The following is a 56,502-nucleotide window of genomic DNA, read 5'->3' as shown; positions in this document are numbered from 1 at the left end:
GACCCGTCGCGGGCCGCACCCGCACCACCAGCAGGCCCCGGACCACGCGGTCCGGGGCCTGTCGGCGTCACGGGCCGTCACGGGCCTCGACGGTGCGGGCTCAGCGCAGGTCGCAGGCGAAGATCGCGGTGCCCGGGGTCCAGCGGCCGCGGGTGGCCGACCAGCCGCCCCAGACCCGGTCGTGGTGCTCGGGCCACTCCGGCTCCACGAGCCGCACGATCGCGAAGCCGTGACCGGCCAGCACCCCCACCCAGTCGCCGAGGGTGCGGTGGTGCTCGACGTACGACACCTCGCCGCTGGCGTCGTCGACCTCGACGTAGGGCGTGCGGTCCCAGTAGGACTGCGACGCGACCAGGCCGGCCTCGCCGGGGTCGTCGGGGAACATCCAGCGCGTCGGGTGGGTGATGGAGAAGGCGAAGCGGCCCCCCGGTCGCAGCACCCGCGCGGTCTCGGCCACGGCCCGGTCGAGGTCGCGCACGAACTGCAGCGCCCCGAAGGAGGAGAACACGGCGTCGAAGGAGGCGTCGGCGAAGGGGAGGTGGGTGGCGGTCGCCTGCACCGAGGGCACGACCACGCCGGTGCCCTCGTCGATGCGCCGCGAGTGCTGGAGCTGGCGGTAGGACAGGTCGACGCCGAAGGAGCGTCCGCCCTGGTCGCGCACCCAGCGGCTGCACTGCCCGGCGCCCGAGCCGACCTCGAGCACGTCGCGGCCCGCCACCGGGCCGAGCACGCCGACCTCGGCCTCGGTCAGGCCCTCCGGACCCCACACGAAGCCGGCGTCGCCGAGGAACTCCCCGTGGGTGGCCTGGTAGTCGTCGGCGTAGCGGTCCCAGTCGGGGCCGTTGGCGCGCCGCGACTCCTCCTCGCCGACGTCGCGGCGCTCCACCCGCACCGGCGGGAGGGGCGGGTGGGAGCGGGAGTCGGGCGCCTGGTCGGGCTGCGGCGGCAGAGCGCTCACGGTGCGAGCGGCATCGGCTTGCGCCGCCCGGGCAGGCGGCCGGCCAGGTCGCCCAGCGGGCCGACGGCCCGCCCGAGCGCGTCGGCCGACTCGGCCAGCGCCGGCACGATCCGGGCGAGCTCCACCAGGCGCGGCTGGATCCCCTCGAGCGTGGCGCCGAGCGCCACGAGCTGGTCGAGGGTGCCGCCGTCGGCGATGAGCTTCTCGACGAAGCCGTCCTCGGTGAGCATCCGGTCGGCCAGCCCGCCCGGTCGCAGCACCTGGTCGAGCACCCCGTCGGCGGCGGTGAGGCGGTCGAGCGCGCCGCCGGTCTGCAGCAGCCGGTCGAGCACGCCCTCGTGGGCGATGAGCTGGTCGAGCGCGCCGCCCTCGGCGAGCAGCCGCTCGAGCGCCCCGTCGGGGGCCAGCAGCCGCTCGACCGGGCCCTCGGGTCCGAGCAGCCGCTCCAGCCCGCCGTCGGCGGCGGTGAGCCGGGCCAGCGGGCCCTCGTCGGCCAGCAGCCGGTCGAGCAGGCCGTCGCGCTCGAGCAGCCGGGCGACCGGGCGACCGGGCTCCATCAGCTCGTTGACGGTGCGGGCCAGCCGCATCGGGCCGTCCTCGTCGGTGAGCAGCTCCACCAGCTGCTGGGCGTAGCCGTGCTCGCCGATGACCCGCAGCACCAGGTCGGCGTAGCCACCCGGGCGGCGCACGGGCCCGTCGGGAGCCGCGAGACGACCCAGCTGGAGCGTGGTCTGGGTGGCGGCCACCCCGACCCGCACGGGGAGCATGGCCGCCCCGCCGAGCACGCCCAGCACGCCGCCGAGGTCGCGGGGCACCTCCCGCGGCAGGCCCGCGGGCCAGCCCGGCGTCGGCCGACCCGGCGCCGGTCGGCGCGGGGAGCGGGGGGCGGGGCGGTCGGGCACGTCGGGACTCACGGGTTCACCGTACGGCGCAGCGCCGTCGCGCGGAGGCCGTGGCAGCATCCTGGCCATGACGGTGCCCCCCTCCGAGCACGCCCCCGAGCACGCCACCGAGCACGCCGGCGCCCCCGGCGATCTCGCGGCGGGCCTCCGACCGCTCGAGGGCGGCTTCTCCGGGGAGACCTTCCTGGCCGAGACCGGGGGTGAGCGCTCGGTCGTGCGGATCTACGCCGGCGGCCGGGGGCCGGTCGCGCCGTCGGTCGACGCGGCGGTGCTGCGGCTGGCGCGCGGCACGGTGCCGGTGCCGCAGGTGCTCGAGGTCAGGCACGGCGACCCCGACCGCGGGCTGCCGGGCCTGCTGGTCACCTCCTTCCTGCCGGGCACGCGCGGCGACCTGGTCCTGCGCCGCGCCGACCCGCTGGCCGACCCGCTGGCCGACCCGCTGGCCGGGTCAGCGGGGACGGGCGCCGAGGTCGCCTCCGACGAGGCGTTGGCCGCCCTGGGCGAGGAGCTCGGCGCGGCGCTGGCTCGGCTGGCGGGGATCCGGATGCTGCGCTGGGGCCCCTTCGTCGACGCCGACCTCAGCGTCGGGGTGCACGAGCCGCCCTACGACGTCGACGGCCTGCCGGCGCTGGTGGAGGTCTACGCCGACCGCCTCGACCACCTCACGCCGGCGGAGTGGACGGGCCTGCGCGCCGCCGCCGACGACGCCCAGGCGGCGCTCGACGCCGTCGAGGGGGTGTGTCTCGTCCACAGCGACGCCAACCCCAAGAACCTGCTCCTCGACCCCGCCCGCCCGGCCGGCGAGCGGCTCACCGGCCTCGTCGACTGGGAGTACGCCCACGCGGGGCTGCCCTTCACCGACCTGGGCAACCTCGTGCGCCACCACCGGGCCCCGGTCTTCCAGGACGCCGCCGTCGCGACGTACGCCGACGCCCTGGGCGTCGGCGTGCAGGAGGCCCTGGTGCTCGCCCGGGCCGCCGACCTCGGGGCGCTGGTCGACCTCGCCTCGCGACGCGGCGACAACCCCGCCGCCGCGCGCGCCGACGTCCTGCTCCGCGCGATCGCCCGAGCCGGCGACGCGGCGGCCGACGAGCCCGCGGGCTGAGCCCCGCCGAGGGCGTGTCGGCACAGGGGTGCGGGTTGGACTGCCACGCGCGCCGCGGCGTAGTCTGGCTAGGCGCCTGAAGTCTGCCTGCGTCCCAGACGGAGTGGACCCTCGCTCGCTACCACGCCCAGCCGCCTCGCCCACCGCGTCGCGATCGCCCCGGGCACCGATCCACCGGTAGTGAAACCCGACCTCGGGCGTGCCCGCACGACTTCTGCCCATCCAAGGAAACACTTCCCTTATGACGAGCACCATCTCCATTCTTCCCGACTACGACGCGCCTCAGGTCGCGATCAACGACATCGGGTCGGAAGAGGACTTCCTCGCCGCCATCGACGCGACGATCAAGTACTTCAACGACGGCGACATCGTCGCCGGCACCATCGTGAAGGTCGACCGCGACGAGGTCCTGCTGGACATCGGCTACAAGACCGAGGGCGTCATCCCCTCGCGTGAGCTGTCGATCAAGCACGACGTCGACCCCGCCGAGGTCGTCTCGGTCGGCGACGAGGTCGAGGCCCTGGTCCTCCAGAAGGAGGACAAGGAAGGCCGCCTGATCCTGTCCAAGAAGCGCGCCCAGTACGAGCGCGCCTGGGGCACCATCGAGCAGGTCAAGGAGGAGGACGGCGTCGTCGAGGGCACCGTCATCGAGGTCGTCAAGGGCGGCCTCATCCTCGACATCGGCCTGCGCGGCTTCCTGCCGGCCTCCCTCGTGGAGATGCGTCGCGTCCGCGACCTGCAGCCCTACGTCGGCCAGACCCTCGAGGCCAAGATCATCGAGCTCGACAAGAACCGCAACAACGTGGTCCTGTCGCGCCGTGCCTGGCTCGAGCAGACCCAGTCGGAGGTCCGCCACGGCTTCCTGACCCAGCTGCAGAAGGGTCAGATCCGCAAGGGCGTCGTCTCCTCGATCGTCAACTTCGGTGCGTTCGTGGACCTCGGCGGCGTCGACGGTCTGGTGCACGTCTCGGAGCTGTCCTGGAAGCACATCGACCACCCCTCCGAGGTCGTGGCCGTGGGCGACGAGGTCACCGTCGAGGTGCTCGACGTCGACATGGACCGCGAGCGTGTCTCCCTGTCGCTCAAGGCGACGCAGGAGGACCCGTGGCAGCACTTCGCCCGGACCCACCAGATCGGTCAGATCGTGCCCGGCAAGGTCACCAAGCTGGTGCCCTTCGGCTCGTTCGTCCGCGTCGAGGAGGGCATCGAGGGCCTGGTGCACATCTCCGAGCTCGCCGAGCGTCACGTCGAGATCCCCGAGCAGGTCGTCCAGGTCAACGACGACGTCATGGTCAAGATCATCGACATCGACCTCGAGCGTCGTCGCATCTCGCTGTCGCTCAAGCAGGCCAACGAGACCGCCGCGGCCGCCGACGTGGAGGAGTTCGACCCGACCCTCTACGGCATGACCGCGACCTACGACGAGCAGGGCAACTACGTCTACCCCGAGGGCTTCGACCCCGAGACGGGCGAGTGGCTCGAGGGCTTCGACGAGCAGCGTGCGGTCTGGGAGGAGCAGTACGCCAAGGCGCACGCTCGCTGGGAGGCCCACGTCAAGCAGCAGGCCGAGGCCAAGGTGGCCGAGGTCGAGGCCGGCGAGGCCACGTCGTACTCCTCGGGCTCGACCGAGGACGAGACGGAGTCCGAGGGCGGTTCGCTGGCCTCCGACGAGGCGCTCCAGGCCCTGCGCGAGAAGCTCACCGGCGGCGCGAGCTGACCTGCAGCATCCCGTAGCACCCGCACCACGCAGCACCCCGCACGACGCCCGAGGGCCCGGTCACCGAGAGGTGGCCGGGCCCTCGTGGCGTCGGCGGGCGGGGCTGGTACTTTGCCGCCCATGATGGTCTCCCACGAGGCGCGCGTGCTCTTCGTCCACGTGCAGAAGACCGGCGGGTCGACCATCGACTCGATGCTCCAGGCGGTGCTGCCCGACGTCGCCTACGTGCGCGACCTGCCGCAGGGCCGCCACGCCCAGCTGGGTCCGGCGCTCAGGCAGCACCCCGAGCTCGCCGACTACTGGATCTTCGGCTTCGTGCGCAACCCGTGGGCCCGGCTGCTGTCGTGGCACTCCATGATCAAGCGCAACGAGCGGTACGTCGCCGAGGGCAACGCCAAGGCCGCCGAGCGGCTCGCGGGCAACCGGCTGTGGCGCCTGGTGCAGGAGCGCTACCCCGACTTCGAGTCGTTCGTGATGGAGGGACTCGACCGGCAGGGGCAGCTCAACAGCCCCCAGATCGCCTACCTGCGCACCAAGCAGCGCACGGCCGACTTCATCGGTCGCCAGGAGAGCTTCGAGGCCGACCTGCGCACCGTGCTCGACCGTCTCGGCGCCGAGTGGCCCACCGAGATCCCGCGGTTGAACTCCGGCACCCCCACCGACTACCGCGAGCGCTACACCGACGCGATGCGCGACAAGGTCGCCGAGGTCTTCGCCCGCGACCTCAAGCGCTTCGGCTACGAGTTCTGAGGTGCGCGTCGGACTGACCGGGGGCGTGGCCTCGGGCAAGAGCACGGTCTCCGGCCTGCTGCGCGAGCTGGGCGCCGTCGTCATCGACGCCGACCAGCTCGCCCGCGAGGTGGTCGAGCGGGGCACCCCGGGGCTGGCCCGGGTGGTCGAGGAGTTCGGCGAGGGAGTGCTGACCCCCGAGGGCGACCTCGACCGGCCGGCGATGGGGCGGCTGGTGTTCGGCGACGAGCAGGCGCGGCGTCGTCTCGAGGCGATCGTGCACCCGCTGGTCTTCGAGCGCTACGCCGAGGCCGAGGCGGCCGCGGGGCCCGACGACCTGGTCGTCCACGACATCCCGCTGCTGGTGGAGTCGGGGCGCGCCGGCGACTTCGACGCCGTGGTCGTCGTCGACGCCCCGCGTGAGCTCCAGCTCGAGCGCATGGTCGGCGACCGCGGCTGGACCCGGGAGGACGCCGAGTCGCGCATCGCCGCCCAGGCCACCCGCGAGCAGCGGCGCGCGGTGGCGACGTACGTCGTGGACAACACCGGCTCGCTGGAGGACCTGCGCGCCCGGGTGGCCGAGGTGCACGCGCGTCTGGTCGCCGGGTGAGACGCCGCGCTGCGGGGACGCGGCGGGCGCGGCGGTAGCCTCGCAGGTCGACGACGAGGAGGTCGACATGGTGGCGAGCCGATCGGCGCGCGAGCGCAAGGCCAGCGCGGAGGGTGGTGCCCTGGCGCTGGTGAGGATCGAGGTGGGAGCCGACGAGGCCTTCGTCTACAAGATCAGCTGCGTGCGCTGCTCGACCACGACGGCGAAGGGCACCCGGGCCTGGTGGACCTTCCGTCCCGGCGAGGACAACGGCTACCTCGCGGCCATGGACCGCTGGACCTTCCACCTCACCGAGCGTCACCCCGAGGCCGAGGCGCCCTGCCTGGCCTACCTGGAGGCCGCGCAGCAGCGGCTCCAGGAGCGTCGCGACGCCCGCGGCGGCTCCTAGCGGGCCCGCGGCACCTCCGGGACGCACGAGAGCCCCCGCCCGAGGGGCGGGGGCTCTCGTCGGTCGTGCGTGCGGTCAGGCGGCCGAGCCGGCGGCCAGGTCGGGGTCGGCGAAGCGGCGCAGCTTCTGCAGCGCCTCCCGCTCCAGCTGGCGGACCCGCTCGGCGGAGATGCCGTGCTTGGCGCCGATGTCGGCCAGCTTGTGCTGGCGTCCGTCGGTGAGGCCGTAGCGCGAGCGGATGATGTCGGCGGCCCGGTCGTCCAGGTGCCCGACGAGGGCGTTGAGACGGTCGCGCGACTCGGTGTCGAGGACGGTCAGGTCGGGACCGGGGGAGGTCTCCTGGGCCATCAGGTCACCGAGGCTGGTGTCGCCGTCCTCGTCGACGGGGGTGTCGAGGCTGACGTGCTCGCGGCCCCACGACATGAGGTCGAGCACGCGATCGACGTCCATGCCGAGCTCGGCGGCGATCTCGGCCGGCTCGGGGTCACGACCCAGCTGGCGCTCCAGGGTCCGGCGCGCGCCGCCGACCTGGTTGAGCTCCTCCACGACGTGCACGGGCAGGCGCACGACGCGCGCCTGCTGCGCGATGCCGCGGGTGATGGCCTGGCGCACCCACCACGTGGCGTAGGTCGAGAACTTGTAGCCCTTGGTGTAGTCGAACTTCTCGACCGCCCGGATGAGGCCGGTGTTGCCCTCCTGGATCAGGTCGAGCATCGGCATCTGGGCCCGGCCGTACTTGCGGGCGATCGACACGACGAGACGCAGGTTGGCGGTGATGAAGGTGTCCACCGCCTTGCGACCCTGCTCGGCCAGCCACTCCAGCTCCTCGGCGTTGGCCGAGAGGGGGGCGCCGCCCTTGCGACGGCCGATGCGGCCCTGAGCGAGGAGGTGCTCGGCCATCAACCCCGCCTCGATCGTCTTCGACAGCTCCACCTCCGTGGCGGCGTCGAGGAGCGCGTTCCGGGCGATCTCGTCGAGGTAGAGGCCCACGCTGTCGCGGCCCTCGATCTCTCGGGTGGTCGATGTGGCCCGGGTGCGGGTGGCGGTGCTGCCGGTGCTGCTAGCCATCGGGACCCTCTCCTTCTGCTCGTGGGCGCAGTCGGTGCGTCTCACGTCGTGTTCAACGCCCACCGTGGCCGGAGGATTCCGGTCCTTCGCGGTGGGCCTTCACCCAGCACGACGCTCGGCGACCACCGAGAGTTGCGTGACCAGTCAACTCTCAGCCACTTCTCAGAACCTCACCCCCAAGGACCGGTCGGCCGCCGGTCCGGGCGCCGTCCGGCGGCCCACCGCGCCCGGACGGCGCCCCTCACCCGCTCACCGGGGTGTGGTGCCGGCCAGCCCCATCCGGTCCAGGATCCACGCCAGGGTGAAGGCCCGGTCGTGCCACGACTTGTAGCGCCCGGAGACCCCGCCGTGGCCCCCGGCCATCTCGGTGCGCAGCAGCACGTCGGGGCGGGAGTCGGGCCCGGTGGCCCGCAGCTTGGCCACCCACTTGGCGGGCTCGACGTAGAGCACCCGGGTGTCGTGCAGCGAGGTCTCGGCGAGGATCGGGGGGTAGGCCTGGTCGCCCACGTTGTCGTAGGGCGCGTAGGAGGCCATGTAGGCGTAGACCTCCGGGTCGGCCTCGGGGTTGCCCCACTCGTCGTACTCGGTGACCGTCAGCGGCAGGGTGGCGTCGAGCATCGTGGTGAGGGCGTCGACGAAGGGCACGCCCGCGACGATGCCGCCGAAGAGCTCGGGGGCCTGGTTGGCCACGGCGCCCATGAGCATGCCGCCGGCGCTGGCACCCTCCGCGACCAGGGTGTCGGGGGTGGCCCAGCCGGTGTCGACCAGGTGGCGGGCGCAGGCCACGAAGTCGGAGAAGGTGTTCTTCTTCGTGGTCGTCTTGCCCTGGTCGTACCACCGCCGGCCCATCTCGCCGCCGCCGCGCACGTGGGCGATGGCGAAGGCCGCGCCCCGGTCCAGCAGCGAGAGGCGCGCCACCGAGAAGTAGGGGTCGATGGAGGCCTCGTAGGAGCCGTAGCCGTAGAGCAGGGTCGGCACCGGTCGGGTGCCGCCGCCGTCGTCCTCACGCGCGCCGATGCGGCACACGACCGAGATCGGCACCTGCTCGCCGTCGTCGGCGGTGGCCCACAGCCGGTGCTCCTCGTAGTCGGCGGGGTCGTAGCCGCCGAGCACCGGGGTACGGCGCAGCAGGGTGAGCTCGCGGGTGCGCACGTCGTAGTCGTAGACCGACGACGGCACGGCCAGGGTGGTGTAGCCGATGCGCACGACCGGCTGGGCGAAGCCGGGGTTGCCGCCCGAGCCGACGGTGTAGACCGGCTCGTCGAACTCCACGAGGTAGTCCTCGCCCACGCCCCCGGGGCCGAGCTCGAGGATGCGCAGCTGGGTCAGGCCGTTGCTGCGCTGGTGGACCACGAGGTGGCCGGCGAAGGCGTCGACGTCCTCCAGGCGCACGCTCGGGTCGTGGGCGATGAGCGGGGTCCAGCCGCTGGCGGGCGTCGGGGCCAGGGGCGCGGTGGCCAGCTCGAAGTCGGGGCCGGTGGCGTTGTGGGTGACCAGGAAGAGGTCCTCACCGGCGATGACGGCGTGGTCGAGGGAGTACTCCACGTCCTCGACGCGCTCGGCGAAGACCTGCCAGGCGGCCTCGGGCGTGCCGGGCTCGGCGTGGGTGTCGAGGTAGCGGTACTCGCTGGTGGTCTTGGAGCCCACCGCGACCACCAGGAAGCGCTCGGAGCGGGTGCGCCCGACCCCGGTGAAGAAGCGCCCGTCGGTCTCGTGGTGGACCAGCTCGTCGTCGGCCTGGGCCGTGCCGAGGCGGTGGCGCCACACCTTGTCGGGGCGCCAGGACTCGTCGACGGTGGAGTAGAGGCAGTCGACGCCGTTGGGGTGCCAGGTCACCCCGCCCATGACACCGGTCAGCTCGTCGTCGAGCAGGTCGCCGGTCGTGAGGTCCTTGAAGCGCACCGTGTAGCGCTCGTCGCCGACGGTGTCGACGGCGTAGCCGAGCAGGCGCCCGTCGAGGCTGACGGCCGAGCCGCCGAGGGAGAAGAACTCGTGGCCCTCCGCGAGCGCGTTGAGGTCGAGCAGCACCTCCTCGCCGGGCAGGGCCGGCTCGTCGGGGGCGCAGTCCTCGGCCGGCTGCGGCGGCGTCCAGTCGTCGGGGTCGGTGACCGGCACGCGGCAGCTCGCGCCGTACTCACGGCCCTCGAAGGAGCGGGCGTAGTACCAGTGACCCCGGTTGCGGGTGGGCACCGACAGGTCGGTCTCGCGGGTGCGCGCCTTGATCTCGTCGAAGACCTGCTGCCGCAGGTCGCCCAGGTGGGCCGTGCGCGCCCGGGTCCAGGCGTTCTCGGCCTCGAGGTAGCCGGTGACGTCGTCGGACTCCTTCTCCCGCAGCCACTCGTAGTCGTCGGTGCGCGTGAGCCCGTGGATCTCGCGGCTGGTGGGGCGTCGGTCGGCCACCGGCGGGGCCGAGGGGGCCGCCGGGGCCTCGGCGTCGGGGGTGGCGGTGCCGGACGGTGCGGCGGAGGACTCAGACATGCAGCCGACCCTAGCCAGCGCTCCGGCGGCGCGACCGGCCACGGGTCGGTAGCGTCGCGACGTGCCCGTGGACCTGAACGCCGACCTCGGCGAGGAGATCACCGACGACGCCGCGCTGCTAGGTGTCGTGACCAGCGCCAACGTCGCCTGCGGCTACCACGCCGGCTCCGCCGCGATCATGCGCGCCGTGTGCGAGCAGGCCGTGGCCGCCGGGGTGGCGGTGGGGGCCCAGGTGTCGTACGACGACCGGGCCCGCTTCGGGCGCGTGGCCCTCGACGTCGAGCCCGACGTGCTGCGCGAGCAGGTCGCCGACCAGGTGGGGCTGCTGGCGGGGGTCGCTCGGGCCGCCGGCACCCGGGTCACCTACGTCAAGCCCCACGGCGCGCTCTACCACCGCACCCTCGACGACGCCTCGCAGGCCGCGGCGGTGCTGGCGGGGTCGGTCACCGACGACGGTGCCCTGCCCGTGCTCGGCATGCCCGGGGTGCTGCTCGACCTCGCGCGCGACGGCGGGCGGCGCACCGTGCTCGAGGGCTTCCCCGACCGCGGCTACACCCCTGCCGGGCGGCTGGTGCCGCGCTCCGAGCCGGGGGCGGTGCTCGACGACGACGCCCTCGTGGCGGCGCGGGCGGTCACGCTCGCGACCCGGGGGAGCGGCGCGCTCGTGGGGCGGCCGGTCGCACGCGGGGTGGAGTCGGTGTGCGTGCACGGGGACCACCCCGGGGCGGTCGAGCGGGCCCGGCGGGTCCGTGCGGCCCTGGAGGCGGCCGGTCTCGTCCTGCGACCCTTCGCCCCGCCGGGCGCCGTCGACGGGCGCACCGGGTGAGCCGGCGGGGCGACGGGCGGGGAGACGGGCGGGGAGACGGGCGGGGAGACGGGCGGGGAGACGGGCGGGGAGACGGGCGGGGAGACGGGCGAGGAGACGGGCGAGGAGACGGGCGAGGGAGCGGCGCGGCGGGGGGCTCCGCCACCGAGCGTGCGGTCGGCGACGGAGTGCTCGGTGACCCCGGGAGCGACCTCGTGGGTGCGCGCCGGGTGCTGCCCTACGGCGCGCACGCCCTCCTCGTGGAGGTGGGCGGCGCCGGTGCCGCAGCCGCGCTGGCCTCGTGGCTGCGGGCGCTGCGCCTGCCCGTGGCCGACGTGGTGCCGGCCGCTGCCACCGTGCTCGTCGACGGGCTGGCCGACGCCGCCGCCCACGCTGCGGTGCGCGACGCGGTCGCGCGCTGGCGCCCCACGGGCCGGGCGACCGACGGGCCGCTCGTGGTCCTCGAGGTCGACTACGACGGCGAGGACCTCGCCGACGTCGCCGCCCTGTGGGGCTGCTCGGTGCAGGAGGCGGTCGCGCGCCACTCCGCCCTCGAGCTCACGGCCGCCTTCTGCGGCTTCGCCCCGGGCTTCTCCTACCTCGTCGGGCTGCCCGCCGAGCTCGCGGTGCCGCGCCTGGCCACCCCCCGCACCAGGGTGCCGGCCGGGTCGGTGGCGCTGGCCGACCGCTGGTGCGGGGTCTACCCCACCGCCTCGCCGGGCGGCTGGCGGCTGATCGGTCGCACCGACGCCGTGCTGTGGGACCCCGACCGGCTCGACCCGGGCCCGGCGCTGCTGGCCCCGGGGACGCGGGTGAGGTTCGTGGCGCGGTGAGGGGTGGGGCGGTCGGCGTGGGTCCGGGGCGGACGTCATGCGAGTGGTGGATGCGCATCCACCTTCTGCATGACGTCTGCTGGCATGACCTCTCCTGGCACGACGTCCCCGGGCACGCGGGTGGGCCTTGTGACGCGGTGAGGGGTGGCGCGGTGGGCGTGGGTCCGGGGCGGACGTCATGCGAGTGGTGGATGCGCATCCACCTTCCGCATGACGTCTCCGGGCATGACCTCTCCTGGCACGACGACCCCAGGCACGCGGGTGGGCTTCGTGGCGCGGTGAGGGGTGGGGTGGTCGGCGTGGGTCCGGGGTGGACGTCATGCGGATCGTGGATGCGCATCCACCCTTCGCATGACACTCCGGGGCGCGACGTCCCCGGGCGTCGCGGCCGCAGCGGGTGCGCGTGACCGGGGACGTCACGCGGCCGGCGGCCGGGGGTCCCGCGGGTCACGTGGAGGTGCTCGACCCCGGGCCGCTGACCCTGGTGCAGGACCGCGGCCGTCCCGGGCACGCCCATCTCGGGGTGCCGCGCGCCGGGGCCCTCGACCCCGCGGCCGCCGCGCTCGCCGGGCGACTGGTGGGCAACGGGCCCGGCGACGCCGTGCTCGAGGTGCTGCTCGGCGGCCTGGTGCTGCGGTGGGGCCCGGTCGGGGCGTGGGTGGCCGTCACCGGCGCCCCCGTCACGGTCTCGGTCGACGGCCGCGCCCGGTCGACCGGCCGCGCGGAGTGGGTGCCGGCGGGCGCGACGCTGCGCCTGGGCCCGCCGCCGGTCGGGCTGCGCTCGTGGGTGGCCGTCGCCGGCGGGATCGCGACCGACCCCGTGCTCGGCTCACGCTCGCGCGACACCCTGGCCGGGGTCGGTCCGGCCCCGCTGGCGCCCGGCGACGTGCTGCCGCTCGGCCCGCGGCAGGCCCCTCCGGCCCCGGTGGTGGTGCCGCCCGGTCCGGCGTACGACGGGGCGCTGGGGGTCTCCGAGGGGCCGCGGGCCGACTGGCTCGGCCGCGCGGGGTGGGAGCGGCTGCTGGCCACGCCGTGGCGGGTCGGCGGTGGCTCCGACCGGGTGGGGCTGCGGCTGGAGGGCGAGCCGCTCGCGCGGGCGCGCGAGGGCGAGCTGGCCAGCGAGGGGGTGGTGCTCGGCGCGGTGCAGCTGCCTCCCGACGGCCGGCCGGTGGTGTTCCTGGCCGACCACCCCACGACCGGCGGCTACCCGGTGGTCGCCGTGGTGGTGGCCGAGCACGTGGCCCGCTGCGCCCAGCTCAGGCCCGGGGACCCGGTGCGTCTGGTGGCGCGCTGAGGCCGCCGGCGTCATCGCCTGTGTCCTCCCCGACCTCTCCGACCTCCCCGTCGTCGCCCGTGCTGTCGGCGGCACTCTCGCCCGCGACGTCGGTGCTCCCGTCCGCGTCGGTCGTCGTGTCGAGCGCGGCGAGCCCGGCGAGCCCGGCGGGCTCGGCGGGCTCGGCGGGATCGGCGGGCTCGGGCGGCAGCCAGGCGTGCAGCTGCGGGTCGTCGGCGGCGTAGGAGCGCACCGGGCCGGCGGGGGTCTCGGCGGTCTCGAAGCGCACGGTGACGACGCCGCGCCCCGAGCCCCACACCCAGCCGCGGCCCATCTCGTCGTGCTCGACGTCGAGCCCCGGGGGCCAGGTCTCGCGGCGCCGCATGGTCGGCAGATCGACAGGCGCCTCGGGCTCGGGCTCGGCGTCGGTGCCGCCGAAGAGGTCCTCCTGCACCCAGTCGGCCAGTCCGGAGACTCCGACGCCGAGCAGGCGCACGCCGCCGCTGAGGTCGGCGCTGGCGAGCAGGTCGCCGAGCAGGGAGCGGGCGACCCGGGCGATGGTGCCGGCGGTGTCGGTGGGGGAGGGCAGGGTGCTCGAGCGGTTGACCGTGGTGAAGTCGTGCAGCCGCACCTTGATCGTGATCGTGCGACCCGACAGCCCGTGCTTGACCAGCCGGGCGGCCACCTCGCCGGCCTGGCGGGTGAGCAGCCCCTCCATCAGCCGGCGGTCGGTGAGGTCGGTGTCGTAGGTGCCCTCGACGCTGACCGACTTGGCCTCGCGCTCCGCGACCACGGGGCGGTCGTCGAGGGCCCTGGCCAGGTGCCACAGGCCGGTGCCGTGGGAGCGGCCCACGATCCGCACGAGCTCCTCGGCGCTGACCGCCTCGAGGTCGGCGACGGTGACGATGCCGGCGCGGCGCAGCCGCTCCGCCGTGGCCGGCCCGACGCCCGGGATCACCGTGGCCTTCATCGGGCGCAGCAGCTCCTGCTCGGTGCCGGGCGCCACCACCGTCAGCCCGTCGGGCTTGTCGAGGTCGCTGGCGACCTTGGCGATGAACTTGCTGGTGCCCAGCCCCACCGAGGCCGTCAGGCCGCCGGTCGCCGCCGAGACCTCCCGGCGCAGCCGCTGGGCGAAGGCGGTGACGGTGGGCGTCTCGAGGTCGGGCAGGTCGGCGCGCTCGAGGTCGACGAAGGCCTCGTCGAGCGAGAGCGGCTCCACCAGCGGGGACACCGCGCGCAGCAGGCCCATGACCACGCCGCTGGCCTCGCGGTAGGCGTGGAAGCGCCCGGTGAGGAAGGCGGCGTGCGGGCACCGCGAGCGCGCCTCGCGGGTCGACATCGCCGAGTGCACCCCGAAGACCCGGGCCTCGTAGGACGCGGTCGACACCACGCCCCGGCCCCCGACGCCGCCGACCACGACGGGCTTGCCACGCAGGGACGGCTTGTCGCGCTGCTCGACCGAGGCGAAGAAGGCGTCGAGGTCCAGGTGGAGGACCGAGGCCTGGGCACGCACGTCGGCAACGTACCCGCCGGCCCCGTCCTCGCCCGCGACGACACGGGAGCAGGGGCACCGCGCCGGCCGCCGCTCGTGCGCCCCGGCGCGCCCGGGCCCCGAGCGCTCCCTCCCCGGAGGCGGCCCCCGGTCGGGGATCCCGCACCGAGGACCACGAGTCGTCCACCGCGACCCGTGCGCCCGACCCTCTCCACAGGCCTCGCGGTGCGCCCGGCGCGTGCGGCTGCGGCGGGGGAGCGTCGTGCCATGACCACGACTCCCGGTGCTCCCGGGTCCCCCCGCCCCGTCCCGTCCACACCGCGCGCCCCGGCCGCCACGGCCCCGCTGGTCGCCCGCACCCCCGAGGACGTCCTCGCCATGGTGCCGGCGGTGCTCGGCTTCACCCCGACGCAGTCAGTCGCCATGCTCACGCTCGGGGCCGCGCGGGCCTTCCACGCGCGCGTCGACCTGCCCACCGCGGCCCAGCTGGCCCAGGAGCCGGACGGCCTGACCGAGATGGTCGACCTGCTCCGGCAGCCGTGCGTGCGCCACCGGGTGCGTGCCGTGCTGCTGGTCGTCTTCAGCGACGACGAGCACACCGCGCTCGCCGCGCGTCGCGCCCTCGTGCCGGCCTTCCGGGGGAGCGGCATGGAGGTGGTCGACGTGCTGCGCGCCGACGGCCGCCGCTGGTGGCCGATGCTGCGCCGTCACCCGGGAGCGCCGCCCTGGGGAGTGCCGTACGACGTCAGCGAGCACCCGTTCGTGGCGCAGACCGTGCTCGCGGGCAAGGTCACCCACCCCACCCGCGAGGACCTCGACCGCTCCCTCGACCCCGGCCCGGCCGAGGTCGCGGCCCACGCCCGGGTCGCGTGCCTGGTGGCCCAGGGGCCGCTCGCCCCGCGAGGCGACACCCCGGCGGAGCCGGTCGAGGCGATGGCGCTGCGCGACCTGCTGCTCGACCACCACGTCGACGGCACGCTGCCCGACCCCGAGGAGGTCGCCCGGCTGCTGCTCGCGCTGCGCAGCCCGCGGCTGCGCGACCTGGCCTGCGCGCTGGTCGAGCGCCGCGAGGCCGCCGCGTGGGCCGAGCTGTGGCGCGGGGTCCTGCGGCTCACGCCGCCCGAGCTCGTCGTCGGTCCCGCCACCGTCACCGCGTTCTGCGCCTGGCTCGCGGGGGAGGGGGCGCTGGCCTGGTGCGCCCTCGACCGTGCGCTGGCCGTCGACCCCGACCACTCCTTCGCCGGTCTGGTCGGCGGGCTGCTGACGGCCGCGGTGCCGCCGGCGGCGTGGGACGCGCCGGGCGGCCCGGGCCGCTCCGACCTGATCGCCCTCCTCGAGGAGATCGAGGAGCTCGAGGAGCTCGACCGACGAGGGGAGCTCGACGACGACCCCGGCGCGGGCCGCGACCACGGCTGGTAGGACGGGCCCGGCCGCAGGCGGCCCAGCCGTGGTCCCCTCCGCCATCCGCGTCCTCCCGGCGACGCGCGCAGCTGCGGGCCGACGACGTGGGCGGGTGCCGTCGGCGGGGTGACGTCGGCGGGGTGACGTCGGCGGGGTGACGTCGGCGGGGTGAGGCGGCCGGCCGCCGGGGGCCCTAGGGTCGCGGCATGGGCGAAGAGGTGGAGGCGCAGGAGTTCTCGCGCGCAGACCGGACCAGGCACCGCGAGAAGGTGCGCCGCTGCCTCGACGTGTTCGCACGCATGCTGCGCGAGGCGCGCTTCGACACCGACGACCCGATGACCGGGCTCGAGGTCGAGCTCAACCTCGTCGACGACCGCGGCGACCCGGCGCTGAAGAACGCCGAGGCCCTCGAGGCGATCGCCGACCCCGACTTCCAGACCGAGCTGGGCCAGTTCAACATCGAGATCAACGTGCCCCCGGCCCGGCTGCGCGAGGGCGGGCTGCGCACCTTCGAGGACACGCTGCGCACCAGCCTCAACGAGGCCGAGCGCCGCTCCTCGCAGGTGGGGGCCCACCTGGTGATGATCGGCATCCTGCCCACCCTGGCCGAGGGCCACATGGGCATGCACAGCATCAGCTCCAACCCCCGCTACCGCCTGCTCAGCGACCAGATCCTCCACGCCCGCGGCGAGGACCTGACCATCGAGATCGCCGGGGCCACCGAGCGGCTCGACACCACCTCCGACTCGATCCTCCCGGAGGCGGCCTGCACCTCCACGCAGTTCCACGTGCAGACCTCGCCCGACCAGTTCGCGGCCTACTGGAACGCCTCGCAGGCCATCGCCGGCGTGCAGGTGGCGACCGCGGCCAACGCGCCCTACCTGCTGGGCAAGGAGCTGTGGCGCGAGACCCGCATCCCCCTCTTCGAGCAGGCCACCGACACCCGCAGCGAGGAGCTCAAGGCCCAGGGGGTGCGCCCGCGCGTGTGGTTCGGCGAGCGGTGGATCACCACGGTCTTCGACCTCTTCGAGGAGAACGTCCGCTACTTCCCGGCCCTGCTCCCCGTCACCGAGGAGGAGGACCCGCTCGAGGTGCTCGAGGCCGGCGGCACCCCCGCCCTCGCCGAGCTGCGGCTGCACAACGGCACCATCTACCGGTGGAACCGTCCGGTCTACGACGTCGCCGACGGGGTGCCGCACCTGCGCGTCGAGAACCGGCTGCTCGCGGCCGGGCCCACCGTCGCCGACACCGTCGCCAATGCCGCCTTCTACTTCGGTCTCGTGCGCGCCCTCGCCGAGAGCGAGCGGCCGCTGTGGTCGCAGATGTCGTTCAGCGCCGCGGAGGAGAACTTCCACGCCGCCGCCCAGCAGGGCATCGACGCCCAGATCTACTGGCCCGGCGTCGGACAGGTGCAGGCCACCGAGCTCGTGCTGCGCCGGCTGCTCCCGCTGGCCCACCAGGGCCTCGAGGCGTGGGGGGTGGAGGCCGCCGACCGCGACCGCTTCCTCGGGATCATCGAGCAGCGCTGCCTGACCGGCGTCAACGGCGCGCAGTGGTTCGCCGCGCGCATGGCCGAGCGCGCGGGGGAGGACCGCTACGACGCGCTGCGCGCGGTGCTCCTCGACTACACCGAGCGGATGCACACCAACGAGCCGGTGCACACCTGGACCTGAGCGCGGCCCGGTCGGGTGTCGCGCCGCCCGTGCCTCACCGCACCCGCAGGCGCCGCCAGCTCCGCCCCACCCCGCTGCGGGGGTCGCGCCAGGCGGTGCGGCTGACCACCACCATCACCAGCGGCAGCTCCGCCTCCGCGTAGGCCGCCCGGGCCGCGGCCAGCCACGCGAGGTCGACGTCCTGGAGGGCGAGGTCGCCCAGCCGCACCAGCCACACCACCGGCGCCGTGGGGGCCGTGGGCGCCGCCTCGCCCCGGCCGTGCCGCGTCCGGCCCGCCGCGGCCATGAGATCCGCGCGGCGCACCATGGCCGCCACCACGTCGGAGCGCAGCGCCGGGTCGAGGTCGGGGTCGTCGGTCCGCGGCACGAAGAGCGCGGTCGGCCCGCCCGGCACGCCCACGTGCAGGACGGGTGGGCGCACCCGGGTCGGGCCCGAGAGCGCCACGTCGAGCACGGCGCGTCGCAGCAGGGCCTCCAGCCCGGGCGCGAGCGGCTCGGTGAGACCGCACGCGTCGCCGGGGCCGAGGGCGCGACGTACGGGGGGGTGGGGCACCGCCCCAGGGTGCCCGCCGGGATCGCCCGGCGCGCCTCGTCGTCCACAGGCTCCCGGAGCGCGCGCGGATCGGTTAAGTTGCCCGGAGACGATCGACCCGACGACGAGTCGGTCGAGCCGACGACGAAGGAGTGCCGATGGGGACCGTGGTGGTCGGATACGTGGCGAAGGCCGAGGGCGAGGCCGCCCTCGACAAGGCGATCGAGGAGGCCACGCTGCGCGGCAAGAAGCTCGTGGTGGTCAACTCCCACCGCGGCGGCGCCGAGTTCGACGAGCACGCCTCCACCAAGGCCGAGGCCGACATGGACGCCGTGCGCGCGCGCCTGGAGGCCTCCGGCGTGGAGTTCGACCTGCGCCAGCTGGTGCGCGGGTTCGAGCCCGCCGAGGACCTCATCAGCATCGCTGAGGCCAACGACGCCGAGCTGCTGGTCATCGGCCTGCGCCGCCGCTCGCCCGTGGGCAAGCTGATCCTGGGCAGCAACGCCCAGCGGATCCTGCTCGACGCCCACTGCCCGGTGCTCGCGGTCAAGGCCGACTGAGCCGGCTCCCCGCCGGCGCGGCTGGCCCGTCGCGGGGCCCTGGGACAGGATGGCGCCATGGCCATCCACATCACCGGCGACGACGCCGCCGACCAGGTGCTCTCCGACGACCCCTTCGCGCTGCTCGTGGGCATGATGCTCGACCAGCAGTACCCGATGGAGCACGCCTTCCGTGGCCCGGCGAAGGTGCTGGAGCGCTTCGGCAGCCTCGACCCGTCGCGCATCGCCGCGGCCGACCCGGAGGAGTTCGCGGCGCTGTGCGCCCAGCCGCCGGCCATCCACCGCTTCCCCGGGTCCATGGCCTCGCGGCTGCAGGAGCTGGCCCGCATCGTCGAGGACACCTACGACGGCCACGCCGAGCGGCTGTGGACCGAGGCCGCCGACGGACGCGACTTCCTCAAGCGGATGACCGCCCTGCCGGGCTTCGGCAAGCAGAAGGCGCAGATCTTCGTCGCACTCGTGGCCAAGCAGCTCGACGTGCGCCCCGAGGGGTGGGAGAAGGTCGTGGGCGACTACGCCCACGAGGGCTACCGCTCCGTCGCCGACGTCGTCGACCCCGCCTCGCTGCAGAAGGTGCGCGAGCACAAGAAGGAGATGAAGGCCGCGGCCAAGGCGAAGGCCGGCGGCTGACGGCCCTCGCGCCGCGGTCTGAGAGCCCCGTTCATCTCCCGGCCACCCGCCGGTCGTCGTGCCGTACGCCGCCCCGGGCCGACCCGCCCGGGGCGCTCCGGGCCCGGCCGGATGCGGTGTGCTCAGGGCCCCCGTGGCAGAATGACAGCGCGGCTCTTGACGACACCGGGCCTCGCCGCGCCCCCACGCCAGTTGACGAGAGGTGTTCGTGTCCTCGAACGCACGCAAGATCCCTGCCGAGGTGCTCGCCCACCCGGCTGTCGCGTCCCTCATCGAGCAGGGCACCCCCTCCGGGAGCGTCAGTCCTGAGGAGGTGCGCCAGGCCAGCGAGGACGCAGCGGTCGAGCCGCGCCACCTCAAGGCGCTGCTGGCCCACCTCAGCGAGATGGGTATCTCGGTGAACGTGCCGGCCGCCTCGCTGCGCGCCGTCGCCGCCACGTCGACCCGCAAGACCACCACCGCGAAGACGGCCAAGAAGGCGCCGGCCAAGGCCGCCGCCACCAAGGCCGCTCCGGCCAAGGCCGCCGCCACCAAGACGGCGGCCAAGACCACCGCCGCCAAGACGACCGCGGCCAAGACCGCCGCCGCGAAGAAGGCCGCCGCCGCCGAGGTGCCGGTCGTGGCCGAGGAGCCGGTGCTCGGCGCCGACGGCAAGAAGATCCTGCCCGACGTGCCCGACGAGCAGTTCGAGAAGGACGTCAAGGCCGACCCGACGATCGTCGAGGACGAGAAGCAGGCCTCCTTCGTCGTCTCCGCCGCCGACGACACCGACGAGCCCGAGCAGCAGGTCATGGTCGCGGGCGCGACCGCCGACCCGGTGAAGGACTACCTCAAGCAGATCGGCAAGGTCCCGCTGCTCAACGCCGAGATGGAGGTCGAGCTGGCCAAGCGCATCGAGGCCGGCCTGTTCTCGGAGGAGAAGCTGGCCAAGGGCGGCAAGATCAGCGCCAAGCTCCTCGAGGAGCTGGAGTGGATCGCCGAGGACGGCCGTCGCGCCAAGAACCACCTCCTCGAGGCCAACCTGCGCCTCGTGGTCAGCCTGGCCAAGCGCTACACCGGCCGCGGCATGCTCTTCCTCGACCTGATCCAGGAGGGCAACCTCGGTCTGATCCGCGCGGTCGAGAAGTTCGACTACACCAAGGGCTACAAGTTCTCGACCTACGCCACCTGGTGGATCCGTCAGGCCATCACCCGCGCGATGGCCGACCAGGCCCGCACCATCCGCATCCCGGTGCACATGGTCGAGGTCATCAACAAGCTCGCCCGCGTGCAGCGCCAGATGCTCCAGGACCTGGGCCGCGAGCCCACGCCGGAGGAGCTGGCCAAGGAGCTCGACATGACCCCCGAGAAGGTCATCGAGGTCCAGAAGTACGGCCGCGAGCCAATCTCGCTGCACACGCCCCTGGGTGAGGACGGCGACTCGGAGTTCGGTGACCTCATCGAGGACTCCGAGGCCATCGTGCCCGCCGACGCGGTGTCCTTCACGCTGCTCCAGGAGCAGCTGCACGCCGTGCTCGACACGCTCTCCGAGCGCGAGGCCGGCGTGGTCTCGATGCGCTTCGGCCTCACCGACGGCCAGCCCAAGACCCTCGACGAGATCGGCAAGGTCTACGGCGTGACCCGCGAGCGGATCCGCCAGATCGAGTCGAAGACGATGTCGAAGCTGCGTCACCCCTCGCGCTCGCAGGTCCTGCGCGACTACCTCGACTGAGGTCCAGCCCGGCGCACCGACGCCTCCCGGACGCCCCGTCCGCGCCACCCGGCGCAGGCGGGGCGTCCGTCGTCGCGCTCCGCCGCCCGAACCACCGGCCCCTCCGCCGGTGTTGCCCGGCGGTTCCTGGCGGGCCTCCGGCGCCGCTCGGGGGAGCGCCCAGGAATGCCGGGGGCGGGACCGGCCTTGGACCCCTGTGACCTCCCGGAGCACCCCGACCACCCCGACGACCTCCACCGCACCGACGGCGGCGGGGCGCGGTGGCCCCCGCGCCGGGGCGGCCGGCGTCGCCTTCGCCTTCCTGGTGGTGATGCTCGGCGCGACCCTCCCGACGCCCCTCTACCCGCTCTACGAGGCCGACCTCGGCTTCGGCCAGGCCACGGTGACCCTGGTGTTCGCGGCCTACGCCGTGGGGGTGCTCGCCGCGCTGCTGCTGCTGGGACGCGCCTCCGACGCGCTGGGACGCCGACGGCTGCTGCTGGTCGCCGTGGCGGTCTCGGCGCTCAGCACGCTGCTCTTCGCCACCACCCCCGACCTCTCGGGCCTCTACCTCGGGCGCGTGCTCTCCGGCCTCAGTGCCGGCATCGCCACGACCACGGGCACCGTCTACCTCGTCGAGCTCGCACCCGAGGGCGGCCAGGCCCGCGCGTCGCTGCTGGCCACGGTGGTCAACATGACCGGCCTCGGCCTCGGCCCGCCGCTGGCCGGGCTGGTCTCCGAGCTGGCCCCGGCCCCGCTGGTCACGGCGTACGTCGTGCACCTCGGCCTGCTCGCGCTCGCGGTGCCGGCCCTGCTGCTGGCGCGCGAGGTGGTCGTGGCCCCGGGCGCCTCCCTGCGACCCGAGCGCCCGAGCGTGGCCGCCGAGGCCCGCGCGGTCTTCGTGCCGGCCTCACTGGCGGCCTTCGCGGCCTTCGCCGCGCTCGGGCTGGTCACCGGCGCCACGGCCGGCATCCTGGGCCAGGTGCTCGGGGTGAGCGACCGGGCGGCGGTCGGGTTCGTCGTGCTGACCCTCTTCGCCGCCTCCGCCCTGGCCCAGGTGGGCCTGCGCGGCGTCGCGACCCGGATCGCCCTCACCTCCGGCTGCCTGGTGCTCGTGCTGGGCGCCGCGGTGCTGGCCGCGGCGCTGCTGGCCGAGTCGGTGGCCGTGCTGGTCGCGGCGCTGGCGGTGATCGGCGTCGGGCAGGCCCTGGCCTTCCGCGCCGGCACCGCGGCGATCACCGCCGCCGCCCCGGCCGCCGATCGCGCACGCACGGTCACCAGCTTCTTCCTCGTGGCCTACCTCGCCATCTCCCTGCCTGTCGTGCTGCTCGGCGCGGCGTCGCTGCGCTGGGGGCTGCGCGAGGCCACCCTCGGCTTCGCCGGCGGGGTCGCCCTGATCGCGCTGGCCTCCTTCGTCGCCCAGCTCGTCGTCGAGCGCCGCGGCACCGCCGGGGCCCGAGGCTGACGTCATGCGGGGGGTGGATGCGCATCCACGCAGCGCATGACGTCCCGTGGTGCGCGCGGGGGCGGCTGTCGCGCGGGCGCCCGAGGCTGACGTCATGCGGGGAGTGGATGCGCATCCACGCAGCGCATGACGTCCCGCAGGAGGCAGCGGTGCCCACGTCCGGGGCCGGCCCCGCCGACTCACCCACCCGAGGGGGTGCAGAAGTTGGGCCGGTGAGGTTGAGTGGGGCCAGAGGACGGTCGCAGCCAGGCCGCCCCAACACCGACCCGCGGTCGATCCGACCGGTCCGGACCAGGAGGGGGCCCGTTTCCGTCATGACCACCCACACCTCGCACCTCGCGCCACCCGAGCCGAGCCTGCAGACCCTCGCCGACGCCGACGTCCTCAGCGGACGCGACGCGGTGGCCGCCGCGGCGGCGTACGTCGCGGCCCAGGCGCTCGCCGACGGCCCGGTGGGCCGCGTCGGGCTGGAGCTGGAGCTGCACCTGGTCGACCTGGCGCGCCCCGCGGAGCGGGTCGCCTGGGCCGACGTGATGGCGCTCGTGGCGGCGATGCCCGCCATGCCGTCGGGCAGCTCGGTCACCCTCGAGCCCGGGGGACAGCTGGAGCTCTCCACCCCGCCCCACGCCGACGTCGTCAGCTCCGTGGCCGCGCTGCGGGCCGACCGCGACGTGCTGCGCGCAGCCCTGGCCGCCCGCGGCTACGCCGCCGTGCCGCTGGGCGCCGACCCCGTGCGCCCGCCGCGCCGGGTCAACCCCCACGCCCGCTACGACGCCATGGAGCGCCACTTCGCCGCGCGCTCCTGCGCCGGCGCCGGGCTGGCCATGATGACGGCCACCGCCGCCCTGCAGGTCAACCTCGACGCGGGTCCCGCCGCGGGCTGGTCTGACCGGCTCGCGCTGCTGCGCTCGCTGGTGCCAGTGCTGGTGGCGGCCTCGGCGGGCTCGCCGTACCTCGGTGGGCGCAGCTCGGGCTGGAGCTCGATGCGCCAGGAGACCTGGCAGGGCATCGACTCCGGGCGCAGCGATCCTGTCACCTCCGGCGAGCCGGGCGTGGCCTGGGCGCTCTACGCCCTCGACGCCCCCGTGATGCTGGTGCGCGAGGGTGCGGCGATGCGCGCGATCACCGAGCGGGTCACCTTCGCGGCCTGGCTGCGCGACCCCGCGCTCATCGGTCGTCCGGCCACGCTCACCGACCTCGACTACCACCTGACCACGCTCTTCCCGCCGGTGCGCCCGCGTGGGTACGTCGAGATCCGCTGCGTCGACGCCCTGCCCGACCGCTGGTGGCCCGCGGTGGCCGCCCTGGTCGTCGGCCTCGTCGACGACCCCGTGGCCGCCGACCTCGCCGCGGAGCTGTGCGAGCCCGTGGCGGGTGCCTGGGAGCGCGCCGCCCGCGACGGCGTGACCGACCCTGACCTGCGCCGCGCCGTCGCCGGCTGCACCGACCTGGCCGCCCGCCGCGCCCCCGCAGGACTGCGCACCGAGCTCGAGGCCCTCGCGACGCTGGTCGCCGACGGCTCCTCGCCGGGCCAGGAGCTGCGCGCGGTCGCCGACACCCGGGGCCCGCTGGCCCTGCTCGAGGAGGAAGCCCGTGCCTGACCCCGCCGCCCGCACCACCCACGACGTCACCCCCGACGTCACTCCCGACCCCACTCCCGACCCGGCCCTCGGCGCCACCCCTGGCACCTCGCTGGACCTCCGCGAGCGCGCCGCCCGCGGCCTGGAGGCCTCGCGCGTGCGCACCCTGGGCCTCACCGACCTCGACGAGCCGGAGCTGACGGCGCAGCACAGCCCCTTGATGAGCCCGCTGGTCTGGGACCTCGCCCACATCGGACAGCAGGAGGACCTCTGGCTGCTGCGCGGTGGGCGCACCGAGGCCCAGGGCCTCCTGCCCGCGCGCATCGAGAAGCTCTACGACGCCTTCGAGCACCCCCGTGCGACGCGCGTGGGCCTGCCGCTGCTCACGCCGCGCGAGGCGCGGTCCTACCTCGCCGACGTGCGCGGGCGCGTGCTCGACAAGCTCGAGGCCGCCGCCGTCGACGACGCCGAGGCGCTCTTCGCCTTCGCGATGGTCGAGCAGCACGAGCAGCAGCACGTCGAGACCATGCTCGCCACCCACCAGCTGCGCGACGGCACCCCGCTGCTGGGCGCGGGTGCGCCCCTGCCGCCGGGCCGCCCGCTGCCGGCCGACGCCGTGCCCGTGCCCGCCGGGCCCTTCGTGCTCGGCGTCGACGGCACCGCGGAGCCCGACTCCCTCGACAACGAGCGCCCGGCCCACGTGGTCGACCTGCCGGCCTTCTCGATCGCGCGGCGCCCGGTCACCAACGCCGAGTGGGCCGCGTTCATGGCCGCGGGGGGCTACGACGACCCCGCCTGGTGGTCCGAGCGCGGCTGGGCCCACCGGCTCGAGGCTGGCCTGGAGCGGCCGCAGTTCTGGTCGCCCGACGGCTCGCGGCGCCGCTTCGGCGTGGTCGAGGACGTGCCGCCCGACGAGCCCGTGCAGCACGTGTGCTTCTTCGAGGCCGAGGCCTACGCCGCCTGGGCCGGCGCCCGCCTGCCCACCGAGCAGGAGTGGGAGAAGGCCTGCGTCTGGGACCCCGCCCTGGGCCGGCGGCGCCGCTGGCCGTGGGGCGACAGCGAGTGGACCCCCGCCCTGGCCAACCTCGGCGGCGACGCGCTGCGCCCCGCCCCGGTCGGTGCCTACCCCGCCGGTGCCTCGGCCTACGGCGTGGAGCAGATGGTCGGCGAGGTGTGGGAGTGGACCACCTCGGGCTTCGAGCCCTGGCCGGGCTTCGCCCCGATGCTGTACGCCGACTACAGCGCCCCCTTCTTCGGCGGCGACTACCGCGTGCTGCGCGGCGGGTCGTGGGCCGTTGGCGGGGCGAGCATCCGCCCGTCCTTCCGCAACTGGGACCACCCGCAGCGGCGACAGATCTTCAGCGGCCTGCGACTGGCGTGGGACGGTGTGTAGGCACCTGGCGTGGCTGGGGGAGCCCCGGAGCGTGGCCGACCTCGTGCTCCGCCCGCCGCACGGCCTGCTCACCCAGTCCTACGCGCCGCGCCGCCAGGCCCGCGGCCTGATGAACGCCGACGGCTGGGGCGTCGGCTTCTTCGCCCCCGACCGGGGGGAGCCGGTGCGCTGGCGCTCCTCGCGCCCGCTGTGGGCCGACCCGTCCTTCGCCTCGGTCGCGCCGGTGCTGACCTCCGGGGCCGTGGTCGCCGCGGTGCGCTCGGCGACCGTGGGGATGCCGGCCGACGAGACCGCCGCCGCGCCCTTCACCGACGGTCGCTGGCTGCTCTCGCACAACGGGTCGGTCGACCGCGCCGCGCTGCCGGCGACCCACGCGGCCGAGTCGGTCTGTGACTCGGCCGTGCTCGCCGCCCACGTGCTCGCCGAGGGGCCCGACCGGCTGGCCGCCACCGTGCTCGCCGTGGCCGAGCGGGCGCCTGCGGCGTACCTCAACCTGCTGCTGGGCGACGGCGAGCGCGTGCTCGCCACGACGTGGGGCGACCCGCTGTCCTACCTGGTCGAGCCCGACGGGGTGGCCGTGGCCAGCGAGCCCTGGGACGACGACCCGCGCTGGGTCGACGTGCCCGACCGACACCTGATCGAGGTGACCTCGTCCGGGGTCGCCGTGACCCCCCTGGAGAGCTGACATGCCCGCCCCCGAGACCCCCGGCGCCATGGGCGTCCACCTCGACCCCGGCGCCCTGGCCCGGCAGATGGCCGACGACGTGCGCGACGGGCTGGCCCGCAGCCCCAAGGTGCTGCCGCCGAAGTACTTCTACGACGGTCGCGGCAGCGAGCTCTTCGACCAGATCACGCGGCTGCCGGAGTACTACCCGACCCGCACCGAGCGCGCCATCCTGGAGACGCAGGCCCGCGCGGTCGCCGCGGCCGCCGGAGCCGAGACCCTGCTGGAGCTGGGCAGCGGCACCTCGGAGAAGACCCGTCTGCTGCTCGAGGCGATGACCGAGGCCGGCACGCTGCGCCGCTTCGTGCCCTTCGACGTCGACCCGGTGGTGCTCGAGGAGGCGAGCCTCGCCGTGCACACCGACTTCCCGGGCCTGGCCGTCGAGCCCGAGGTGGGCGACTTCGAGAAGCACCTCGGCGAGCTGCCCCGCCACCCGCGCACCGCGGTCGCCTTCCTCGGGTCCACCATCGGCAACCTCGACCCCGACCAGCGCCGCTCCTTCCTCGCCGGTGTGCGGGGCGTGCTCGGCGAGGACGGCTGCTTCCTGCTCGGCACCGACCTGGTCAAGCCGGTCGAGCGGCTCGAGCGGGCCTACGACGACGCCGCGGGCGTCACCGCCGCCTTCAACCAGAACGTGCTGCACGTGATCAACCGCAGCCTGGGCGCCGACTTCGACGTCGACGCCTTCGCCCACCGCGCGGTCTGGGTGCCCGAGCACGAGTGGGTCGAGATGCGCCTGGAGTCGCTGCGCGAGCAGACGGTGCGCCTGGTGGCCCTCGACCTGGAGGTCCGCTTCGCCGCCGGGGAGCAGATGCGCACCGAGATCTCCACGAAGTTCCGCCGCGAGGGCGTCGAGGCCGAGCTGGCCGCCGCGGGCCTGCGGGTCGAGGAGTGGTGGATCGACCCGGCCGGCGACTTCGCGCTCTCGCTGTCGCGCCCGGCCTGAGTCCGGGAACGCCGACGGCCCCGGACGTGGAGTCCGGGGCCGTCGGGGCGTAGGTGGGGTGGGACCGCGTGGGTCGGTGTCAGCTCAGGAGCCGGCGGCGGGGGAGCCGCTGAGCTTGTGGGTCTCGTCGACGACGTTCGCCGCGACCTCCTTGAGCTTGTCACCGTGCTCCCGGGCGTGGTGGGCGCAGAAGAGCAGCTCACCGCCCGACTGGAGCTCCACACGGAGGTAGGCCTGGGCGCCGCAACGGTCGCAGCGGTCTGCGGCAGTCAGCGCAGAGCTGGGGGCAAGTGCAGTAGTCACATCGGCCTCATTTCTAGATCATCCGGTGTTGATCTCAACGTAGCGGCGGGGGCCAAGATTCCCGGAGCCGTGTGGCCCCGGACACGTGGTCCTCGTGCTGCCTCGGTGGTGCCTGAGTGGTGCGGTGCGTCTCCCCGGCCGGGGCTGCTGGTGCGCCGCGACGTCGGTGTCGCGGGCCCGGTCTGCTGCGGCCCTCGAGAAGGGGTTCGGCGGTGGAGCGTCGGTGCTGAGGTGTTGTCGGCCTCTGGATCGGATCTTGTCCCAGATACCGTCCCGACAGTCTCACCCCTGCGGGCGCCTCCCGGGCGGACCGGCCGATATCCGGTCGTGTTCGTGTCCACATCGTGATGGACCCGGGGAGGGGCGAGCCTGCGGAGACTGTCGGTGCCTCACCGGTAGATTCGGCACCGACACCACCCCGGATTGCCGACCCCGGACCGCGCAGGAGCCCCACGATCGCCGACAACACCTACAACGCCGCCCACCTGCTGGTCCTCGAGGGGCTGGAGGCGGTGCGCAAGCGACCGGGCATGTACATCGGCTCCACCGACACGCGGGGGCTCATGCACTGCCTGTGGGAGATCATCGACAACGGCGTCGACGAGGCCCTGGCGGGTGCGGCGCACCGGGTCGAGGTCACCCTGCACCCCGACGGCTCCGCCGAGGTCCACGACGACGGGCGCGGCATCCCGACCGACAAGGAGCCCAAGACGGGGCTGCCCGGAGTCGAGGTGGTGGCCACCAAGCTCCACGCGGGCGGCAAGTTCGGCGGCGGGTCCTACGTCGCGACCGGCGGCCTGCACGGCGTGGGGCTCTCGGTGGTCAACGCGCTGTCCTCGCGCATGGACGTCGACGTCGAGCGCTCCCCGGCGGTCCAGGGCATCTCCTTCCAGCGCGGCGTGCCCGGCGTCTTCGACGCCGACGGGCTGGGTCCGAGCGGTCGCGGCGCGGGCTTCGAGCCCCGCTCGGGGCTGACCCGCAAGGGCGCCCGGGTGGCCAAGGGCCGCTCCGGCACCCGCATCCGCTTCTGGCCCGACCGGCAGATCTTCACCAAGGAGGCGCAGTTCGTCTACGACGAGCTGGTCACCCGCGCGCGCCAGACCTCCTTCATCGTCCCGGGCCTCGAGCTGGTGCTGCGCGACCTGCGCGGTGCCGAGCCGGTGGAGGAGTCCTTCCGCCACGACGGCGGCATCTCGGAGTTCACCGAGTTCCTCGCCGCTGACGAGGCGGTCACCTCGGTGCTGCGGCTGCAGGGCATGGACACCTTCACCGAGACCGTGCCGCTGCTCGACGAGCACGGCCACATGACGCCGCAGGAGATCGAGCGCGAGCTGCACGTCGACGTCGCGGTGCGGTGGGGCACGGGCTACGACACCGAGCTGCGCTCCTTCGTCAACGTCATCGCCACCCCCAAGGGCGGCACGCACCTCAGCGGCTTCGAGCAGGCGGTGACCAAGACCTTCAACGACGTCATGCGCGCCACCAAGGCGCTCAAGGTCAACGACGCCGACGTCATCAAGGACGACGTGCTCGAGGGCCTCACTGGCGTCGTCACCGTGCGCCTGGCCGAGCCGCAGTTCGAGGGCCAGACCAAGGAGATCCTCGGCACGCCGGCAGCGCGCTCGGTGGTGCGCAAGGTCGTGGCCGCCGAGCTCAAGACCTTCCTCACCTCGACCAGGCGCGAGGAGAAGGCCCAGGCCAAGCTGGTGATGGAGAAGGTGGTCGGGGCGTCCAGGACCCGCATCGCCGCGCGCCAGCACAAGGAGACCCAGCGCCGCAAGAACGCCCTGGAGTCCTCGGCCCTGCCCTCCAAGCTCGCCGACTGCCGGGCCAACGACAACGACCGCACCGAGCTGTTCATCGTCGAGGGCGACTCCGCCCTCGGCACGGCCAAGCTGGCCCGCAACTCCGAGTTCCAGGCGCTGCTGCCGATCCGCGGCAAGATCCTCAACGTGCAGAAGGCCTCGGTCGGCGACATGCTGAAGAACACCGAGTGCGCCTCGATCATCCAGGTGGTCGGCGCCGGCTCGGGCCGCACCTTCGAGATGGAGGCGCGGCGCTACGGGCGGATCATCTTCATGGCCGACGCCGACTCCGACGGCGCCCACATCCGCTGCCTCCTCGCCACCCTCTTCTTCAAGTACATGCCCGACCTGATCGCGGAGGGGAGGGTCTACTCCGCGGTGCCGCCCCTGCACCGCATCGAGCTGTCCAACCCGAAGAAGGGCATGGACAAGTACGTCTACACCTATTCCGACGACGAGCTGCAGCGCAAGCTCGCGGAGCTGTCCAAGAAGAACGTGCGGTGGAAGGACCCCGTCCAGCGCTACAAGGGGCTGGGCGAGATGGACGCCGACCAGCTGGCCGAGACCACCATGGACCCGCGCCACCGCACGCTGCGCCGCATCACCGTCGACGACGCCGACGTCGCCTCCCAGGTCTTCGAGCTCCTCATGGGCTCCGAGGTCGCCCCACGCAAGGAGTTCATCGTGCAAGGTGCCTACGACGTCGACGTGGAAGCGCTGGACGCATGAGCGCGCCGTGGCGCGACGCGGCCTCCGAGCCGGTCCGTGACGACCTCGACTCCCTGGCCGGCGAGGCCGTCACCCGGGCCCAGGCCCTGCTGGAGGAGTCGGGGGAGTTCTACCCCTTCGGCCTCAGCGCCGACGCCGAGGGGCTCGCGCTCGTCGGCGCCGACGACGTCGGCTCGCACCCGCAGGCCGGCGAGGTGCTCGACGTGCTGGTGGCCGGCCTGCACGCCTCGCGCGACACGCTGCGGGCCACGGCGCTGGTCTACCCGGTGAGCGTCGACGGCTCCGAGGCCGTGCGCGTCGAGCTCGAGCACCGCGACGGTCCGGCGCTGGAGGTGCTGGTGCCCTACACCCTCGACCGGCGGCGCACGAAGGTGACCCTCGGCTCCTCCTCGGTCGCGGAGGGCTCGCGACAGATCTGGGTGTGACTCCGGTCTGGGTGTGACTCCGGTCTGGGTGTGACTCCGGTCTGGGTGTGGCGCCGGGTCGACCCGGTGGCGGCCGCCTGAGTCGCGGCCGGGGCGCGGGGTGCGTGGCCGGCAGCGCGCCGTCGTAGGGTCGGGGCCATGGAGAACGACGCACCCACCGTGGCGTGGCGAGAGACCACCCCAGCGCCCGTGCAGGGCGACCTCGACGCGATGGTCGTGCTCGCCGTCCGCACCGCGAGCGACGCCCTCGCCAAGCGGGAGGGGTTCCAGCCCTTCGCGGTGCTCCTCGGCGACGACCGCCGCCCGCAGCTGTCGTGGGTCGACCCCCGCGTCAGCGGCCCCCGCCCGAAGGCCTCCGACCTGCTGCCGCTGCTGGTGTCGGCGGCCAGGGAGCAGCGCGGGTCCCTCCTGGGCGCAGGCGTCGTGGTCGACACGAGCGTCGACGGCGGCGACGCGATCCGCGTGGAGCTGGAGCACCGTGACGGCGGCCCGGCCCTCGTCGTGGTCGTGCCCTACCGCCCGAGCTGGGTGGAGGGCGAGCTGAGCCTGGGCGAGCAGCGCGTGGCCCTCGGCACCCGTCGGGTGTGGGAGCAGCCCACGGGCTGACGCCCCGCGGCAGCGCCGTCGAAGCGCCCTGAGGGCAGCGCCCGACCGTCGGCTCTGCTGAGGTGGGCGTCGTGCACGTCGTGGTGAGCGGCCCACCGGCCGTCGGCAAGTCCTCCTTCGCATCCCGGCTGGCTCGCGAGCTGGGTCTGCCGCTGCTGGCCAAGGACGTCCTCAAGCACGCCCTCAGGCGCAGCCTCGACCCCGACGGCGGCGACGACGTCGAGGCGTCGCGACGCCTCGGCCGGGCTTCGGTGCGGGCCCTGGTGGACCTCGCCGAGGCCTCCGTGGCCGAGGGCGGCGCCACCGGCACGGTGCTCGACAGCGTCTGGGTCGACCAGGACTGGGCCAGGGCCCGTCTCGCCGCGCTCCCGGGGGCGGTGGTGGAGGTGCACCTGTCGGCCCCCACGGCGGTGCTGCGGCGCCGCTACGCCGAGCGTGCCGCCGCCTCGACCGACCCCGCCGCGGGCCGCGACGAGGACGAGCTGTGGGGCGGTCGGGCGCTGGAGCCGGTCGCGGGCGGCTGGCCGGTGGTCGAGGTCGACGCGACGGGGCCGGTGGACGTGGTCGCCGTGGCGGGCGCGGTGCGGTCGGCTCGTGGCGTGCGGGTGACGGCCGAGCCTGGACCAGGGGTCGGGCGGGAGGTGTGGGCGCTCTACCAGCAGGTCTTCGGCGACGCCCAGGACCACGCGGCGTGGCTCCGGGACGTCTGGCTGCGGCACCGGTCGCGCGAGGACTTCCGTGTGGCCCGTGCCCACGACGGGGACACCCTGGTCGGTGCGGCCCACGCTTACACGGGTGAGCGTGGGCAGTGGTGGACCGACGAGGTCGAGCGGCGGCTCCCGCGGTCCACGGCCGCGACGTGGCTCGGCGGGCACCTGGAGGTGGTGAGCCTGGCGGTGTCCGCGCACGCGCGTCGGCGCGGCCTCGGCACGGCGCTGCTGCGTGCCCTCGTGGACTCCACGGAGCACGAGCGGCTGCTGCTCATGACCACGGCGGACCCCGGGGACCCTGCGCGCCGGTTGTACGAGCGCGAGGGCTGGCGGGTCCTGGGTGCCGGGGTGCGCGACGACCAGGTGGTGCTCGGGCGGCTGCGGTGACGGCCGGTCCGGCCGCCGGGCGGAGCGCCTAGGCCGCGGCCGTGGGGTGCGGCCGGGCCGGGGGCACGACGTACCAGGAGCGGCCGGGGCGCTCGGTGCCGAGCGTGACGACCCCGGGCAGGGTGACGGCGGTGTCGCCGTCCCCGGGGCCGCCGCCGGCCGGAGCGCTCCGGGTGTCGGCGAGCGAGGACGCCGGGTCGGCGACGGGCTGGTCGGGGGCGGTGGTGCTGACGATGTCCATGCCCCCAGGCAACGCCCGTCGGCTGTGCCGGGGCTGTGCCGGGCCGAAACGCTCGCTGAGCGTCGCACCGCGGAGACGACGGGGTGCTCAGCCTCCTGGGGCCGTCCGTGGGTTGATCGAACGTTCGATCAACCCACGGATGCTTGCGGGGCCCGCCGGTGCGTCCGGGGCGGGCAGGGGAGGGCAGGGGAGGGTCAGACCTTCTGCTCGAGCAGCCCGGAGTCGACGTCGTAGAGGAAGCCGCCGACCAGCACGGAGTCGGGCACGAGCGGGTGGCTGCGGACCTTGGCGACGTCCTCGGCCAGCGCGGCGACCTGGTCCTCGACCACGTGGAACTGCTGCCACGAGGCGTCCTGGCCCGCAGAGGCCGCCACGCGCTCGCGGAGCTCGGCCTCGGAGTTGCTGGCCACGGCACAGCGGGTGTGGGGCACCACGAGCACGCGCTGCACGTTGAGCAGGTGCACGCCCAGCACGAGGGCCTCCAGGGCTTGCGGGGTCACCCGCCCGCCGGGGTTGCGGAAGATCTTGGCGTCGCCGGGGACGAGGCCGATCATGCCGAGGGGGTCGATGCGCGAGTCCATGCACGTCACGAGGGCCACACCGGCTGCGGCGACGCCGTCGAACCCGCCGTAGCGGAAGTCCTCGGCGAAGGTGCGGTTGGCGCTCATCAGGTCGTCGAAGTCAGCCACACCCCGAAACTAGCGGAGGACGCCACGGCGGGGGAGGGCGCTGTCGCACCGTGGACCGCGACACAGGTCACACCGACGCCGCTCACCGCGCCGGGCGCCGCTAGCCTCGCCCGGTGCCCCACCAGCCCGGCCAGACCGCCCCCCACCGCCCCGCACCCTCCGACGGCGGGCCGCTGCGTGACCCGGCCACGGGGGTCGGCTGGTCCGACGTGGCCGCGACCTACGCCCAGACCTTCGCCCTGCTCTGCGCCGGTGCCGTGGAGCCGCTGCTCGACGCCGCCGGCGTCGGTCGCGACGACCTGTCGCCGCGGCGTGCTGCGAGCGGGCCGGCGGCACCGGTCACCGGCACCGGTGGTCGTGGTCGCCCGCGGCTGCTCGACGTCGGCACCGGCACCGGGTCGGTGGCGGCCGCAGCCGTCGCCCGTGGCGCGCAGGTCACCGCGGTCGACCCCGACGCGGCCATGGTGGCGTGGACCGAGCGGGCGGTGCCCGAGGCCGACGTGGCGCGGGCGGGCCTGCCCGGTCTGCCGTACGACGAGGGCGCCTTCGACGTCGTCGTGGCGGGCTTCGTGGTCAACCACCTCGCCGATCCGCGCGCCGGCGTGGCCGAGCTCGCGGGGCTGGTGGCGCCCGGTGGGCGCCTCGCGGTGACGATCTGGCCCTCGGGGCAGAACACGCAGTCGCGGCTCTGGGCCGCCGTGCTCGCCGAGGCCGGGGTGGTGACCCCGCCCTCGGTGGGGCTGCCGCCCGACCGCGACTTCCCTCGCACGCCCGACGGCCTCGCCGAGCTGGTGGCCGCGACGGGTCTCGAGGTGGCGGTCGAGGCGGTGCGGTGGACCCACCGGGGCGACCCGGCGTCGCTGTGGGAGGGCGCCAGCGCGGGCATCGGCGGCATCGGCGCCACCGTGTGCGCCCAGGACGACGCGACCCGCCTCCGGCTGCGCGCCGCCTACGACCACCACGTGGCGGCCCTCGTGCACGACGGGGAGCTCGCCTTCGAGACCGAGGCCCTGCTGGCGGTCGGTCGTCGGGGCTGAGGCGACCGCCGCCGCCCACGGGGGACGTCGTGCGAAGGGTGGATGCGACTCCACGATGCGCCTGACGTGCGCGTCCGGGGCGGGCGGGGTCAGGCCCCGCGGGGCGGCAGCGTGGCGGCGTCGACCGAGCGGGTGTCGGCGGTGCGGAGGACCACCAGGGCGAGCACGCCGGCGATCGCGGCGCACACCGCGGCGCCGAGGAACACCGTCTGCTCCTGGGCGATGCCCGCCAGGCGCAGCAGGTCGCTGAACTCCTGGCACCGCCCCACGCCCTCGCCGCAGACCTCCACGATGGAGGGGATGGACTCCTCTTCGGCGTAGTAGCGGCGCAGGCCGATCGTGGTGAGGGCGGAGATGCCGACCAGCATGCCGACCATGCGGGCCACGACGACCATGGCGCTGGCCAGGCCGTGCACCGCGTCGTCGGTGGCGGCGAGCACGGCGGCGTTGACGGGGGCCAGCGCGAGGCCGAAGCCGAGCCCCGCGACGACGAGCGCGACCGTGTAGGACCAGCCCTCGAGGGTGTCGAGGTCCCAGCGCGACATCAGCACGAAGCCGATCGCCGCCAGCGCCATGCCGCCGGCGGTGACGACGCCCGCCGGCACGCTGCGGGTGAGGTAGCCGCCGAGCACCGCCCCGACCGGGAGCGCGACGAGGAAGCGCAGCAGCACCAGCGCCGCCATCAGCTGGGAGTCGGGGTAGGCCGTGGTGCGCGCGAAGAGCGGCACGTCGATGAGGGCGGCGATGAGCGCCGCGCCCACGAAGAAGGAGACCAGCACCGCGCCCCACGCGGGGGTGCGGCGCAGCGCACCGCGCGGCACGAGCGGGGCCGGGCTGCGGCGCAGGTGCACGACCAGCGCGAGGGCCGCGACGCCGGCCCCGAGGAGGTACCACAGCCCCTGGTCGGAGAAGACCTGGATCTTGGGGTCGGCCGTGGCGAAGGCGAGGATGACCCCGCCGAGCGCCGCGGCGAGGAACAGCGCGCCGACGACGTCGGCCTCCCGCAGGCTCCGCGTCCACGCGCGCAGGTCGACCAGCGGGTGGCGGGCCGTCGCGCAGCGCACGACGAGGAGCAGCAGGGCCACCATGGTCGCCACGCCGGCCGGGGTCAGCCAGCGGCCGTCACCGGCGTAGGGGATGAAGACCTGACCCCAGGTGACGTCGCGCAGCACCTGGGTGGGCCGCAGGAACACCAGCGCCCCCAGGGCGAGCACGGCCAGCGCCAGCACCACCCCGAGCGGGTCCGGCAGCCGTCGGCGTACGTCGCGCCCTCCGCTCGCGCCGGGGCCGGGCCCCGGGTCGGCGAGACCACCGGTGCGGGTCGCGACCACCCGCACCGCCGCGGCCAGGACCAGCCCGACGGCGAGGTTGAGCAGGAAGATGGCGCGCCAGTCGGCCACGGCGAGCACGGCGGCGCCCAGCAGCGGGCCGAGCACGCTGCCGATCTCCTGCACCGCCGAGACCAGTCCGAGCGGCACGGCGCGACGGTCCTTGGGGTAGAGGTCGGCCACCAGGGCCAGCGTGGCCGGCACGAGACCGCCGCCGCCGACGCCCTGCAGGAAGCGGCCGGCGACCATGCTGGGCAGGTCGTAGGCCAGCGCGGTGACCAGCGAGCCCAGGGCGAAGAGCACCAGGCAGGCCACCAGCACCGGCACGCGCCCGCGCAGGTCGGCGATGCGGCCGATGAGGGGCAGCATCGCGACGTAGCCGAGCAGGAAGCCGGAGATGATCGGCGCCGCCCGCTGCAGCTGGTCGGGGGAGAGGCCGACCCCGCGCATCATGTCGACCAGGGCGAGCACCACGACGTAGGTGTCGGCGGCCGCGAAGGCCACCGCGACCGCGGCGACGGTGAGCATGACGCGCGTCGCGCGCCCGGGGTGGCCCGCTCCCTCTGCCGGCCCGGCCGCCCCCGCAGACCCCGCCGACCCGGCCGACCCGGCCGGCCCCGCCGACCCGGCGCTCACGCCGGCCTCACGGGGCGGTGATCTCCTGCTCGATGCCGTACTGGTCGAAGTCGACGGTGTAGGTCACCTGGTCGTCGCCACCGTAGAAGGCTCCGGTGACGACCATCTGGCGCAGCTCGCCGTCGTCGGTGACGGTGTAGGCGACGTCGAAGTCGCCCTCGGCGGTGGGCAGGATGTTGGCGGCGGCGGTGCCCGGCACGGTGCCGGTGTACTCGGTGAGCACCTCGGTGTTGTCCTCGCCGCCGCGCACCTGGTCACCGGCCTCGACGTCGGTGGTCTGCGTCAGCAGCGACGAGAACCCGGCGTCGGTCGACAGCAGCTGCGCGGGGTCGGCGGGCGCGCCGTAGTCCGACGGGTCGACGACCTGGTAGTCGGAGGTCAGCGGCAGCTGGGCGTAGGTCTCGCCGTCGACCGCCACGATCGGCACGACCGGCTCGATGCCGCTGAGGCGCACGGTGATGGTGCCCTCCAGGGCCAGCGACGGCTCGTGGGTGCCGACCACGTCGGCGCCCACCAGGCCGGTCTCGCCCTCGGGCAGGCCGTCGGAGGTCAGGACCACGTGCACGCCCGGGGTGGAGTCGAGCTGCTCCTTGGCCTGGGCCAGCACCTCCTCGGGGGTCGCGTCGTCGTCGCCGGCGGCCCCCGAGCCCCCGCCACCGGTGCAGGCGCTCAGCGCGGTCAGCAGGAGGGCGCCGGCGGCGAGCCCGGCCGAGCGGCGGGCCGAGGCCGCGCGGGCCGGGTGGGGGGCGGGGGTGCCGACGCGGGCACGACGGGGCAGACGCATGGGATCAGCCTTCCACACCGTCGGGAGCCGACGGCCCGACTCCCGCACCGTCGTCGGCGCCGTCCCCCGGCCCGTCCGTCCCGCGACCGGTCGAGCCGCCCGTCGGGGCGACCCGCGCACCGACGGGGCCCGCCACGGCCGCCACCGGCTGGGCCACCGGCACCCCGGAGCCGTCGCGGCGTCCGGTGGCCTCGGGCAGGTCGACCGGGGCGCCGCTGGCCGCGGCGGCGCGGGCGGGGGCCGTGCCGGCCCAGGCGAGCACGAGGGTGTCCTCGCCCTTGAGGAAGCGGTGGCAGCGCACGCCGCCGGTGGCGCGGCCCTTGGTCGGGAACTCGGTGAACGGCGCGACCTTGACCGAGCCGGGCTCGGTGCCGGGCAGCGCGGTGGAGGAGCCCGACGCGGTGACCACCACGGAGCCCTCGGGCGCCGCGGGGTCGACCACGCCGAACCACGCGACCGTCTGCCCCGGGGTCAGCCGGATGCCCGCGATCCCCCCGCCGGTGCGGCCCTGGGGCCGCACCGCCTCGGCGGGGAAGTGGAGCAGCTGGGCGTCGGTGCTGACGAAGCAGAGCGTCTCCTCGCCGGTGGTGAGCTCGGCGGCCCCGACGACCTCGTCGCCGTCGGCGAGCCGCACCACGTCCCACTCGTCGCGGTTGAGCACCTCGGGGTTGACCCGCTTGACCACGCCCTGGCGCGTGCCGAGGGCGAGCCCCGGGCCGTCGGTGGCCAGGGTGCACAGCGCGAGGGGCCGCTCGCCGGGGGCGAGCTGGAGCATCTCGCTCACCGGCAGCCCGCCCTGGAGGTTGGGGTCGTTGGCCGAGGCGGGGATCACCGGCAGGTCGAGGACGCCCAGTCGCAGCAGCCGGCCCTGCGAGGTCAGCACGCCGACCTCGCCGCGGGCGCTGGTGGCCACGGCCGAGACCACGACGTCGTGGTTGGTGCGCCCACCGCCGACGCCCGGGGGCTCGGCGTTGCTCGAGCGGGCCAGCAGGCCGCTGGAGGACAGGAAGGCGAAGCACGGGTCGTCGGCGACCTCCAGCGGCACGCTCGCGGCGGTGACGGTCGTGCCGGCCGACTCCAGCAGCACGGTGCGGCGCGGGGTGCCGTAGGTCGTGGCCACCTCCGCCAGCTCCTCGGAGACCACCCGGCGCAGCATGGCCTCGTCGCCGAGGATCGCGTCGAGGTCCTCGATCTCGCGGCGCAGCTCCTCGCTCTCCTTCTCCAGCTCGATGCGGCTGAAGCGGGTGAGCCGGCGCAGCTGCATCTCGAGGATGTAGTCGGTCTGGGCCAGGCTCAGGTCGAAGACCTCCATCAGCCGGGCCCGCGCGGCGGCGGTGTCGTCGCTGGTGCGGATGACCTGGATGACCTCGTCGATGTCGAGCAGGGCCACGAGCAGGCCCTCGACCAGGTGCAGCCGCTCGGCCTTCTTGTTCCGGCGGAACTGCGAGCGGCGTCGCACGACCTCGTAGCGGTGGGCGAGGAAGACCTCGAGCATCTGCTTGAGACCGAGCGTGCGGGGCTGGCCGTCGACGAGCGCCACGTTGTTGATGCCGAAGCTGTCCTCCATCGGCGTCATCTTGTAGAGCTGCTCGATCAGCGCCTCGGGGTGGAAGCCGTTCTTGACCTCGATCACCAGGCGCAGGCCGTTGTCGCGGTCGGTGAGGTCCTTGATGTCGGAGATGCCCTGCAGCTTCTTGCCCTGCACGAGCACCTTGATCCGCTCGACGACCTTCTCGGTGCCCACGCCGTAGGGCAGCTCGGTGACCACGATCCCCTTGCGGCGCCCGATGGTCTCGATGCGGGCCGTCGCACGCATCTTGAAGGTGCCGCGCCCGGTCTCGTAGGCGTCGCGGACCCCGTCGAGACCCACGATCTTGCCGCCGGTGGGCAGATCGGGGCCGGGCACGAAGCGCATCAGGTCGTCGACGCCGGCCTGGGGGTGGGTGATGAGGTGGCGCAGCGCCTGCACGACCTCGACCAGGTTGTGCGGGGCGCAGTTGGTGGCCATGCCGACCGCGATGCCGGTGGTGCCGTTGACCACCAGGTGCGGGATCGCCGCGGGCAGCACCGACGGCTCCATCTCGCGGCTGTCGTAGTTGGGCCGGAAGTCGACGGTGTCCTCGTCGATGCTCGCCGTCATCGCCACCGCGGCCGAGGCCATCCGGCACTCGGTGTAGCGCATGGCGGCGGGGGAGTCGTCGGGCGAGCCGAAGTTGCCGTGCCCGTCGACGGTCGGCACGCGCATCGACCACGGCTGGGTCATGCGCACCAGCGCGTCGTAGATGGCGCTGTCGCCGTGCGGGTGCAGCCGGCCCATGACCTCGCCCACGACGCGGGCGCTCTTGACGTGGCCACGGTCGGGGCGCAGGCCCATGTCGTTCATCGTGTAGAGGATCCGGCGCTGCACCGGCTTGAGGCCGTCGCGGGCGTCGGGCAGCGCGCGGGAGTAGATGACGGAGTAGGCGTACTCCAGGAAGCTGCTGCGCATCTCGTCGCCGACGTCGATGTCGAGGATGTGCTCCTCGAAGTCGTCGGAGGGCGGGGGAGGAGCGGTACGCCTGGCCATGCGGCCCATTGTCCCGGTCGCCGCCGACGATCCGCGCACCCCCACGCCGCGCGCCGTCCCGGGGGTTGAGGAGCGAGCCCTGGCGAGCGTCTCGAAACCACGATTGCCGCCCCGGTGGTTGAGGAGCGAGCCCTGGCGAGCGTCTCGAAACCACGGCCGCGGTTCTCCACAGGCGCGCCCCGAGCCGGTTGTCGGCGTCCCGAGTCTGAACGAGGGTCGAGTCATGGGCTGGACCTACATCCTCGAGTGCGCCGACGGTTCCTTCTACGTCGGCAGCACCGTCGACCTCGAGCGCCGCGTCGGTGAGCACGACGCAGGGGTCGGTGCGGCCTACACACGGCGCCGGCGGCCGGTGCGGCTCGTCTGGTCGGCGCAGTACGCCTCGATCGAGGAGGCGTTCCGCTACGAGAAGCAGATCCAGGGGTGGCGCCGCGCGAAGCGCGAGGCGCTCATCAGAGGCGAGTTCGAGCTGCTGCCGCGACTGGCGAGCCGCGCGCGTCGCGGGTGAGGGACGAGGGCGGTTTCGAGACGGTCGCTGGCGCTCCCTCCTCAACCACCGGGGGAGGCGGGACCCGGTAGATTTCGGGGCGTGGACACCTCCTCGGCACCGATCCCCGCACCCCCGCGGCACTGGGAGGCCGACGTCCTGCTGCGCGACGGCCGATCGGCCCACATCCGGCCGATCACGCCCGACGACGCCGAGCTGCTGGTGGAGTTCTACTCCCGGGTCTCCGACCAGTCGAAGTACTACCGGTTCTTCTCCCCGATGCCGCAGCTCTCGCCGCGCGACGTGGAGCGCTTCACCCGGGTCGACCACCAGGACCGCGTCGCCTTCGTGCTGCTGCTCCAGCAGCGGATGATCGCCGTGGGCCGCTACGACCTGGTGCGCCCGGGGGAGGCCGAGGTCGCCTTCCTCGTCGAGGACGCCCACCAGGGCCGCGGCATCGCGCAGCTGCTGCTCGAGCACCTGGCCCAGGCCGGGCGCGAGCGCGGCCTGGAGAAGTTCGTCGCCGAGATCCTCCCCGACAACAGCCGCATGATCCAGACCTTCCGCGACGCCGGCTACCGCGTGGCCAGCGAGTACGAGGACGGCGTGCTGCAGCTGGAGTTCCCCATCGCGCCCACCGACACGGCGGTCGGCGTGATGCACGGGCGCGAGCACCGCGCCGAGGCCGCCTCGATCGAGCGCTTCTTCAACCCCCGCTCCGTGGCCATCGTCGGGGCCAGCCGCCGCCAGGACACGATCGGCCAGACCCTGGTGCGCAACCTCGTCAACGGCGACTTCACCGGGCGCGTCTACGCCGTCAACCCCACCGCCGGCGCCGTGTCGGGGCTGCCGGCCTACAAGTCGGTCTCCGACATCCCCGACGACGTCGACGTGGCCATCGTGGCCGTGCCCGCCGACGCGGTGCAGGACGTCGTGCTCGACTGCGCGGCCAAGGGCGTGCACGGGCTCGTGGTCATCTCCTCGGGCTTCGCCGAGACCGGCGAGGAGGGCCGCCAGCGCCAGCGTCGCCTGGTGGGGCTCTCCCGCTCCTACGGCCTGCGCCTCATCGGCCCCAACTGCCTGGGCGTCATCAACACCGACCCGGCGGTCTCGGTCAACGCCTCGCTGTCCTCGGTGATGCCGCCGCGCGGTCGCGCGGGCTTCTTCTGCCAGTCCGGTGCGCTCGGCTCGGCCATCCTGGAGAAGGTGCAGAACCGCGGCCTCGGCCTGTCGACCTTCGTCAGCGCGGGCAACCGCGCCGACGTCTCGGGCAACGACCTCCTGCAGTACTGGGAGGAGGACGACTCCACCGAGGTCGTGATGATGTACCTGGAGTCCATCGGCAACCCGCGCAAGTTCTCCCGCATCGCCCGGCGGGTCTCGCTGCGCAAGCCGATCGTGGCCGTGCGCTCGGGCCGCACCACCCAGGGCGTGCCCATGGGCCACGCCGTGCGCAAGATCGCCGCGCCCCCGCAGGCCGTCGACGCGATGTTCCGCCAGGCCGGGGTGATCCAGGTCGACGCCTTGGAGGAGATGTTCGACGTCGCCCAGCTGCTGGCCCACCAGCCGCTGCCGCGCGGGCGCCGGGTGGCCATCGTCGGCAACTCCGACGCCCTGGGGCTGCTCGCCGCCGACGCCGCCGCCGCGGTCGGGCTGGTGGTCAACAAGTCGGTCGCGCTGGGCGCCGAGGCCGGCGCCGACGACTTCGAGGACGCCCTCGACGCCGCCATCGACGACCCCGACGTCGACTCGGTCGTCGCGGTCTACATCCCCCCGCTCAACGTCTCGGGCGAGGAGGTCGCCAACGTGCTCGCCGCCATCGGCGAGCAGTCCGACAAGCCGCTCGTCTCGACCTTCCTCGGCGTCGAGGGCGTGCCTGAGCTGCTGCGCGTGCCCGACGTCGCCGGCTCCACCGCCGGGCGCGGCTCGGTGCCGTCCTACCCCGCCGTCGAGGCGGCCGTGCGGGCCCTGGCCCACGTCGTCGAGTACGCCGTGTGGCTGCGCACCCCCGACGGGGTGCCGCCGGACCCCGACGCCGTCGACCAGATCGGTGCGCGCAACCTGCTCAACGAGCTGCTCGCCGAGCACCCCGACGGCCTCGAGGTGCCGACCCCGGCCCTGCGCGAGCTGCTGGCGACCTACGGCATCGACCTGTGGACCGCCCACCCGGTGCACACCCTGGATGAGGCGACCGCGGCCGCCGACGAGCTGGGCTGGGACGTCGTGCTCAAGGCCACCGCCGAGCACCTGCGCGAGCGCCCCGACCTCTCCCACGTGTGGCGCAACATCGACGACCGGCGCGAGATGGCCGACGCCTGGCAGTCGCTCACCACCCTCATCGGCGACCCGGTCGAGTCGGGCTTCGTGGTGCAGAAGACCTCGCCGGTCGGCGTGCCGGTGGCCGTGCGCAGCATCGAGGACCCGCTCTTCGGCCCGGTGGTCTCCTTCGGCATCTCCGGGCCGATCATCGAGCTGCTCGGCGACAAGGCCTACCGCATCCCGCCGCTGGGGGAGCGCGACGCCGCGGCCATGGTGCGCGAGGTGAAGTCCTCCCCGATGCTCTTCGGCTACCGCGGCAGCGAGGTGGTCGACATCGGGGAGGTCGAGTGGCTCATCCGGCGGGTCGCCCAGCTGCAGAACGACCACCCGCAGATCAGCTCGCTGGAGCTGCCGCTGGTGCTCGCCGGGCCCCACGGCGCCTCGGTGCTGACCGGCCACGCCCGCATCGACCCGGTGGCCGACGCCCGCTCCGACTGGTTCGTGCGGCGCCTGCCCAGCGCCCCCGGCGACACCATCCCGAGCTGACCGCGCGCCGCCGCGGGGCGCGTGGCGGGCCGGGCCCCGTCACGCCGTAGGATCCCGGCCATGGTGATCTCCGACAGTGCGCGCCTGCTCTTCGTGCACGTGCAGAAGACGGGCGGCTCGACCATCCAGCGTGCGCTCGAGCCGGCGCTCCCCGACGCCCGCCAGGTCAAGGGGATCGACCGCCACGCGATGCTCGGCGGCATCCTGCGCGCCGAGCCCGACCTCACGCCGTACTGGACCGTCGGCTTCGTGCGCAACCCGTGGGCGCGGATGCTGTCGTGGTTCCGCATGGTCGAGCGCTTCCGCGACACCGAGCGCGACGGCACCCAGGTCATCGAGCGCAAGAACCAGTTCATGCAGGGCGTCGCCGAGAGCTGCCCCGACTTCGAGACCTTCATCATGAAGGGCCTCGACGAGTGGACCCGGCTCCAGACGCCGCAGGTGCGCTACCTCACCACCCGCACCCGCCGCGCCGACATGATCGGGCGCCAGGAGACCCTCGAGGCCGACCTGCGAGCCGTCTTCGCCCGCTTCGACCTGCCCTGGACCCCGCTCAAGAGCGTCAACGTCGACAAGTCCCGCCCCGACTACCACGACGAGTACACCGACGCGATGCGCCGGCGCGTGGAGTCGGTGTTCGCCAAGGACATCGCCGTCTTCGGCTACTCCTTCTGACGCCGTGCCCGACCGGCAGCCCGACCGGCAGCCCGACCGGCAGCCCGACCGGCAGCCCGACCACCGGGACCCCGCGCGCCGACGGGGTCCGCGGCGCTGGTCGCGCGCGGTCGTGACGCCCGCGGCGCCCGCGGCGGGGTCCGCAGCCGCCCGTGACACACTGACGACCATGCGCGCTGCCCGGACCGACGACCGCGACCGCACCCGGGAGCTGAGGGCGGCCATCGACCGCACGGGCTACTACCCCGAGGTCGTCTCCGACGGGGTCGCCACCGCCGTGGCCGGCGAGCAGGTGCTCGCCTTCTTCGTCCACCACGAGCCGACCTTCGAGCACGACGAGGTGCGCCGCCACCTCAGCGTCATCGTGCTCACGCCCTCGCGCCTGGTGTTGGCCCACACCGACGAGCACGCCGGCGACGACCTGCTGCCTGAGCCCTACACCTCGACCTCCACCGAGGCCGTGCGGCTCTCCTCGGTCACCTCGGTGGTCGTCACCCGCATGGTCGCCAACCCCACGTCGGGGCCCAGCCACCCGGCGGAGGCCGTCATGACCATCGGCTGGGGCGGCGTGAGCCGCCTCGACCTCGAGCCGGCCGGCTGCTCCGACCCCCAGTGCGACGCCGACCACGGCTACACCGGCGTCCTCGCCTCCGACGACTTCTCGCTGCGCGTCTCGGCCGCGGCCGACGGCGGCGAGGCCGTCGCCGGCCTGCTCGCCTTCGCCGAGGAGCTCTCGGCGCGCACCCACCTGGCCTGAGGCCCGACGTGCCCCCCGCCCCCGACGGGACCACCCCGCCCGGACCCCGCGACGCGCGCTTCCTGGAGCCGGCGTACGGCGTGGGCTCGCTGGGCGACGTCGTGCCGGCCGTCGCGGGCGCCCTGGGGCTGCCGGGCGACCTCTTCGCGGGTGGGCGGCCCGCGGGGCTGCTGCTGCCCGACGCGCCGGCCTACGTCGTCTTCCTGGTCGACGGCCTCGGCGCTCGTCTGCTGGAGCGGCACGCGCACGCCGCGCCGTACCTCTCCGCGCTGGCCCAGGGCCATGCCGCCGCGACCTGCGGGGTGCCGTCGACCACCGCCACGAGCCTGACCTCGCTCGGCACCGCGCTCGTGCCCGGCGCGCACGGCGTCGTCGGCTTCACCTCCCGCGTGCCCGGCACCGACCGGCTGCTCAACGCGCTGCAGTGGTCGAAGCAGGTCGACCCCACCGAGTGGCAGCCGCAGCGCACCGCCTTCGCACGCCTCGGCGCCGCGGGGGCCTCGGTGACGGTGGTCAACAAGCGCGAGTTCGCCGGCAGCGGCCTGACCGTCGCCGCCCACCGCGGGGCCGACTACGTGGGCGCCGACAAGGTCGGCGAGCGGATCGCCGCCGCGGTCACGGCCTCGGCGCAGCGCCCGTCGCTGACCTACCTCTACGACGGCGACCTCGACTGGACCGGGCACCGCCACGGCGTGGCCTCCAGCCAGTGGCTCCAGCAGCTGGCCATGATCGACGCCGAGGCCGAGCAGCTGCGCGAGGCGCTGCCCACCCACGTGCGGCTGCTGGTCGTCGCCGACCACGGCATGGTCGACGCCCCCGACGACACCCGCGTCGACGTCGACGTCGTCGACGCGCTGCGCGACGGGGTGGCCCTGCTGGGCGGGGAGGCCCGCTTCCGCCAGCTCTACTGCCAGCGCGGCGCCGTCGACGACGTCGTGGCCGCCTGGCGCGGTGTGCTCGGCGACCGGGCCGAGGTGCTGGCCCGTGAGGACGCCGTGGCGCGGGGCTGGTTCGGTGAGGTGTCGTCGTCGGTGCTGCCGCGCTACGGCGACGTCGTCGTGGCCTGCCACGGCGACACCGTGGTGCTCTCGTCGACCGACTTCCCCTACGAGACCGGCCTGGTGGGCTTCCACGGGTCGCTCACGCCCGACGAGATGCTCATCCCGGTGCTGATCGACTGACCCCGTGCGGGCGGTCCCGACTCCGGGGGTCCCGGCTCCGGCCGGGCCGGCCCGGGTCGCGTCGGGTCAGCCGAAGGGCAGCGGCTCGGGGGCCAGCGAGACCGCCTTGGCGCGCGCCGCGGTGAGGCGACGGCGGTGGTGCTGGCGGCACAGCACCTCGTAGGCGACGTCGGCGTCGGACTCGGGGGCCGCGGTGACCGGCGTGCCGTCCTCGGCCGCGGTCTGCTCGACGTCGCCGACCACGATCACCTCACCCTCGGTGACCATCACGCCGTTCTCGGTGCGGGCGTTGTGGGTGGCGCGCTTGCCGCACCAGCACAGCGCCTCGACCTGCAGCACGTTCATCCGGTCGGCGAGCTCCACCAGGCGGGCCGAGCCCGGGAAGAGCTGGGTGCGGAAGTCGGTGAGGATGCCGAAGGCGAAGACGTCGATCTGGAGCTCGTCGACGACCTTGGCCAGCTGGTCGATCTGGTCGCCGGTGTAGAACTGCGCCTCGTCGCAGATGAGGTAGTCGATGCGCCCGCCCTGGGTCAGCGAGGTGACGACGTAGCGCCAGAAGTCGAAGTCGGGGTCGACCTCGAGGGCGGCGTGCACCAGGCCCAGCCGGCTGGAGACCTGGCCGTTGCCGGCTCGGTCGCGGGTGACGAAGATGCGGCCCTGGCGGCCGCGTGCGGCGTGGTTGTGGTTGGTCTGGAGCGCGAGGGTGCTCTTGCCGGAGTCCATCGTGCCGGTGAAGAAGTGCAGTTCGGCCACGAGGGGTGATCCTGTCACGCCGCGTCCGGGCCGCACGCGGCAGGATGGGCGCCATGAGCGACCACCAGACCGGCCGGGGGAGCGACCTGCCCGGCCACCTGCCCGGCCACCTGCCCGGCGACCGGGGGAGCGATGGGGTCCAGGCCCCGCTGATCGGCGTCGAGGAGCTGCGCGCGCGGCTCGGGGAGGTCACGGTGCTCGACGTGCGCTGGCGCCTCGGCGGTCCGCCGGGCCGCCAGGAGCACGCCGCCGGCCACGTGCCCGGGGCGGCGTACGTCGACCTCGACGCCGACCTGGCCGGCCCCCCGGAGACCGGGCCGGGTGGCGGTGGGCGCCACCCGCTGCCCGGTCCCGAGGCCTTCGCGGCCGCGATGCGCTGGGTCGGGGTGTCGCGGGACCGGCCGGTGGTCGTGGTAGACGACTGGTCGAGTCGGGCCGCGGCCCGCGCCTGGTGGCTGCTGCGCTTCCACGGCCACCCCGACGTGCGCGTGCTCGACGGCGGCTGGTCGGCCTGGGTCGCGGCGGGCGGCCCGGTCGAGACCGGGCCCGTGACGCCCGTCCCCGGCGACCTGGCGGCGGACCCGGGGCACCTGCCCGTCGTGGGTCCGCAGGACGTGCCGGACGTGGCCGTGCTCCTCGACGCCCGCGCCCCCGAGCGCTACCGCGGCGAGGTGGAGCCGGTCGACCCGGTGGCCGGCCACGTGCCCGGCGCGGTCAACGTGCCGACGAGCGAGAACCTCCGCCCCGACGGCCGCTTCCGCCCGCCGGCGGAGCTGGCCGAGGTCTACGCCGCCGCGGGCGCGGTGCCGGGCGCCGAGGTGGCGGCGTACTGCGGCTCCGGGGTCACCGCCGCCCACGACGTGCTCGCCCTGGAGCTGGCCGGGGTGCGCGCGGCGCTCTACCCCGGCAGCTGGAGCGGCTGGGTCACCGACCCGACCCGCCCGGTCGAGCGCGGCTGAGCCGCGCCCGGGGCGCCCCCGGGCCCGAGGTCACCAGTGCACGCCCCTGAAGAGCCGCGCCAGCATGATCTGCTCCGACTCCCGGGCGGTGCCGTCGCCGCGGGCCGCGGCGGAGTCGGGGAAGACGTGGTAGGCCATGTTGAGCACCCGGAAGGCGAGCTTGGGGGCCAGCGTGTGGACCACGGCCCCGGCGTTGCCGAGGGCGGTGTTGATCTCGTGGGGGCGCTCCACCATCGCGGTGACGACCAGGTCGGCGGCCTGCGCCGGTGAGATGGTGGGGAACTTGTCGTAGATCTTGGTCGGCGCGATCATCGGCGTGCGCACGAGCGGCATGTGGATGCCGGTGAAGGTGACCCCGTCGCCCACCAGCTCGGAGCTGACGACGTTGCTCCAGGAGTCGAGCGCCGCCTTGGAGGCGACGTAGGCCGAGAAGCGCGGCGGGTTGGTCTGCACACCGATCGAGGAGACGTTGACGACGTGGCCGCGGCCCTGCTCGCGCATGGTCGGCAGCAGGCCCATCACCAGCCTGATCGCGCCGAAGTAGTTGAGCTGCATCGTGCGCTCGAAGTCGTGGAAGCGGTCCTGCGACAGCGCCAGCGAGCGACGGATGGAGCGGCCGGCGTTGTTGACGACGAAGTCGACCGAGGGCAGGTCGGCCACCAGCTGGGCGCACAGCGCGTCGATGGCCTCGAGGTCGGAGAGGTCGCAGGGGTAGACGTGGGCGCTGCCGCCGCGCCGCTCGATGACCGCGCGCGTCTCCTCCAGCTTGTCCTTGCCGCGGGCCACGAGCACGGGCACCCCGCCGGCCTGGGCGACCTTGAGGGCGGTGACCTGGCCGATGCCGGAGGAGGCGCCGGTGATGACCACGTGCTTGCCCTGCAGCGCCTGGCGCGCTGCGCGGTCGCGGCCGGTGGTCTCGTCGAGGTGCTCCTCCCAGTAGCCCCACAGCGTGCGGGCGTAGGACTCCAGGTCGGGCACGGCGATGCCGGAGCCGGCCAGCGCGCGCTCGGTGCGGCGGGAGTCGAAGACCGCGCTGAAGCTGGTGTGGGCCAGCACCTCGGCCGGCACGCCGGCACGCGAGGTGACCGGGTCCAGCACGGCCTGCACGAGGCCGTTGCCGACCACCTTGCCCAGCAGCGCGGTGGGACGCAGGGCACCGGGCAGCCGGCCCAGGGGGCCCGCCGTGGTGACCCGCCGGTCGAGCGGGGTCGCGAAGGTCGGGGCCCCGGCTGCGGCGCAGAAGGCGTTGACCATGTCGACGACGGGCTGCGGCTCGGGGTTGACCAGGTGGAAGGCCTCCCCGTCGTGGCCGGGCAGGTGGGCGAGGTGGTCCATGGCGGCCGCGACGTAGTCGACCGGCACCACGTTGGTGTCGCCCAGGTCGACGCCGACCAGGGGGAGCCACGACGGCAGGGCGTCGCGCAGCCGCTTCATCAGCGGGAAGAAGTAGTAGGGGCCGTCGACCTTGTCCATCTCGCCGGTCTGGGAGTGGCCGACGACGATCGCGGGGCGGTAGACCCGCCACGGCACGGTCGCCTCCTCGCGCACGATCCGCTCCGACTCGTGCTTGGTGCGGTGGTAGGCCGAGGGCAGGTGCTGGCCCTCGTCGAACATCGTCTCGTCGAAGCGCCCGCGGTGCTCCCCGGCCGCGGCCACCGAGGAGACCTGGTGGAAGCAGCCGACGCGCAGGGCCGAGGCCAGCTCGAGGGCGTGGCGGGTGCCGCCGACGTTGAGCGCCTCGTTGGTGGCGTCGTCGGCGGTCATGTCGTAGATCGCGGCGAGGTGGAAGAGGTGGTCGACCTCGCCGGCGTGCTCGGCCACCCAGGACGCCGCGACGCCCAGGCCGGGCTCGCCGAGGTCGCCGACGACGGGCACCACGCGCTCGGAGCCCCAGCGGCGCACCAGCGCCTCCATGCGCCCCATCGAGCCGGCCCGCACCAGCACGAACACCGTGCCCTCGCGGTGGTCGAGGAGCTCCTGGACGAGGTGGCGGCCGATGAACCCTGTGGCGCCGGTCACGAAGTACGACATGGCGGGAGGGTACTCGCTGGCAGGCCGCTGTGCCGCGGGTCGACGGCGTCGTCCGGCGCTCCGCCGGCGCGGCCCGGGTGGGGGCCCGGTGACGTCGCGACCGGCTCGGACGAGGGGGCGGCGAGCCGCTCAGTCCTGCTTGCCGCCGCCGAACATGATCTCGTCCCAGCTGGGCACCGAGGCGCGGCCGCGGCTCTTCTTCACCGGTCGCCGCACCGGCTCGGGCGCGGGCTCGGGGGTGGGCTCCGGAGCCGGCTCGACGGGTGCGTCGTCGAGGGCCGCGGCGTCGGCGGCCTCCTCGCGCTCGGAGGCGTCGAGGTCGGGGGCGTCGGGGCGCGCGCGGGGTGCGGCGGTGTCGAGGAAGGCCTCCAGCGGCGCCTCCGACCCGAGGTCGGCGGCGCGCGCGGCGCGCGCGGCGGGCCGCCCGGCGGCCGGGGTCTCGGCGGGTGCCGCTGCGGGTGCGTCGGTGGGGGAGACCATCTCGATCGCGTCGTCGCCGAGCGGGAGCTCCTGGTCGGCGTGGTCGACGCGGGTGCGCGGCGCGCGGGCGCCGGGAGCCGGGTCGGTGTCGCCCGCAGCCGGGGCCCCGGGGGAGTCGGGCGCGGCGGTGAGGCGGCGCTGGCGGGCGCGCTCGAGGTCGTCGTGGGCCTCGGGGGCGGGGGTCGTGGCGACGGCCTCGCCGACGACCCAGCGGGCGTCGTCGTTGTCGAGCAGCACGTAGTTGCCCGGCAGGTCGAAGGTGAACTCGGCGGTGCCCTGGCGCTCGGCGGCGGTGTACTGCGCCACGAGCGACCACCGGCCGTCCTCGCGGCGCCAGGAGTCCCACTCGACCTGGTCGGGGTCGACGTTGTGGGCGCGCAGGTGGGTGGCCACGGCGTCGCCGAGGGTCCGCGCGGTGGAGCCGTCGCCGCCGCGGCGGCGTACGGAGGAGCGCTGGGCGCGCTGGGCGACGTGCTCGCGCTCGGCGAGGACGGGGCCGGCGTAGGCCATGATCCGGTCGAGGCTGGTGCGGGCGGCCTCGGCGACGGCCTCGGGGGTCTCCCCGGCCCGGATCCGGGCCTGGATGTCGCGAGGGCGGAGGGCGCTGTCCATGGTGTTCTCCAACTGACCGGTGCGTGAGGTCTCTGCGCGCAGTGCGGCTCGCAGGGGTGCGTCGTTGTCGAGGGTGAACTCGACCCCGGCGTCACTGACCAGGAGCAGGTGCCTCCCGTCCTCGCTCACGCCGGCGAGGGTCAGGTGCACCATGGACCGAGCCTACGCCAGCACCGCCCCGCGGGCGCGGACTGGCTCGGCGCGCCCGCCGGGACCGGTACGACGGCCGCCGCCGCACCGGGGGCGGCCCGGCCGTCGTGCCGCGCGCACCCGCCACCGCGGGGCGGCCCGCCCCGCCCCGGTGCCCGGTCGACGTACCTGACCTGCGGTGACGGCGTCCGCGCGCTTTCCGCGCAACCGGTCGCGCGTCGGTAGCCTCCGGGCGTGAGCACGTCGGACCCCAGCAGCACGCTGGCCGCCACCCTGGTGGTCCTCGACCTGCTGGGCATCTTCGTCTTCGCCATCTCCGGGGCCCTCGTGGCGGTGCGCAAGGACCTCGACGTCTTCGGCGTGATCGTGCTGGCCGGGGTCACCGGGCTCGGCGGCGGCTTCCTGCGCGACGTGCTGATCGGGGCGGTGCCGCCCGCGGCCCTGGCCGACTGGCGGTACCTCCTGGTGCCGCTGGCCGCCGGGCTGGTCACCTTCGTCCACCACCCCGCGCTGGGCCGCATGGAGCGCCTGGTGACGGTCTTCGACGCCTTCGGGCTCTCGCTCTTCTGCGTGGCGGGTGCGCTGAAGGCCCTCGACTACGGCCTCGGTCCGCTGCCCGCCGCGCTGCTGGGCATGGCCACCGGGGTGGGCGGCGGCATGGTGCGCGACGTGCTGGCCGGGCGCGTGCCGGTGGTGTTCCGCGGCGAGCTCTACGCCATCCCGGCGCTGGCGGGCGGCGCCGTGGCCGTGGTCGGTGTGCGCGCCGACCTGCCGACCGTGGCCGTCTCGGTCGCCGGGGCCGCGGTCTGCCTGGCCTGGCGGCTGCTCGCGGTGTGGCGCGGGTGGCAGGCGCCGCTGCCGCGCGGCTCGGCCAGCGTCTAGGCCAGCGTCCAGGACCGGCCAGCCGACCAGCCAGCCGTCGGGCTCCACGACGAGGAGGACCGCAGCGTCGAGCCACGCCCCAGCGGCTCGCTCGGCCGGGTGCGGCGTACCCCTGTTCTCCCGGTGGGGCGAGAAGTGGCGGCAGACGACGGGTCGGAGGGCCGCGGGGCTGTCGTTCGCCGCCACTTCCCGGTCCTGGGTCACTCGCCCGACCGGCGGTCCGGTCCGGACGGCGAGGCCCGCCGGGCCGCGGCGTCGAGCCATGCGCCCGCGGTCCGCTCGGCCGCTCGGCCGGGTACGGCGCAACGCTGTCCTGCCGGTGGGGCGAGAAGTGGCGGCGGACGACGGGTCGGGGGGCCGCGGGGCTGTCGTTCGCCGCCACTTCTCGGTCCTGGCTTGCTGGCCCGGGCGGCGTCCCGGGCCGGACGGCGAGGCCCGCCGGACCTCGGCGTCGAGCCATGCGCCCGCGGTCCGCTCGGCCGCTCGGCCGGGTACGGCGCAACGCTGTCCTCCCGGTGGGGCGAGAAGTGGCGGCGGACGACGGGTCGGAGGGCCGCGGGGCCGTCGTTCGCCGCCACTTCCCGGTCCTGGCTGGCTGGCCCGGCCGGTCCGGACTTTGATGCCCACCGGACCGCGGCACGGTCGGGCCCCTTCGGCTGGATCCCTCGGCCGGGCCCCTCAGCCGGGCGGCCGCAGCGGGTCGGGCTCGACGGGGGCGGAGCTCGGCACGGCGCGACCACCGGGGTCGGTCGCGGCGGCCGTCGCGGCGCCGGCACCGGTGGTGGTGTCGCCGCGGGTGAGGTCGTCGTGGGGGGCGTCGCCCGCCGACGCGGCGGTGGGCTCCGCGTCGTCGCCGCGGGGCAGCAGCTGGGCGGCGACGGCGGCGAGCAGCCCGGCCACCACCGGCACGAGGTAGGCGGCGGAGGCCCCGCGGGCGTCGACGACCACGCCGCTGAGCGTCGCACCGGGCGCGACGCCGGCCACGAGGCCGGTCTGCATGATGGCCATGCCCTCGGTGAGGCGTCCGGGCGGCACCGTGCGCTCGGTGAGCGAGAGGGTGGCGACCAGCGTGGGGGCGATCGCCACGCCGCCCACGAGCAGCAGCAGGCCCATCGCGACCATCGAGTCGACGAACAGCAGCGGCACCATGGCCGCCGCCATCGCCAGCGACCCCCACCGCACCCGCACGGCGGGGCCCCGGCGCCAGGTGATGGCCCCGGTGACGACGCCCGAGAGCAGGCTGCCCAGGGCCCACAGCGCGAGCAGCGCGCCCGCCCAGGCCTTGGCGTCCTGCTCCTCGGAGAAGGCGACGGTGGTGACCTCGGCGGCGCCGAAGAGCACCCCGAGCGCCGCGCTGACGACCGCGAGCGGGGCCACCGTGCGCCACGGCATGGCGGGGCGGGGCCCGGTGGCGGCGTCGTGGCGCTGCCGGGGCGGCTCGGTGGCGCGCTGCGAGGCGAAGAAGAGACCGCCGGCGACACCGGCGACGACCGCGACGGCCAGGCCGGCCACCGGGTGCACCGCGGTGGCCAGCAGGGTCACGGTGATCGGACCGAGGATGAAGCAGGCCTCGTCGACGACCGCCTCGAGGGCGAAGGCGGTCTGCACGTCGGTGGGCCGGGAGAGCACGTGGGACCAGCGGGCACGCACGCAGGAGCCGATCTGGGGCAGCGTTCCGCCCGCGACCGCCGCCGCGGCGTAGGTGGTGGCCATCGGCCAGCCGTCCTGCACCGACCAGACCAGCAGCACCATGGCGACGCCGAAGAGCACGCTGGCGGTGCTGAGCACCAGGCCCTGGCCGAGCCGGTCGACCAGGCGGCCCTGGGCGATCGCCAGCAGCGCGTTGGCGACCATGTAGGCCGCCGAGACCGCACCGGCCACGCCGTAGGAGCCGGTAGAGGCCTCGACCAGCAGCACGATGCCCAGGCCGGCCATCGAGATGGGCAGGCGAGCGACCAGACCGGTCAGGGAGAAGAGCAGGGCGCCCGGCTCGCGCAGCACCCGCTGGTAGGACGACAGCATCACCGCGAGCCTAGGTCGCGCCGGGGACGCGGGACCAATCCCAGCCGGGGCGTGACACGGGTCGCACGCCCCGGCGCCGAGGCGAGCCCGAGGGGTGAGGGACGCCGGGGCCGCGCACCTACGATGAAGGGCGTGAGCAACGACCCCGCGGATGTCCTGACCGACGTCGACGTGACCCCGTACGACGCCCTCCTGCTGGTCTCCTTCGGCGGCCCGGAGGGCCCCGACGACGTCGTGCCCTTCCTGGAGAACGTCACGCGGGGGCGCGGCATCCCCCGCGAGCGGCTCGAGGAGGTCGGCAAGCACTACCACCTCTTCGGCGGTCGCTCGCCGATCAACGACCAGAACCGTGACTTCCTGACCGCGCTGCGCGCCGACCTGGCCGAGGCCGGCATCGACCTGCCGGTCTACTGGGGCAACCGCAACTGGGACCCCTACCTCAAGGACACCCTGGCCCGGATGGCCGCCGACGGCGTGACCCGCGCGGCCTGCTTCGTGACCAGCGCCTACTCCTCGTGGAGCAGCTGCCGGCAGTACCGCGAGAACCTCTGGGACGCTGTGGAGGGCCTCGAGGGGGCGCCGCGCCTGGACAAGCTGCGCCACTACTTCAACCACCCCGGCTTCGTGGAGCCCAACGTCGACGCCGTGCTGGCCGCGCTGGCCGACCTCCCCGACGACGTCCGCGACGGCGCCCACCTGGCCTTCGTGACCCACTCGATCCCGCTGTCGATGAACGACGCCAGCGGTCCGCCCGAGCAGGGCGGTGGCGCCTACGTGCGCCAGCACCTCGACGTCGCCGACGTGATCACCCGCCGCGTCGCCGAGGAGACCGGCCGCACCCACCCCCACGAGCTGGTCTTCTGCTCGCGCTCGGGCGCCCCGCACATCCCGTGGCTCGAGCCCGACGTCAACGACCACCTCGAGAAGCTGCACGGCGACGGCGTCCCGGCGGTCGTGATGGTGCCGGTCGGCTTCGTCTCCGACCACATGGAGGTCATCTACGACCTCGACACCGAGGCCATGGAGACCGCCGCCGAGCTGGGCCTGCCGGCGCGGCGCGCCGCCACCGCCGGCACCGACCCGCGCTTCGTTGCCGCCGTGCGCGACCTGCTGGTCGAGCGCGCCACCGTCGAGCGCGGCGGCGAGGTCGCCCGTGCGGCGGTCGGCTCGACCGGACCGATGTGGGACCGCTGCCCCCGCACCTGCTGCTCCAACCCCCGCGCCGAGCGCCCCGCCCTGTGCGGCTCCGACCCGGTGCCGGCCGACGCCGCGGCCACCGTGCCGGGCCAGGCCGTGGTCGTCGCGTGAGCGGTCCCGCGGACCGCTCCGCACCGGCCGCTCCCGCCGACCTCGCCGCGATCGCCCTCGCGGTGGCCCGGGAGGCCGCCGAGCTGGTGCGCGAGCGTCGGGCGCGCGGGGTCGAGGTCGCCGCGACCAAGACCAGCGACATCGACATCGTCACCGAGGTCGACCGCGCCAGCGAGGTGCTCATCCGCCGGCGCCTGCTGGAGCACCGCCCCGACGACGCGATCCTGGGCGAGGAGGGCGACGACCACGCCGGCAGCTCCGGGGTGCGCTGGGTCGTGGACCCCATCGACGGCACGGTCAACTTCCTCTACGGCATCCGCCAGTACGCCGTCTCCATCGCGGCCGAGCGCGACGGGGAGGTGGTCGCCGGCGTGGTGCTCAACGTGGCCGACGGGCACACCTACCTCGCCCACACCGGGCCGGCCGGTGCCGACGACCGCACGGGCGCGGTGGCGACCCGCGACGGCGAGCCGATCGCGGTGCGCGCCGCCCAGCCCCTCGCGGAGATGCTCGTGGGCACGGGCTTCTCCTACGACCGTGGCGTGCGGGTGCTCCAGGCGCAGGCCCTCGTCGAGCTGCTGCCGCGCGTGCGCGACGTACGCCGCCTGGGCTCGGCCGCGCTCGACCTGTGCGCCGTGGCCGAGGGCAGCCTCGACGCCTACGTCGAGGAGGGCGTGCAGCCCTGGGACCACGCCGCCGGCGGGCTCGTCGCCCGGCTGGCGGGCGCGCGCACCGAGCTGCTCACCGGGGTCGGTGGCCTGCCGCTCATGGTCGCCGCGGGCGCTGAGACCTTCGACACCTTCCGCGACGCCGTGCACGGCGCCGGGTTCGCCGCGGGCGGGCCCACCGCCCCTGCCACGCCCCCCACCGCCACCGGAGCAGGGCTGTGACCTGCGCCGACGCGGCCGGGACGAGCCGGTCGGCCGGCGCCACGACGGGGAACCGGTGGGCGGACACCAGGAATAGCGTGACGTCACCGGATGTTCACGCGTCGCCACACCAGACCGGTGTGCGCGAGCCGGACCCGATGGTGCACAATCTGGCGCCGACGAGGACCGACCGGCAGGACGAGGGGAGTGACTGACGATGGCGACTGACTACGACGCACCGCGCAAGAACGAGGAAGACCAGTCCGAGGAGAGCATCGAAGAGCTCAAGGCGCGTCGCCACGACAAGAACTCCGGCAAGGTCGACGAGGACGAGGCCGAGGCCGCAGAGGCCTTCGAGCTCCCCGGCGCCGACCTGTCGCACGAGGAGCTCGCGGTCGAGGTGAAGCCCAAGCAGGACGACGAGTTCACCTGCATGAGCTGCTTCCTGGTGCACCACCGCTCGCAGCTGGCCGACAGCAAGAAGATGATCTGCTTCGACTGCGAGTGAGCACGCCCGCGCCGCGCACGGCCTGCGCTGCGCCGCACGACGCGACGAGGGCCGCACCCCCAGGGTGCGGCCCTCGTGTCGTGCCGGCCGTGCGGAGCTGGTCCCAGGCCGGGGTCAGCTGGTGGGCGTGGAGGCCTTGGAGGCGTCCTGGCCGTCCTTCTGCAGCTCGGCGGGCAGGTGGCCGGTCGACTTGGCGTAGTAGTGCGCGGCCTTGCGGGCGGCCAGCATGCGCGCGATCTGGATGAAGGTGCCGCTCGCGGCCGCCCAGGCGACGGCCTCCCAGATCTCCACGTCGGGGTCGGCGGGGTTGGCGGGCGGGTTCTTGCCCGTCGCGGCCTTCCACGAGGTGTTGAGGGTCTTCTTGGCCACCGTCGCCGCGCCGATCGCCGCGGCGAGGGAGAAGACGGACCAGATCTTGGAGGAGCCACCAGATGCCATGACGCCGACCTTACCGCCGCTCAGCCGGCGTGCTGCTCACCCTGCGCGGTGGTCGGGCCCGGTCCGTGCGCCCCGCGGGGCGACGCCGCGGCCGCGGTGAGCGCGGCGGCCAGGGCGTCGGGACGCCGGGTGCTGAGCAGCCAGTACGGCGTGGGGTCGGCCGGGTCGGTGAGGTGCACCCGCACCGCGCGCTTGCGGTAGGGCCGCAGCAGCAGGAAGGCGCGGGCGTCGGCGTCGCGACCGGCCGCGAGGCGGGCCGCCTCGGGGGTGAGCGGCTCCACGGCACCGACGTGCTCCAGACCGATGCGGGCGCGGCCCGCACGCAGCTCGCCGCCGGCGACGCTGATGACGGCGTTGCCGTAGGCGAGCAGGAGGGCGGCCATGAGG

General features: G+C 74.8%; 51 protein-coding genes. 33 read left to right on the top strand and 18 right to left on the bottom strand.

Annotation, left to right across the window (positions count from 1 at the left end; translation table 11 throughout):
- Nucleotides 1–100: 100 nt before the first annotated feature.
- Both LPA27_RS10620 and LPA27_RS10615 read right to left on the bottom strand, forming a co-directional pair.
- Nucleotides 101–958, bottom strand: coding sequence for a class I SAM-dependent methyltransferase (locus LPA27_RS10620; protein WP_324251254.1), 858 nt, complete (start codon nucleotides 956–958; stop codon nucleotides 101–103).
- The gene (locus LPA27_RS10615; protein ID WP_056904488.1) at nucleotides 955–1,872 is read right to left on the bottom strand and encodes a hypothetical protein; all 918 of its coding nucleotides are present in this window, start codon (nucleotides 1,870–1,872) and stop codon (nucleotides 955–957) included. Before LPA27_RS10615 ends, LPA27_RS10620 begins: the two co-directional genes overlap by 4 nt.
- 55 nt (nucleotides 1,873–1,927) lie before the next feature.
- On the opposite strand from LPA27_RS10615, the gene LPA27_RS10610 reads away from it, so the two are divergent.
- The 5 genes from LPA27_RS10610 (at nucleotide 1,928) to LPA27_RS10590 (ending at nucleotide 6,409) form a co-directional block, all read left to right on the top strand.
- Entirely contained in the window at nucleotides 1,928–2,965 is a 1,038-nt protein-coding gene (locus LPA27_RS10610; protein ID WP_228942397.1) for a phosphotransferase, read from the top strand.
- Nucleotides 2,966–3,206: 241 nt separating this feature from the next.
- On the top strand, nucleotides 3,207–4,682 hold the full coding sequence (gene rpsA / locus LPA27_RS10605; protein WP_056862554.1) for a 30S ribosomal protein S1: 1,476 nt from the start codon (nucleotides 3,207–3,209) through the stop codon (nucleotides 4,680–4,682).
- Between the two features lie 120 nt (nucleotides 4,683–4,802).
- A complete protein-coding gene (locus LPA27_RS10600; protein WP_056862555.1) occupies nucleotides 4,803–5,432 on the top strand; it encodes a sulfotransferase family 2 domain-containing protein in 630 nt (209 codons plus the stop codon).
- A 1-nt stretch (nucleotide 5,433) separates the two neighbouring features.
- The gene (gene coaE, locus LPA27_RS10595) at nucleotides 5,434–6,021 is read left to right on the top strand and encodes a dephospho-CoA kinase (protein ID WP_056862556.1); all 588 of its coding nucleotides are present in this window, start codon (nucleotides 5,434–5,436) and stop codon (nucleotides 6,019–6,021) included.
- Nucleotides 6,022–6,088: 67 nt separating this feature from the next.
- Nucleotides 6,089–6,409 (top strand): hypothetical protein, encoded by a 321-nt coding sequence (locus LPA27_RS10590; protein WP_228942396.1) that lies wholly within the window; start codon nucleotides 6,089–6,091, stop codon nucleotides 6,407–6,409.
- Nucleotides 6,410–6,484: 75 nt separating this feature from the next.
- Here the strand turns inward: LPA27_RS10590 and LPA27_RS10585 are convergent, their stop codons facing one another.
- Both LPA27_RS10585 and LPA27_RS10580 read right to left on the bottom strand, forming a co-directional pair.
- Nucleotides 6,485–7,477 (bottom strand): sigma-70 family RNA polymerase sigma factor, encoded by a 993-nt coding sequence (locus LPA27_RS10585; RefSeq protein ID WP_228942395.1) that lies wholly within the window; start codon nucleotides 7,475–7,477, stop codon nucleotides 6,485–6,487.
- A gap of 249 nt (nucleotides 7,478–7,726) precedes the next feature.
- Nucleotides 7,727–9,955 carry a S9 family peptidase gene (locus LPA27_RS10580; RefSeq protein WP_228942394.1) on the bottom strand — a complete coding sequence of 743 codons (2,229 nt, stop codon included), beginning with the start codon at nucleotides 9,953–9,955 and terminating at the stop codon, nucleotides 7,727–7,729.
- Between the two features lie 61 nt (nucleotides 9,956–10,016).
- Here LPA27_RS10580 and pxpA point away from each other — a divergent pair, with 61 nt between their 5' ends.
- The 3 genes from pxpA (at nucleotide 10,017) to LPA27_RS10565 (ending at nucleotide 12,887) form a co-directional block, all read left to right on the top strand.
- Nucleotides 10,017–10,781, top strand: a complete 765-nt coding sequence (gene pxpA / locus LPA27_RS10575) for a 5-oxoprolinase subunit PxpA (protein WP_228942393.1) — start codon at nucleotides 10,017–10,019, stop codon at nucleotides 10,779–10,781.
- 167 nt (nucleotides 10,782–10,948) lie between these two features.
- Nucleotides 10,949–11,593 (top strand): 5-oxoprolinase subunit B family protein, encoded by a 645-nt coding sequence (locus LPA27_RS10570; RefSeq protein WP_228942392.1) that lies wholly within the window; start codon nucleotides 10,949–10,951, stop codon nucleotides 11,591–11,593.
- A gap of 403 nt (nucleotides 11,594–11,996) precedes the next feature.
- Nucleotides 11,997–12,887, top strand: a complete 891-nt coding sequence (locus tag LPA27_RS10565) for a biotin-dependent carboxyltransferase family protein (protein ID WP_228942391.1) — start codon at nucleotides 11,997–11,999, stop codon at nucleotides 12,885–12,887.
- Here the strand turns inward: LPA27_RS10565 and LPA27_RS10560 are convergent.
- Entirely contained in the window at nucleotides 12,850–14,379 is a 1,530-nt protein-coding gene (locus tag LPA27_RS10560) for a DNA polymerase IV (protein ID WP_228942390.1), read from the bottom strand. The genes LPA27_RS10565 and LPA27_RS10560 overlap by 38 nt on opposite strands.
- 246 nt (nucleotides 14,380–14,625) lie before the next feature.
- Here LPA27_RS10560 and LPA27_RS10555 point away from each other — a divergent pair, with 246 nt between their 5' ends.
- Together LPA27_RS10555 and LPA27_RS10550 are read left to right on the top strand one after the other, a co-directional pair.
- Nucleotides 14,626–15,777, top strand: coding sequence for a DUF4192 domain-containing protein (locus LPA27_RS10555; protein ID WP_228942389.1), 1,152 nt, complete (start codon nucleotides 14,626–14,628; stop codon nucleotides 15,775–15,777).
- 188 nt (nucleotides 15,778–15,965) lie between these two features.
- Nucleotides 15,966–17,432 carry a hypothetical protein gene (locus LPA27_RS10550; protein WP_056862562.1) on the top strand — a complete coding sequence of 489 codons (1,467 nt, stop codon included), beginning with the start codon at nucleotides 15,966–15,968 and terminating at the stop codon, nucleotides 17,430–17,432.
- Nucleotides 17,433–17,466: 34 nt separating this feature from the next.
- Here the strand turns inward: LPA27_RS10550 and LPA27_RS10545 are convergent, their stop codons facing one another.
- On the bottom strand, nucleotides 17,467–17,985 hold the full coding sequence (locus tag LPA27_RS10545; protein ID WP_228942388.1) for a hypothetical protein: 519 nt from the start codon (nucleotides 17,983–17,985) through the stop codon (nucleotides 17,467–17,469).
- A gap of 137 nt (nucleotides 17,986–18,122) precedes the next feature.
- On the opposite strand from LPA27_RS10545, the gene LPA27_RS10540 reads away from it, so the two are divergent.
- The 8 genes from LPA27_RS10540 to egtD all read left to right on the top strand — a co-directional run bounded on the left by LPA27_RS10540 (nucleotide 18,123) and on the right by egtD (nucleotide 26,952).
- A complete protein-coding gene (locus tag LPA27_RS10540) occupies nucleotides 18,123–18,524 on the top strand; it encodes a universal stress protein (protein ID WP_056862564.1) in 402 nt (133 codons plus the stop codon).
- Nucleotides 18,525–18,581: 57 nt separating this feature from the next.
- Nucleotides 18,582–19,154 carry an HhH-GPD-type base excision DNA repair protein gene (locus LPA27_RS10535; protein ID WP_056904480.1) on the top strand — a complete coding sequence of 191 codons (573 nt, stop codon included), beginning with the start codon at nucleotides 18,582–18,584 and terminating at the stop codon, nucleotides 19,152–19,154.
- 202 nt (nucleotides 19,155–19,356) lie between these two features.
- Complete coding sequence (locus tag LPA27_RS10530) at nucleotides 19,357–20,865, top strand: RNA polymerase sigma factor (protein WP_056904479.1); 1,509 nt, start codon at nucleotides 19,357–19,359, stop codon at nucleotides 20,863–20,865.
- A gap of 196 nt (nucleotides 20,866–21,061) precedes the next feature.
- Nucleotides 21,062–22,309 (top strand): MFS transporter, encoded by a 1,248-nt coding sequence (locus LPA27_RS10525; RefSeq protein WP_228942387.1) that lies wholly within the window; start codon nucleotides 21,062–21,064, stop codon nucleotides 22,307–22,309.
- Between the two features lie 314 nt (nucleotides 22,310–22,623).
- Entirely contained in the window at nucleotides 22,624–23,910 is a 1,287-nt protein-coding gene (egtA, locus tag LPA27_RS10520; RefSeq protein ID WP_056904478.1) for an ergothioneine biosynthesis glutamate--cysteine ligase EgtA, read from the top strand.
- Complete coding sequence (gene egtB, locus LPA27_RS10515) at nucleotides 23,903–25,282, top strand: ergothioneine biosynthesis protein EgtB (RefSeq protein WP_228942386.1); 1,380 nt, start codon at nucleotides 23,903–23,905, stop codon at nucleotides 25,280–25,282. Before egtA ends, egtB begins: the two co-directional genes overlap by 8 nt.
- Nucleotides 25,283–25,313: 31 nt before the next feature.
- Entirely contained in the window at nucleotides 25,314–25,967 is a 654-nt protein-coding gene (gene egtC, locus LPA27_RS10510; protein ID WP_200918930.1) for an ergothioneine biosynthesis protein EgtC, read from the top strand.
- 1 nt (nucleotide 25,968) lies between these two features.
- On the top strand, nucleotides 25,969–26,952 hold the full coding sequence (gene egtD, locus LPA27_RS10505) for an L-histidine N(alpha)-methyltransferase (RefSeq protein WP_228942385.1): 984 nt from the start codon (nucleotides 25,969–25,971) through the stop codon (nucleotides 26,950–26,952).
- An 84-nt stretch (nucleotides 26,953–27,036) separates the two neighbouring features.
- Here egtD and LPA27_RS10500 read toward each other — a convergent pair whose 3' ends face one another.
- Nucleotides 27,037–27,255, bottom strand: a complete 219-nt coding sequence (locus LPA27_RS10500) for a DUF7455 domain-containing protein (protein ID WP_056862569.1) — start codon at nucleotides 27,253–27,255, stop codon at nucleotides 27,037–27,039.
- Between the two features lie 347 nt (nucleotides 27,256–27,602).
- Between LPA27_RS10500 and LPA27_RS10495 the strand changes: the two genes are divergently transcribed.
- The 4 genes from LPA27_RS10495 (at nucleotide 27,603) to LPA27_RS10480 (ending at nucleotide 31,917) form a co-directional block, all read left to right on the top strand.
- Entirely contained in the window at nucleotides 27,603–29,789 is a 2,187-nt protein-coding gene (locus tag LPA27_RS10495) for a DNA topoisomerase IV subunit B (protein WP_082503107.1), read from the top strand.
- Nucleotides 29,786–30,214 carry a hypothetical protein gene (locus LPA27_RS10490; RefSeq protein WP_228942384.1) on the top strand — a complete coding sequence of 143 codons (429 nt, stop codon included), beginning with the start codon at nucleotides 29,786–29,788 and terminating at the stop codon, nucleotides 30,212–30,214. Before LPA27_RS10495 ends, LPA27_RS10490 begins: the two co-directional genes overlap by 4 nt.
- 138 nt (nucleotides 30,215–30,352) lie before the next feature.
- Complete coding sequence (locus tag LPA27_RS10485; protein ID WP_056862571.1) at nucleotides 30,353–30,820, top strand: hypothetical protein; 468 nt, start codon at nucleotides 30,353–30,355, stop codon at nucleotides 30,818–30,820.
- Between the two features lie 71 nt (nucleotides 30,821–30,891).
- Complete coding sequence (locus LPA27_RS10480) at nucleotides 30,892–31,917, top strand: GNAT family N-acetyltransferase (protein WP_228942383.1); 1,026 nt, start codon at nucleotides 30,892–30,894, stop codon at nucleotides 31,915–31,917.
- A 28-nt stretch (nucleotides 31,918–31,945) separates the two neighbouring features.
- Here the strand turns inward: LPA27_RS10480 and LPA27_RS10475 are convergent, their stop codons facing one another.
- Nucleotides 31,946–32,158, bottom strand: a complete 213-nt coding sequence (locus LPA27_RS10475) for a hypothetical protein (RefSeq protein WP_228942382.1) — start codon at nucleotides 32,156–32,158, stop codon at nucleotides 31,946–31,948.
- A 194-nt stretch (nucleotides 32,159–32,352) separates the two neighbouring features.
- Entirely contained in the window at nucleotides 32,353–32,847 is a 495-nt protein-coding gene (locus LPA27_RS10470) for a beta-class carbonic anhydrase (RefSeq protein ID WP_228942381.1), read from the bottom strand.
- A gap of 113 nt (nucleotides 32,848–32,960) precedes the next feature.
- Here LPA27_RS10470 and LPA27_RS10465 point away from each other — a divergent pair, with 113 nt between their 5' ends.
- Complete coding sequence (locus LPA27_RS10465) at nucleotides 32,961–33,884, top strand: class I SAM-dependent methyltransferase (RefSeq protein ID WP_228942380.1); 924 nt, start codon at nucleotides 32,961–32,963, stop codon at nucleotides 33,882–33,884.
- A gap of 89 nt (nucleotides 33,885–33,973) precedes the next feature.
- On the opposite strand, the gene LPA27_RS10460 is transcribed toward LPA27_RS10465, so the two are convergent.
- From LPA27_RS10460 to LPA27_RS10450, 3 genes are all read right to left on the bottom strand, one after another.
- Entirely contained in the window at nucleotides 33,974–35,740 is a 1,767-nt protein-coding gene (locus LPA27_RS10460) for an MFS transporter (RefSeq protein WP_228942379.1), read from the bottom strand.
- A 115-nt stretch (nucleotides 35,741–35,855) separates the two neighbouring features.
- Nucleotides 35,856–36,632 carry an LppX_LprAFG lipoprotein gene (locus tag LPA27_RS10455; protein ID WP_056904472.1) on the bottom strand — a complete coding sequence of 259 codons (777 nt, stop codon included), beginning with the start codon at nucleotides 36,630–36,632 and terminating at the stop codon, nucleotides 35,856–35,858.
- A gap of 4 nt (nucleotides 36,633–36,636) precedes the next feature.
- Nucleotides 36,637–39,198, bottom strand: a complete 2,562-nt coding sequence (locus LPA27_RS10450; RefSeq protein WP_228942378.1) for a DNA gyrase/topoisomerase IV subunit A — start codon at nucleotides 39,196–39,198, stop codon at nucleotides 36,637–36,639.
- A 223-nt stretch (nucleotides 39,199–39,421) separates the two neighbouring features.
- Between LPA27_RS10450 and LPA27_RS10445 the strand changes: the two genes are divergently transcribed.
- The 5 genes from LPA27_RS10445 (at nucleotide 39,422) to LPA27_RS10425 (ending at nucleotide 45,103) form a co-directional block, all read left to right on the top strand.
- Nucleotides 39,422–39,706 carry a GIY-YIG nuclease family protein gene (locus tag LPA27_RS10445; protein WP_056904471.1) on the top strand — a complete coding sequence of 95 codons (285 nt, stop codon included), beginning with the start codon at nucleotides 39,422–39,424 and terminating at the stop codon, nucleotides 39,704–39,706.
- An 81-nt stretch (nucleotides 39,707–39,787) separates the two neighbouring features.
- Entirely contained in the window at nucleotides 39,788–42,490 is a 2,703-nt protein-coding gene (locus LPA27_RS10440; RefSeq protein WP_228942377.1) for a GNAT family N-acetyltransferase, read from the top strand.
- 60 nt (nucleotides 42,491–42,550) lie between these two features.
- A complete protein-coding gene (locus LPA27_RS10435; protein WP_056862578.1) occupies nucleotides 42,551–43,165 on the top strand; it encodes a sulfotransferase family 2 domain-containing protein in 615 nt (204 codons plus the stop codon).
- 169 nt (nucleotides 43,166–43,334) lie between these two features.
- Complete coding sequence (locus tag LPA27_RS10430; protein ID WP_056862957.1) at nucleotides 43,335–43,922, top strand: DUF5998 family protein; 588 nt, start codon at nucleotides 43,335–43,337, stop codon at nucleotides 43,920–43,922.
- Nucleotides 43,923–43,930: 8 nt separating this feature from the next.
- Nucleotides 43,931–45,103: an alkaline phosphatase family protein gene (locus LPA27_RS10425; protein WP_056862579.1), complete on the top strand. Its 1,173-nt coding sequence runs from the start codon at nucleotides 43,931–43,933 to the stop codon at nucleotides 45,101–45,103.
- Between the two features lie 66 nt (nucleotides 45,104–45,169).
- Here the strand turns inward: LPA27_RS10425 and LPA27_RS10420 are convergent, their stop codons facing one another.
- Nucleotides 45,170–45,856, bottom strand: coding sequence for a thymidine kinase (locus LPA27_RS10420; RefSeq protein ID WP_056904469.1), 687 nt, complete (start codon nucleotides 45,854–45,856; stop codon nucleotides 45,170–45,172).
- Nucleotides 45,857–45,909: 53 nt separating this feature from the next.
- On the opposite strand from LPA27_RS10420, the gene LPA27_RS10415 reads away from it, so the two are divergent.
- Nucleotides 45,910–46,815, top strand: a complete 906-nt coding sequence (locus LPA27_RS10415) for a sulfurtransferase (RefSeq protein WP_228942376.1) — start codon at nucleotides 45,910–45,912, stop codon at nucleotides 46,813–46,815.
- Nucleotides 46,816–46,845: 30 nt separating this feature from the next.
- Here the strand turns inward: LPA27_RS10415 and LPA27_RS10410 are convergent, their stop codons facing one another.
- Both LPA27_RS10410 and sepH read right to left on the bottom strand, forming a co-directional pair.
- Nucleotides 46,846–48,846 (bottom strand): SDR family oxidoreductase, encoded by a 2,001-nt coding sequence (locus LPA27_RS10410; RefSeq protein ID WP_228942375.1) that lies wholly within the window; start codon nucleotides 48,844–48,846, stop codon nucleotides 46,846–46,848.
- A 129-nt stretch (nucleotides 48,847–48,975) separates the two neighbouring features.
- Nucleotides 48,976–50,091 (bottom strand): septation protein SepH, encoded by a 1,116-nt coding sequence (gene sepH, locus LPA27_RS10405; protein WP_228942374.1) that lies wholly within the window; start codon nucleotides 50,089–50,091, stop codon nucleotides 48,976–48,978.
- A 231-nt stretch (nucleotides 50,092–50,322) separates the two neighbouring features.
- Here sepH and LPA27_RS10400 point away from each other — a divergent pair, with 231 nt between their 5' ends.
- Nucleotides 50,323–50,970, top strand: coding sequence for a trimeric intracellular cation channel family protein (locus LPA27_RS10400; protein ID WP_228942373.1), 648 nt, complete (start codon nucleotides 50,323–50,325; stop codon nucleotides 50,968–50,970).
- 678 nt (nucleotides 50,971–51,648) lie between these two features.
- Here the strand turns inward: LPA27_RS10400 and LPA27_RS10395 are convergent.
- Entirely contained in the window at nucleotides 51,649–52,992 is a 1,344-nt protein-coding gene (locus LPA27_RS10395; protein WP_228942372.1) for an MFS transporter, read from the bottom strand.
- Nucleotides 52,993–53,124: 132 nt separating this feature from the next.
- Between LPA27_RS10395 and LPA27_RS10390 the strand changes: the two genes are divergently transcribed.
- The 3 genes from LPA27_RS10390 (at nucleotide 53,125) to LPA27_RS10380 (ending at nucleotide 55,677) form a co-directional block, all read left to right on the top strand.
- Nucleotides 53,125–54,300 (top strand): ferrochelatase, encoded by a 1,176-nt coding sequence (locus LPA27_RS10390; RefSeq protein WP_228942371.1) that lies wholly within the window; start codon nucleotides 53,125–53,127, stop codon nucleotides 54,298–54,300.
- A complete protein-coding gene (locus tag LPA27_RS10385) occupies nucleotides 54,297–55,190 on the top strand; it encodes an inositol monophosphatase family protein (protein WP_228942370.1) in 894 nt (297 codons plus the stop codon). Before LPA27_RS10390 ends, LPA27_RS10385 begins: the two co-directional genes overlap by 4 nt.
- A gap of 196 nt (nucleotides 55,191–55,386) precedes the next feature.
- Nucleotides 55,387–55,677, top strand: a complete 291-nt coding sequence (locus tag LPA27_RS10380) for a DUF4193 domain-containing protein (RefSeq protein ID WP_056862587.1) — start codon at nucleotides 55,387–55,389, stop codon at nucleotides 55,675–55,677.
- A 114-nt stretch (nucleotides 55,678–55,791) separates the two neighbouring features.
- Here LPA27_RS10380 and LPA27_RS10375 read toward each other — a convergent pair whose 3' ends face one another.
- Together LPA27_RS10375 and LPA27_RS10370 are read right to left on the bottom strand one after the other, a co-directional pair.
- Nucleotides 55,792–56,115: a DUF4235 domain-containing protein gene (locus LPA27_RS10375; protein WP_056862588.1), complete on the bottom strand. Its 324-nt coding sequence runs from the start codon at nucleotides 56,113–56,115 to the stop codon at nucleotides 55,792–55,794.
- Nucleotides 56,116–56,135: 20 nt separating this feature from the next.
- The coding region (locus tag LPA27_RS10370; RefSeq protein WP_228942369.1) for a DUF3093 domain-containing protein at nucleotides 56,136–56,502 on the bottom strand (367 nt) is incomplete at its 5' end.

Source organism: Nocardioides sp. Leaf374 (genome assembly GCF_916862475.1).
GTDB lineage: Bacteria > Actinomycetota > Actinomycetes > Propionibacteriales > Nocardioidaceae > Nocardioides > Nocardioides kribbensis.
The sequence above is the reverse complement of the archived record's forward strand: the minus strand, read 5'-3'. Positions and strand labels throughout refer to the sequence as shown.

Excerpts from the sequence above, each read along its gene's own strand:
- LPA27_RS10450 (WP_228942378.1), bottom strand. The coding sequence starts at position 39,198 with ATGGCCAGGCGTACCGCTCCTCCCCCGCCCTCCGACGACTTCGAGGAG.
- LPA27_RS10540 (WP_056862564.1), top strand. The coding sequence starts at position 18,123 with ATGGGGACCGTGGTGGTCGGATACGTGGCGAAGGCCGAGGGCGAGGCC.
- LPA27_RS10445 (WP_056904471.1), top strand. The coding sequence starts at position 39,422 with ATGGGCTGGACCTACATCCTCGAGTGCGCCGACGGTTCCTTCTACGTC.
- LPA27_RS10490 (WP_228942384.1), top strand. The coding sequence starts at position 29,786 with ATGAGCGCGCCGTGGCGCGACGCGGCCTCCGAGCCGGTCCGTGACGAC.
- LPA27_RS10600 (WP_056862555.1), top strand. The coding sequence starts at position 4,803 with ATGATGGTCTCCCACGAGGCGCGCGTGCTCTTCGTCCACGTGCAGAAG.
- LPA27_RS10580 (WP_228942394.1), bottom strand. The coding sequence starts at position 9,955 with ATGTCTGAGTCCTCCGCCGCACCGTCCGGCACCGCCACCCCCGACGCC.
- egtD (WP_228942385.1), top strand. The coding sequence starts at position 25,969 with ATGCCCGCCCCCGAGACCCCCGGCGCCATGGGCGTCCACCTCGACCCC.
- LPA27_RS10555 (WP_228942389.1), top strand. The coding sequence starts at position 14,626 with ATGACCACGACTCCCGGTGCTCCCGGGTCCCCCCGCCCCGTCCCGTCC.
- LPA27_RS10410 (WP_228942375.1), bottom strand. The coding sequence starts at position 48,846 with ATGTCGTACTTCGTGACCGGCGCCACAGGGTTCATCGGCCGCCACCTC.
- egtA (WP_056904478.1), top strand. The coding sequence starts at position 22,624 with ATGACCACCCACACCTCGCACCTCGCGCCACCCGAGCCGAGCCTGCAG.
- rpsA (WP_056862554.1), top strand. The coding sequence starts at position 3,207 with ATGACGAGCACCATCTCCATTCTTCCCGACTACGACGCGCCTCAGGTC.
- LPA27_RS10430 (WP_056862957.1), top strand. The coding sequence starts at position 43,335 with ATGCGCGCTGCCCGGACCGACGACCGCGACCGCACCCGGGAGCTGAGG.
- LPA27_RS10585 (WP_228942395.1), bottom strand. The coding sequence starts at position 7,477 with ATGGCTAGCAGCACCGGCAGCACCGCCACCCGCACCCGGGCCACATCG.
- LPA27_RS10475 (WP_228942382.1), bottom strand. The coding sequence starts at position 32,158 with ATGGACATCGTCAGCACCACCGCCCCCGACCAGCCCGTCGCCGACCCG.
- sepH (WP_228942374.1), bottom strand. The coding sequence starts at position 50,091 with ATGGTGCACCTGACCCTCGCCGGCGTGAGCGAGGACGGGAGGCACCTG.
- LPA27_RS10485 (WP_056862571.1), top strand. The coding sequence starts at position 30,353 with ATGGAGAACGACGCACCCACCGTGGCGTGGCGAGAGACCACCCCAGCG.
- LPA27_RS10455 (WP_056904472.1), bottom strand. The coding sequence starts at position 36,632 with ATGCGTCTGCCCCGTCGTGCCCGCGTCGGCACCCCCGCCCCCCACCCG.
- LPA27_RS10535 (WP_056904480.1), top strand. The coding sequence starts at position 18,582 with ATGGCCATCCACATCACCGGCGACGACGCCGCCGACCAGGTGCTCTCC.
- LPA27_RS10550 (WP_056862562.1), top strand. The coding sequence starts at position 15,966 with ATGGGCGAAGAGGTGGAGGCGCAGGAGTTCTCGCGCGCAGACCGGACC.
- LPA27_RS10415 (WP_228942376.1), top strand. The coding sequence starts at position 45,910 with ATGAGCGACCACCAGACCGGCCGGGGGAGCGACCTGCCCGGCCACCTG.
- LPA27_RS10460 (WP_228942379.1), bottom strand. The coding sequence starts at position 35,740 with ATGCTCACCGTCGCCGCGGTCGCGGTGGCCTTCGCGGCCGCCGACACC.
- LPA27_RS10375 (WP_056862588.1), bottom strand. The coding sequence starts at position 56,115 with ATGGCATCTGGTGGCTCCTCCAAGATCTGGTCCGTCTTCTCCCTCGCC.
- LPA27_RS10435 (WP_056862578.1), top strand. The coding sequence starts at position 42,551 with ATGGTGATCTCCGACAGTGCGCGCCTGCTCTTCGTGCACGTGCAGAAG.
- LPA27_RS10395 (WP_228942372.1), bottom strand. The coding sequence starts at position 52,992 with ATGCTGTCGTCCTACCAGCGGGTGCTGCGCGAGCCGGGCGCCCTGCTC.
- LPA27_RS10495 (WP_082503107.1), top strand. The coding sequence starts at position 27,603 with ATGGACCCGGGGAGGGGCGAGCCTGCGGAGACTGTCGGTGCCTCACCG.
- LPA27_RS10590 (WP_228942396.1), top strand. The coding sequence starts at position 6,089 with ATGGTGGCGAGCCGATCGGCGCGCGAGCGCAAGGCCAGCGCGGAGGGT.
- LPA27_RS10380 (WP_056862587.1), top strand. The coding sequence starts at position 55,387 with ATGGCGACTGACTACGACGCACCGCGCAAGAACGAGGAAGACCAGTCC.
- LPA27_RS10610 (WP_228942397.1), top strand. The coding sequence starts at position 1,928 with ATGACGGTGCCCCCCTCCGAGCACGCCCCCGAGCACGCCACCGAGCAC.